This is a genomic window from Streptomyces sp. NPDC006551 (assembly GCF_040611675.1).
GTDB lineage: Bacteria > Actinomycetota > Actinomycetes > Streptomycetales > Streptomycetaceae > Streptomyces.
On record NZ_JBEXOT010000051.1, the window covers coordinates 1 to 43,916 of the forward strand.

Consider the following 43,916-nt stretch of genomic DNA (forward strand, 5'->3'; position numbering starts at 1 on the left):
GAGCCGTTGTCGTCGAGGACGCGGACGGCGACGATCTTGGCCTTCTTGGCGACGCCGTTGCGGACGATCGTCCGCACCGGCCCTCCGGTGTTTCGCCGTTCAGCCCTCCGCCGGTACCGGGGCGTGGCGCGGTACCGGCCCCGCGTCGGGGGCGCGGCGTGGCGCGGGGCCGGGGTCCGGGGCATGGACGGGGGCCGGGATCGGCTCCGGCGCGGAGTCCGGGACGGCCTCGACCACCGCCGACGTGGCGGTCTGGCGCTCCGGGAGAAGCTCCAGGACGGCCTGGCGGTGCGCCTCGCTCGTCGCGTCGTCGTACGGGTCGGGCGTCGCCGGCACCTGGAGCCGCAGCACCGGGCCCGTACCGAGGCGGGCGTAGCCGCGGCCCGGCGGGACGACCGGGATCGGCGTGGTGTGCGGCTCGACGCCGAGGACGGACTCGATCTGCGCGGGGGAGGCGGGGCCGAGCACGACGCGGGCGCGCGTGTGCGTGATCACCGCCTCGTTCAGGTTGTCCACGCTGTCGAACTGTTCGGTCACCACGACCGTGACCTGGGCGGCCCGCCCGTGCCGGAGCGGCACCTGGAGCAGGTCCTGGGGGTCGGTGCGGCCGTCGGCCGCCGCCAGGTGCCCGAGGATGCTCGGCCGGTCGAGAAGGATCCAGAGCGGCCGCCGGGTGTCGTCGGGGGCCGGATGGCCCGCCTGGCGGGCCCGGTTCGCCGCGATCAGCCGTCGCTCGGTCTCATGCGCGGCCCACTCCAGGCTCGCGAGGGCCCCGGCGAGGCCGCACTCGACGGCCAGGACCCCGGCGCGGCCGGTCAGACAGGCGTACTCGCCGGTGCCGCCGCCCTCGATGATCAGTACGTCGCCGTGCGGCAGGGCCTGCAGGGCGATGGAGCGCAGCAGGGAGGTCGTGCCGCTGCCGGGCTGACCGACGGCCAGTAGATGCGGCTCGGTGGAGCGGGGCCCGGTGCGCCAGACCACGGGGGGCGCGTCGGCCGGGCCGTCGGCCGTGAGCACCGGCACGGTCCGCTGCACGGCGTCCGCGTCGGTGAAGCCGAGGACCGTCTCGCCGGGCACGGTGACGAAACGCTGTGCGGCGATCGTGGTGGGCAGTGCGGGCAGGACGCTCATGACGAGCTGGTTGCCCTCCTCGTCCCAGTCGAAGAGGTACTCGCGCCCGCGCCCCGACTTGGCGCGCAGCAGCTGCTCGATCCGGGCGCGGGAGGCGGCCTCCCCGTCGGTGAAGTAGGCGGGGTACTTGATCCGCAGGCGGGTGAGGCGCCCGCCGTCGTCGAAGGCGTGATCGCCGAACGCGCCGCTCCAGTCGCCGCCGTGGGCGAAGAGCGGGGCCGGGTCCTCGGGGACGGAGAAGTACGGCACCAGCGCCTCGTAGAGGCCCTTGAGCCGCTCGATCTCGCCCTCGTCGGGTCCGGTCTTCACGACCGGACGCTCCCGCCCCTTCCACGCGGCCGCCGCCATCACCGAGACGAGCGCGAGGAGCGGCCCGTACGGCATGAGGGCGACGACGAGAACGCAGGCCGCGACCAGGAACAGCGTGGGACCGCGCCGCTCCTTGGGAGTGGCGGCCCACCTGGCGCGCGCGGTCGCGGCCAGCTTCCGCAGACCACGCGTGATGGTGATCAGCGGATGGAGCACATCGGTGGCGTTGTCGGCGGCCGTGCGCGCGATCTCTCGACTGCGAGCGATCTGGGCGCTGCCGCTGCTCAGAATGCGGGGGAGTGGTCGCCGGGCCACGTCGTACTCCTGGAGTTGTGGAAGGGGCTGAGGGGCGTCAGAAGTTGATCCCGCCCAGCAGGCTGGCGAGACTCTGGCCGCCCGCGGTGATGCTGGGGGCGATGGCGGTGCCCGCGAGGTAGAACCCGAAGAGCGAGCAGACGAGGGCGTGGGATGCCTTGAGGCCGTCCTTCTTGAAGAACAGGAAGCAGATGATGCCGAGCAGGACCACGCCTGAGATGGACAGGATCATGAGGAGTTCTCCTGGTTGAGGGGACAGTCACCATGAGTCCTTCCAAGTTCACAGGAAGTATCTATACGATTAAAGGTGCATACGGGTGAAAAGCGGGCGATTTCACTTGACTGGCGGAGGCGGGAGTTCCGCCGACTGGCGAAACGCGCCGAGAGTGCCGGTCGGGGCGGGCTTCGCACCAGGGTCGAGCTGCGGTGATCCTTGCCTCGGACGGCCCGCTCCATGTCGCGGCACGGGCAGTACCCTGTCGATTCACTCGTACGGCCGCGCTTGCCGTGTGCAGGTCAAGAGTGGTACGGGCGCGGCTCACGAGCGGATCCGAAGAACGAGAAGAACGAACGAAAAGGTGGACACGTCGATGAGCGAGACTCCGGACCCCGAGGTCATCGAGCTGGCCGGCAAGGTCTTCGACCTGGCACGCACCGGGGATACCGAGACGCTGGCCGCCTACGTCGACGCGGGCGTCCCCGCGAACCTCACCAACGACAAGGGTGACTCCCTGGTCATGATCGCCGCCTACCACGGTCACGCCGACGCGGTGACCGCCCTGCTCGCCCGCGGCGCCGACGCGGACCGCGCCAACGACCGAGGACAGACCCCGCTCGCCGGCGCGGTCTTCAAGGGCGAGGACGCCGTCGTCCGCGCGCTGCTCGCCGGCGGGGCAAATCCGGAAGCAGGGACTCCGTCCGCGGTGGATACCGCGCGGATGTTTGGGAAGGCAGAACTCCTGGAACTGTTCGGCGCCTTGTGAAGCGGCGGGCAACGGGCGCTGAACCCCAGGTGAGAGCGGTGTCGTAAATGTGGTCGCGGTGGCGAAATGGCTGGGTCATCATGACGTCGGGCCCGCAAGGGGCCACCGACGAGAGGCAGAGGAAGATGGTCAACACCAAGCGAAGGACGACGGGCGGCCCTCCATGTTGCTGCGCGGCCTAGGCGATCACCAGTACCCGGTCTCCCCGGGTTCGTCGACAGCTTGATGTGAGGCATCCTCCATGTTCGATCCAGTCATAGCGCCGAGCGGCACGCTGCTCGGCCTGCTGCAGAGGGGCCGCGGCGACGGCACCCTGCACGCGCTCGCCGCACCGCGCGCCGAGGCCCTCGCGGCCCTGAACCACTGTGTTCTCCACGACCCCCGCCACGACTGGCAGGTCGAGAACCGTTCCCTCTACTACGCACGCCTGTACCTCGACCTGCACGGCGGGCTCGAGGAGATCGAGAGCCACCTCTTCGGCGCCGAGGACCACTTCGACACCGAGGAGAACAGGACCGGCCTCGCGCTCGCCGTCCTCGGACACCTCGCCTCGTACGGTCGCCAGGACGCCCTCGTCCTGCTCCGGCGGTACGCCGCGACCGGCGCCAACTGGGCGTGGGCGCTCGACGAGCTCGCCCTGCGCGACGACGACGCCGGCCTGCGTTCGCTCGCCGTGCCGGTGCTCGCCCGCTTCCCGGCCACCCCGGAGGGCGACGCGGAACTGGCGAGCACCGTACGGGACGCCTTCGAGCCCCGGCCGTGGCGGCTGTGGGCGGAGGACCTGCGCGACGCCGTCGGCAGCCGGATCAGGGCCGCCCAGGAACAGGGCTCCTTCGACCGCTGGCAGCGCCAGATGCGTCCGAGCGGGCCGCGACCCGGCTGGAGCGTCCAGGCGGTCTTCGACTGGGCCCAGGAGGGCCTGGAGCGTGGCACCGTCCTGCACGGACCGGCCGCCCGCTGCCTGACCGCCGTCGCCGGACCCGAGGACCGGCCGGCCATCGTCGAGGCCGCCCGCAGCGGCCCCGACGGGGCGCGCTGCGCCGCGCTGCACTACCTCGCCGAGGCCATGGACCCCGCCGTCCTCGACCTCATCGAGGCCGCCGCGGGCGGTGGCTCCCGTACCGTCTCCGAAGCCGCCGTCTCGGCCTTCGAGCGGATGTGCGGCCCCGCCGCCGTGGACCGCGCCCGCGGCTGGGTCCACCGGCCCGACGCGCTCGGCGCCGCGGCCGCCGGTGTCCTCGCCGGCCGAGGCGGTGCCCAGGACGCCCCCCTCGTCCTCGGCGCCCTGCGCGAGACCGTCCGGGCCGAGGGCCCCGACGCCACCGCCCTCTACACCCTCGTCGACGGCGCCGGACGCCTCGGCATCGCCTGCGCGGCCCCCGTCCTGCGCCACGTCTACCGAGAGACCGCCTCCTCCCAGCTGCGCGGCCGCACGGCCCGCGCCCTCGCGGCCACCGACCCGACCTATCCGACCGGCTTCGCCGTGGAATGCCTCTGGGACTGCGAGGAGACCACGCGCGAGATCGCGGCGCTGCACGCCGAGACCGGCGACGTACGGGTGGCTGAGCGGTTGCGGCGCCTGGCCGCCGACCCGGCCGAGGAGGCCGAGGTCCAGACGGCCGTACGCAACCGCATAGGGCCGGACCTGCAGGTCTGACGCCACCGCCCCCGGGGCGGCGCGGCCTGCGGCGGGAGACCCGCCGATGTGGCCCCGCCCCGGGGGACGGACACGCCGGCAGCTGGGGGGCGGACAACGGCCGCTCCGGGGGCCGGTCAGCGGCCGCTCCGGGACACGGATGTGAGACCGGGATGGGGCACCGGCCGCTCCGGGACACGGACGCTGGACATGCCGGGTCACGGATGTGAGACCGGGATGGGGCACCGGCCGCTCCGGGTCACGGATGTGAGACCGGGATGGGGCACCGGCCGCTCCGGGACGCGGACGCTGGACATGCCGGTCACGGACGCTGGACACATCGAGGCGCGGACATCGGCCGCCCCGGAGCACGGATGCTGGACACCTCGGGCCACGGACGCCGGCCGCCCCGGGGCGGGACGCCGGGGCAAACGCTCATGGGACGTTCCCCGCCCGTCCAGATCCACGTTGGCGGGGCCACGCCGGGCGGGACGACAACACGGGTATGCGTGTCGTCATCGTCAGCGAATCCTTCCCTCCCGATGTCAATGGAGTGGCGCACTGCGCCCAGCAGACCGCTCGCCATCTCGTCCGGCGCGGTCATGACCCGCTCGTCATAGCCCCCGCCGTGCCCGGTGCGTCCGGGGCGACCGACGCGCCCGGAGCCGGTGCGTCCGGTGCGGCGGCCCTCGGAGTGGCCTCCGCGCCGGTCGGCGACATGCCGTGCCCGGTGGTCCGCGTTCCGTCCCTGCCACTGCCCGGCTATCCCCAGGTGCGCGTCGCCCTGCCCAGCCGCCGGGTGGCCGGTGCGATCGCCGCGCACCGGGCCGAGATCGTGCATCTGGCGAGCCCGTTCGTGCTCGGAGTGCGCGGCATGAGCGCCGCGACCCGGCTCGGCCTGCCCGCCGTCGCCGTCTACCAGACCGACCTCGCCGGTTACGCCCGCACGTACATGGGCGCGGGCGAAGGCGCGGCCTGGCGTCGTCTGCGGGCCGTCCACGGCGCCGCCGCCCGTACCCTCGCGCCGTCCACCGCCGCCGTCCGCGACCTGGAGAACCATGGCGTCGGACGCGTACGGCTGTGGCGGCGGGGCGTCGACACCGACCGCTTCCGGCCCGCGCTGCGCGACGAGGCGCTGCGCCGCGAACTCGCCCCCGGCGGCGAACTGATCGTCGGCTACATCGGGCGGCTCGCCCCCGAGAAGCGGGTCGAACTGCTCTCCGGGGTGTGCGCACTGCCGGGCGTACGGGTGGTGGTCGTGGGCGACGGACCCAGCGAGCCGGGCCTGCGGGCCGCGCTGCCCGGCGCGGTGTTCCTCGGCCGCCGTACCGGCTCCGATCTGGCCAGGATCTTCGCCTCGCTCGACGTGTTCGCGCACACCGGGCCGTACGAGACCTTCTGCCAGACCGTCCAGGAGGCGATGGCCGGCGGCGTCCCCGTCGTCGCCCCGGCCGCCGGCGGGCCCCTGGACCTCGTGGACCACCGACGGACCGGCCTTCTCGTCCCACCGGGCGACGCCACCGCGATACGCGACGCGATCGCCTCCCTCGCCGCCGCACCGGCCCTCCGCGCCGCCTACGGCCTGGCGGGCCGCGCCACGGTCGAGGGCCGCACCTGGGAGGCCGTCGGTGACGAACTGATCGGCCATTACCTGGAGGTCCTGCACGAGCGGACGGCGGTGGCGGCATGAACGGGTACCACGGCACGGCCGTCGGACGGCGAGTGGACCATGCGGCGACGCCCGCGCCGGAGGTGACCGGAAGCGGCCCGGCTGCCGGTCGGCACGCGGATCGCGGGGAGACACCTGCGCCGGGCGCTGCCAGGGGTGGCACGGGCGTGGCCGGAACGTCCGTCGTTCCGGCACCTGCACACGTTACGGCCATGGGCGCGGTCGACACGGTCACGGCCGCCGGCCTCGGCATCGGAGGTGCGGCCGACAGCGGGCTCGCCCGCACCCGGGCGACGAGCCCCGCCGTGACGGACGCCGCCCCGGCGGGCGGCCGCGTGGGGCGGCCGCTGCGTATCGTCCGGCTCGCCAACTTCGTCACGCCCACCTCGGGCGGACTGCGAACCGCCCTCGAACAGCTCGGCCGGGGCTACCTCGCCGCCGGGCACGAGCCCGTCCTCATCGTCCCCGGCGACGTCGCGAGCGACCACGTCACCGAGCAGGGCCGGATCATCACCCTCCCCGGTCCCGTTCTTCCCGGCACGGGCGGCTACCGCGTGCTCGCCGACCGGCGCCGGCTGCGCCGGATCCTGGACACGCTCGCCCCCGACCGGCTGGAGGTCTCGGACCGAACGACCCTGCGCTGGACGGGAGAGTGGGCCCGGCGATCCAGGGTGCCGTCGGTGATGGTCTCCCACGAGACCGCGGACGGCGTGCTGCGCACCTGGGGCGTGCCGGAGGCGGCCGCCACGCGCGCGGCGGACCGTCTCAATCGCCGCAGCGCGTGGGCGTACTCGCGGATCGTGTGCACCACGGAATGGGCGGAGAGGGAGTTCGTACGGATCGGGGCCCGCAACGTCGTCCGGGCGCCGCTCGGCGTGGACCTGCGGCGCTGCCGCCCGGGCCGGCGCAGCACCGTGCTGCGGGCCAAACACGTGGACGGCGAGCGGGTCCTGCTCCTGCTGTGCTCGCGGCTCTCGGTGGAGAAGCGGCCCGGGACCGCCCTCGACGCCCTCGCCGAGCTACGCGGCCGTGGGATCCGGGCGGCGCTGGTCGTGGCGGGTGACGGGCCTCTGCGGGGCGCGCTGGAGCGACGGGCACGGGAGGAACGGCTGCCGGTGCGGTTCCTCGGGCATGTCGCTGACCGCGAGGCCCTCGCCGACCTCCAGGCCGCCGCCGACGTGTGCCTGGCGCCGGGGCCGGCGGAAACCTTCGGCCTCTCGGCGCTGGAGGCCCTGGCCTGCGGCACTCCTGTCGTCGCCAGCGCCTCCTCCGCCCTGCCCGAGGTCCTCGGCGACGCGGGCGCCTGCGCCCCGGACGACCCGGCCGCCTTCGCCAGGGCCGTCCTGGATCTGCTCAACCGACCCGAGCCCGAGCGCCGGGCCGCGGCACGCGCGCGTGCCGAACTCTTCGGCTGGAACCGCTCGGTCGCCGCCTTCCTCCAGGCCCACGACGCGGCCCCGGCCACGCTCCGCTTCCCGACGAGAGGGGTGCGCCCGTGACGACCTCGGCTCCGTCGACCCCGGCTGTCCCAGGCGACAGTCGCCGGCCCGCCCCGCCGCCCTCACCGCCGGCCGACGCTCCCACCGATCCTGTCGCCTCCGTCGCCTCCGTGCCGGTGTCCGGGCGGTCGGCCGCCGGCCAGTCCGCCGTCGAGCCCGCTGTCTCCGTGCCGGTGTCCGGGCGGTCGGCAGCCGACCAGTCCGCCGTCGAGCCCGCTCTCTCCGTCCCGGCTCCCAGGCGGCCGACCGCCGACCAGTCCGCCGTCGACGGGGTCCCCCTCGCCCCGTCGGCCGCCACCCCTGTCGCCTCTGCGCCGGCATGCCGACGGCCGACCGTCGACCGGCAGCAGGCCGACCGCCCCGCCACCCGAGCACACGTCGTCGCGCGGCCCGTCGCCGCGGCCGTCGCCGTACCCATCGGTGCTCACCCGGTACCGGCGCCGAGGCTTCCCGCTCCTCGGCGTGCGGGTGCCGCGACCGCCGCCCCCGCCCACGCGCGCGTGGTCCCGCCCCCGCCCCCGTTCCCTTCCCGCGGGCCGCTCCGCTTCGCCGCCCTCGGGGACTCCCTCTCCGAGGGGGTCGGCGACCGGGTCGACGGAGCCTGGCGCGGCTGGGCCGCGCTGCTCGCGGCCGGGCTCGGGGGGCCCGCCCAGCACGTCGACTTCCGGAACTTCGCCGTCAGCGGGGCGCAGAGCCGGGACGTGGCCGAGGAGCAGGCCGCTGCGGCGACGGCCTTCCGGCCCGATCTCGCGTCCGTCGTCGTCGGCGTCAACGACACCCTGCGCCGCACCTTCGACATCGAGCGATTCGCCCGGCGCCTCGACCGTGTCTGCGGGGACCTCGCCGGACTCGGAGCCGTACTCCTCACGGCCTGTCTGCCCGACCCCGGCCGGATGCTCGGCCTCCCCGCGCCGCTCGCCCGCCCCCTGGCGCGCCGCCAGAAGGCCGTCAACACCCTCGTCCACGCCGTGTCCGCCCGTTACGGCGCGGTCCATCTGCACCTCGCCGACCTCGCGTGGACCGACGACCGCAGCCTGTGGAGCGCCGACCGGCTGCACCCGGGCGAGCGCGGTCACCGCGCGATCGCCGCGGGTTTCCACGCGCTCCTCGCCGCCCAGGGTCTCGCCCAGGGCGCGCCGCCCTCGCCCGAGCCCGATCAGCGGCCGCCCAGCCGCGCGGACGCCCTGCTCTGGCTGGCCACGGCCGGCACCGGCTGGGTCGCCCGCCGCTGCCACGACCTGCTGCCCCAACTCCTCCAGCTGGCCGGAATCGAGCTGCGGCACTGGGCGGCGGGCACCGACGCCCTCCTCGACCGCCGTGCCGAACAGGCCCTGGCCGCCGCCATCGCGGCGGTGTCCCTGGAGGGCGCGACGGCCACAATGGGGAAATGAGCGGGCGCTGGGAGTTCTGGATCGACCGTGGCGGCACCTTCACCGACGTCGTGGGCCGGCGGCCCGACGGCCGGCTCGTCACCCGCAAGCTCCTCTCCCACGACCCCTCCCGTCCCCGGGACGCGGCCGTCGCCGGAATCCGGCTCCTCCTCGGACTCGGCCCCGACGACCCCGTCCCCGCCGACGAGATCGACGTCGTCAAGATGGGTACCACCGTCGCCACCAACGCCCTTCTGGAACGCCGCGGCGAGCCGACCGTCCTCGTCGTCACGGAGGGCTTCCGCGACGCCCTGCGCATCGCCTACCAGAACCGGCCCCGGCTCTTCGACCGCCACATCGTGCTTCCCGAGGCCGTCCACGAACGGGTCGTCGAGGTACCCGAGCGCGTGGACGCCCACGGGCACGTGGTGAGACCGCTCGACGAGGACGCCGTCACCGAGGCGCTGAAGGCCGCCCACCGCGACGGATACCGCTCCGTCGCCGTCGTCCTCATGCACGGCTACCGCCACCCCGCCCACGAGGCCCGGATCGCCGGCATCGCCCGAGTGCTCGGCTTCACTCAGATCAGCTGCTCCCACGAGGTCAGTCCACTCGTCAAACTCGTGCCTCGGGGGGACACCACCGTCGTCGACGCCTACCTCTCCCCGATCCTGCGCCGCTACGTCGACGAGGTGGCACGCGAACTCGCCGGTGTCCGGCTGATGTTCATGCAGTCCAACGGTGGCCTGCGCGAAGCCGCCCACTTCCGCGGCAAGGACGCCGTCCTGTCCGGTCCGGCCGGCGGGGTCGTCGGCATGGCCCGCACGTCCGGGCAGGCGGGCTTCGACCGGGTCATCGGCTTCGACATGGGCGGCACCTCCACCGATGTGTCGCACTACGCGGGCGAGTTCGAGCGTGAACTCGGTACACAGGTCGCGGGCGTGCGGATGCGTGCTCCGATGATGAGCATCCACACCGTCGCCGCCGGCGGCGGTTCCGTCCTCCACTACGACGGACGGCGCTACCGCGTCGGCCCCGACTCAGCGGGCGCCGCCCCCGGGCCCGCCTGCTACCGCCGCGGCGGCCCCCTGACCGTCACCGACGCCAACGTCATGCTCGGCCGTGTCCAGCCCGCCCACTTCCCCGCCGTCTTCGGCGAGACCGGCGACCAGCCGCTCGACACCGCCGTCGTACGGGAGCGGTTCACGGCCCTCGCCCAGCGGGTCGGCGGCGGCCGCACCCCCGAGCAGGTCGCCGCCGGCTTCCTGGAGATCGCGGTCCTCAACATGGCCAACGCGGTCAAGAAGATCTCCGTCCAGCGCGGGCACGACGTCACCCGTTACGCCCTCACCAGCTTCGGCGGCGCCGGCGGCCAGCACGCCTGCGCCGTCGCCGACGCCCTGGGAATCGACACCGTCCTCGTACCGCCGCTGGCCGGTGTCCTCTCCGCGTACGGCATCGGCCTCGCCGACGCCACCGCCATGCGCGAACGCTCCGTCGAGGCGGAGCTCGACGGACCGGAGACGCACGCGCGCGTGCGTGCCCTCTGCGCCGAACTCGCCGACACGACCCGGGCGGAGCTGCGCGCGGACGGTCTCGCGGACTCCGCCGTCACCACCCACGCGCGCGTACTGCTGCGTTACGCCGGCACGGACGCGAGCCTCCCGGTCGACCTCGCCTCCCCGGCGGAGATGACCGCCGCGTTCACCGCCACCCACCGCGCGCGGTACGCCTTCACCATGGACAGGCCCCTGGTCGTCGAGGCGGTCTCGGTGGAGGCCGTGGGCCTCACCGGGCCCCATGGCCCGGTGGTCGTCGACGCGGGGGATCGCACGAAAGAACCTGCGGCCCGGGCGACGGTTCGGATGTACAGCGGCGGCAGCGCCGCGGACACGCCGCTGTACCGAAGGGAGGACCTGCGCCCCGGCGACACCGTCACCGGCCCCGCGATCCTGGCCGAGGCCGACGCCACCACCGTCGTCGACGCGGGCTGGCAGGCGACCGCCGCGGACGGCGGACACCTCGTCCTCGCGCGCGTGCTGCCCCGGCCCGGGCGGGTCGCCGTCGGCACGGAGGTCGACCCCGTCCTCCTGGAGGTCTTCAACAGCCTCTTCATGGCGATCGCCGAGCAGATGGGCGTACGCCTGGAGAACACCGCCCACTCCGTCAACATCAAGGAGCGCCTCGACTTCTCCTGCGCGCTCTTCGACGCCGAGGGCAACCTCATCGCCAACGCGCCCCACATCCCCGTCCACCTGGGCTCGATGGGCGAGTCCATCAAGGAGGTGCTGCGCAGGCGCGGCGACTCGCTGCGACCCGGTGACGTCTACGCGATCAACGACCCCTACCACGGCGGCACCCACCTCCCGGACATCACGGTGGTGACACCGGTCTTCGACGACACGGGAGCCGAACTCCGCTTCCTGGTCGCCTCGCGCGGACACCACGCCGAGATCGGCGGCATCACCCCCGGCTCGATGCCCGCGTTCAGCCGGACCGTCCACGAGGAGGGCGTCCTCTTCGACAACTGGCTTCTCGTACGGGACGGACGGCTGCGGGAGGCGGAGACACGGGCGCTGCTGACCGGCGCGCGGTACCCCTCGCGCGACCCGGACACCAACCTCGCCGACCTGCGCGCCCAGATCGCCGCCAACGAGAAGGGCATCGAGGAACTGCGCAAGACGGTCGACCAGTTCGGCCTCGACGTCGTCCACGCGTACATGCGGCACGTACGCGCCAACGCCGAGGAGTCCGTCCGGCGGATCGTCGCGGGGCTGCGCGACGGCTCGTACCGCTACGAGACGGACAGCGGCGCGATCATCCAGGTCGCCGTGCGCGTCGACCGCGAACGGCGCTCCGCCGTCCTCGACTTCACCGGCACCTCGCCGCAGCGGCCCGGCAACGCCAACGCGCCCACCTCCGTGGTCATGGCCGCCGTCCTGTACGTCTTCCGGACCCTCGTCGACGACGACATCCCGCTCAACAGCGGCTGCCTGGAGCCCCTGGAGATCAGCGTCCCGCCCGGCTCGATGCTCGCGCCCACCCACCCCGCCGCGACCGTCGCGGGCAACGTCGAGACCTCCCAGGCGATCACCGGCGCTCTGTACGCGGCCCTCGGCGTCCAGGCCGAGGGCTCGGGGACGATGAACAACGTGACCTTCGGCAACGCGCGCGTGCAGTACTACGAGACGGTGGCGAGCGGCTCCGGAGCGGGCGAGGGGTTCGACGGCGCCGACGCCGTCCAGACCCATATGACCAACTCCCGGCTCACCGACCCCGAGATCCTGGAATGGCGCTACCCGGTACGCGTGGACTCCTTCGCGGTACGCGGCGGCAGCGGCGGGGCCGGACGATGGCGGGGCGGCGACGGCGTCGAACGCCGGATCCGCTTCCTGGAGCCGATGACCGTGGCCCTGCTGACCGGCCACCGCCGCGTGCCGCCCTACGGCATGTCCGGCGGGGCGCCCGGCGCGCTCGGCGAGAACACGGTCGAACGCGCCGACGGCACCGTCGAGCACCTCGGCGGCGTCGACGCGGTCGACGTGGGCCCGGGCGACGTCCTCGTCGTGCGCACCCCGGGCGGCGGAGGATACGGGCCCCCGGCCCGGCACACCCCCGAGCCGCGATCCGGAGGCGGCTGCGCACCCGTGGAACGCTGAGACGCGACCGGAGCGCCGGGACTCAGCCGACCGGCACGAACCGCACGACCGTTCCCGGCACCGCCTGCGCCGCGGCGGCCAGATCGGCCTCCCGGACCACCGCCACGACCGGGTAACCGCCCGTCGTCGGATGATCGGCCAGGAACACCACCGGGCGCCCGTCCGGAGGCACCTGGACCGCACCCAGAACCATGCCCTCACTCGGCAGCTCGCCGGTCACGGACCGCTCCAGGGGCGGGCCCTCGGTGCGCAGGCCGATGCGATTGCTCGACGGGGAGACCCGGTACGCGCGCGTGGCGAACGTCTTCAGGGCCGCGGGGGAGAACCAGTCGTGCCGCGGTCCGAGCCGGACCCGCAGCACGAGTTCGTCCGGCGGGCCCGGCCACGGCGGAACGTCGACGGGACCCCGCGCGGCCCGCTCCGCGCCCAGCGGCAGCACCGCCCCGTCCGCCAGCGGAGCCGGGCCGAGCCCGGACAGCAGGTCGGTGGAGCGGCTGCCGAGGACGGGCTCCACGGCGACGCCGCCGCCCAGGCCGACGTAGCCGCGCAGGCCGCGCACCGCGGCGCCGACCTCGAGGAGCGCCCCGGCCCCCACCCGTACCGCAGTACCCCAGGCCACCGGCCGGCCGTCCACCCTGACCGGGCACGGCGCGCCGCCCACCGCGACCGTCACCGCGCACCGGGGCCGCACCGCGCACCCGTTGACGGTGGTCTCGAGCACCGCCGCGTCCTCCGGGTTGCCGACCAGCCGGTTCACGAGCCGCGCCGCCCCCGGATCCAGCGCCCCCGAGCGCGGCACCCCGAGGTGCGCGTAGCCCGCGCGCCCGAGATCCTGCACGGTGGTCAGCGCCCCTGCCCGTACGACGGCGAAGGCACGATCGGTCATCGGCCGTCCACCACGAAACGGACCCGCGTGCCCGGCGTGAGCAGCGCGGCGGGCTCCCGCGCGGTGTCCCACAGGACCACGTCCGTGGTGCCGATCAGTTGCCAGCCACCGGGGGAGGAGCGCGGGTACACGCCCGTGTACGGCCCCGCGAGCGCGACCGAGCCCGCCGGGACGGCGGTGCGCGGAGTCGCCCGGCGCGGCACCTCGTACGCCCCGCCCAGGCCCGTGAGATAGCCGAACCCAGGCGCGAAACCGCAGAACGCCACCCGGAAACCGGTGCCCGAGTGGATCCGCACGGCCGCCTCCACGGAGACGCCCCACAGCGCGGCCACCTCCGCCAGATCGGGACCGTCGTAGCGGACCCGCACGTCGACCGCCCGCTCCACGCGCGCGTGGAGCGGCGGGATCGTCCACTCCCGCAGCTCCCGGGCCAGCACGTCCGGGGCGTCGATCCCGTCGAGCAGCACCGTCCGCGCCGCCGGCACGATCTCCCGTACGGGGGGCAGCGCACCGCCCGCCCGGCGTCGCAGCAGCTCGGCGTGGAACGCCTCCGTCGCCTCCCCGGTCGCGAGTTCGACGAGGAGCGCCCGCTCGCCCACCCGGAACACCCGGCGCGCTCTCATACGAACGCCTCCACCCGTACGCCGGCCGCCTCCAGCTGGGCACGGACCCGCCGGGCGAGACCCACCGCGCCCGGGGTGTCCCCGTGCAGACAGAGCGACCGGGCCCGGACGGCGACGGACCGCCCGCAGTGCGAGGTCACCACCCCGAACCGGGCCATGGACAACGACCGTTCCACGACCTCCGCCGGATCCGTGACGACGGCTCCCTCCCGCCCCCGTGGCAGCAGGGAGCCGTCCGCCGTGTAGGCCCGGTCCCCGAAGGCCTCCGTGACGACCGGAAGCCCGGCCTTCCCGGCCGCCTCGTGCAGCCGAGACCCCGGCAGCCCGAGCACCGGAAGCCGCTCGTCGCCGCCCCCGAGCAGGACCCCTTCGACGACCGCCCGCGCCTGCTCCTCGTCACGGACCACCCGGTTGTAGAGCGCGCCGTGCGGCTTGACGTACGACACCCGTGAGCCGGCCGCCCGCGCGAAGACCTCCAGGGCGCCGATCTGATAGGCGATCTCGGCCGCCAGCTCGTCCGCCGGGACGTCCATCGAGCGCCGCCCGAAGCCGGCCAGATCGCGGTAGGACACCTGGGCCCCGATCCGTACCCCGCGCGCCGCCGCCCGCTCGCAGACGCGCCGCATGGTGACCGCGTCCCCGGCGTGGAAACCGCATGCCACATTGGCGCTGGTGACCACCGAGAGCAGCGCGTCGTCGTCGGTCAGCGTCCAGCGGCCGAAGCCCTCTCCGAGGTCGGCGTTGAGGTCGATCGAGGCCCAGGTCATGGTGTCGGTTCCTTCCGTCCCTGGTCGTGCGGGTGGTACGGGTCAGACGGCGACGCGGTACCGCGCGTCCGGTACGTCGGTCACGAACATCCGGCCCGGCGCGTGGGTGATCGCGAACGGCGGTCGCGAGGCCGTCACGGCCGCCTGCGGGGTCACCCCGCAGGCCCAGAAGACCGGTACGTCCCCCGGCTCCGCCGCCACGGCGTCCCCGAAGTCCGGGCGGTCCAGGTCCCGGATGCCCAGCGCCGCCGGATCGCCCGCGTGCACGGGGGCGCCGTGGACGGCGGGCAGCAGACCGCTGATCCGTCGGGCCGTGTCGACGAGGCCCGCCGGGACGGGGCGCATGGAGACGACCATCGGCCCGTGCAGCCGCCCGGCGGGCCGGCACGCGCGGTCGGTGACGTACATGGCGACGTTCCGGCCCTGTTCCACATGGCGCAGGGGCACACCGGCCTCCGCGAGCGACGCCTCGAAGGTGAAGCTGCAGCCGATGAGGAACGACACGAGGTCGCTTCGCCAGTACGCCGTCACCTCGGTCGGTTCGTCGACAAGTCGCCCGTGCTCCCAGACGCGGTAGCACGGGATGTCCGTCCGCAGATCGGCACCGGGGGCCAGCTCCGTGGTCCAGGAACCGGCGTCGGTGACGTCGAGGACGGGGCACGGACGGGGATTGCGGGTGCAGAACAGCAGCACGTCGTACGCCCAGTCAGCGGGGACCGAGATCAGATTGGCCTGGGTGTGGCCCGGAGCCCAGCCGGCCGTGGGGCCGGTGGCTCCCGCCCGGGCACGCGCGCGTGCGGCGCGCGGATGGGCGACCGCGGTGGCGCTCATGCCAGTTCCTTTCCGCGGGTCTCCGGCAGTCCGAGCAGCGCCAGGACGGCGAGTCCGTAGCCGATGGCCCCGAAGACCAGCGCGCCGCCGACGCCCCAGCTTTCGGCGAGGAATCCCACCAGGGTGGGGAAGACGGCGCCCACCGCGCGCCCCGTGTTGTACGTGAAGCCCTGGCCCGTGCCCCGCACCGCCGTCGGGTACAGCTCCGCCAGGAAGGAGCCGAAGCCGCTGAAGATGGCCGACATGCAGAAGCCGAGCGGGAAGCCGAGGACGAGGATGAGCGTGTTCGCCCCGGAGGGGATGCTGGTGTAGGCGACGATGCAGAGGGCGGAGAGAACGGCGAACAGGGCGATGTTCTTCTTCCGGCCGAGCCGGTCGGTGAGGTAACCCCCGGTCAGATAGCCGATGAAGGCGCCGGAGATCAGGAAGGTCAGGTAGCCGCCCGTGCCGACCACGGTGAGGCCGCGTTCGGTCTTCAGGAAGGTCGGGACCCAGGTCGCCAGGGTGTAGTAGCCACCCTGCACACCGGTCGACAGCAGCACCGCGAAGAGCGTGGTGCGCAGCAGCGACGGCTTGAAGATGGCGGTGAACGAGCCGCGTTCGGTGCTCGCGCGCCGCACCTCGGCGGCGTGCGGGGCGTCCTCGACGTTCCGCCGGACGTAGACGACCAGGAACGCCGGCAGGGCGCCGGTCCAGAACATGACCCGCCAGGCGGTGTCCGCGTCGACGAACTGGAAGACCAGCGTGTAGACGATCACGGCGAGCGCCCAGCCGGCCGCCCAGGCGCTCTGGACGCCGCCGAGCGTACGGCCCCGGTGCTTGGCGGAGGCGTACTCGGCGACCAGGATCGCACCGACCGCCCATTCGCCGCCGAAGCCGAGGCCCTGGAGGGCGCGGAAGACGAGCAACGTCTCGTAGTTGGGCGCGAATCCGCACAACACGGTGAAGAGCGCGTAGGTGATGACCGTGATCATCAGCGCCTTCACCCGCCCGATGCGGTCGGCGAGGATGCCGGCGAGCGCGCCGCCGATCGCCGAGACGACGAGGGTGACCGTGGTCAGCAGGCCGGTCTGGCCCTTGTCGAGGCTGAAGTAGGCGGCGATGGCCACCATCGACAGCGGCAGAGTGAAGAAGTCGTAGGAATCCAGGGCGTATCCGCCGAAAGCGCCGCCGAAGGCGCGCCGACCGCGTGGCCCGAGGGCCCGCAGCCAGGCGAACGCGCCCGTGTCGTCGGGCCGTTCGCCCTGGGTCTGCTGCTGGGTCTGTGTCGTGCTCATCTGCACCTCGCAGAGGGGGAGGAGCGTGCCTGAGGACGTACTGAGGGACCGTGCGGTGTCGAATAACGTAGAGGATCGTTCAACGATCCGACAAGAGGCGTGTTGTCTCGTTCTTGCTTCTACGATGGACTCCGCTGACTCGGGCGCGGCCGACGGAGGGAAGGAGCACGGTGAGCGGAATCGACGAACTCGCGGACGACCGAGCCTTGTTGAGCAGGACGAGTACGGCGGAACGGGTCGCGGACATCCTGCGGACCCGGATCGCCGAGGGCTTCTTCCCGCCCGGCACCCGGCTGTCGGAGGACAGCATCGGCGGTGCGCTCGGTGTGTCCCGCAACACACTGCGCGAGGCGTTCCGGCTGCTCACCCACGAACGGCTGCTCGTCCACGAGCTCAACCGGGGCGTCTTCGTCCGAGTGCTCGCCGTCGAGGACGTCGCCGACATCTACCGCACCCGGCGCCTTGTCGAATGCGCGGTCGTGCGGAGCCTCGGCGAGCCGCCGTTCGACCTCGACGGCCTGGTGGGCGCCGTCGAGGAGGGCGAGAAGGCGGCCCGTGCGGCGGACTGGACGGGCGTCTCCACGGCCAACATCCACTTCCATCGCGAACTGGTCGCGATGGCGGGCAGCGCACGCACCGACGAACTGATGCGCGGCGTGCTCGCCGAACTCCGCCTGGCCTTCCACGTCGTGGACGACGCGCGCGGACTGCATCAACCCTATCTCGTACGAAACCGGGAGATTCTGGACGCCCTGCTCGCCGGAGAACGCGCCACGGCGGAGCGGCTCCTCGCCCGCTACCTCGACGACTCCCGCACCCGGATCGTCGAGGTCTACGCGAAGGCGGTCGACGACCCGGCGGTCACCGACGCCTGAGCGGCCCGTCGCGGCGCACCGGAGAGCAGCCGGGGACCGGGGCGGAGGCGGTCGCATCTGCGCCGTTTCGACCGTTGTCAGTGCGAGGACCTAATCTGTGCACCGTGACTTCGCCTGTCTCGACGGACCTCGCTCCGCCCCAGCTCAGTGCGGCGCCGCGGCCCGCGCCGGGCCCGGCCGCCGACGAAGGGCTCGCGCGGCGCCTCCGCGCGCTCGCGTGCACCGCCCCGCTGCACGACCTGGACGCGCGCAAGGCGAACCTGGCCGGCGAGTACTCGGTCTACGCCATGGCCGAGGTGGCCCTCGCCGCCATCGACCTCGTCACGCTCAACATGGACTTCGACACCGGCGCCGATCACGAACAGATCGTCGCCCGGCTCCTGCCCCGCGTCGCCGCCCAGGCCCCCACCCGCCCCGCCGCCGAGCACGAGCGCGTCGCCCGGTGGGTCCTGGAGAACCTGATCAACGTCGGCAGCGTCGACCGCGGCTTCCGCGCCGTGTACGGCACGTTCGGCGCCGACGGCGTCTACACCCGGCGTGACTACGACTTCAAACTCCTCGAAGAGGTCCCCGGCCCCGGCGGCAGCGTCTACCTCCGTACGACCGACGAAGCGGTCAACGTCCTCGTCGGCGCCCTCGACACCGACGTCACCAGCGCCCAGATCGCCGCCGAGGTGAAGCTGGAGGTCCTGATCAGCCGGGGCCGGCTCGCCGACGCACAGCTCGCCGCCGAGCAGGCGCGCTACCGCACCGTGCAGTACGCCGAGACCCTCCGCAAGACCCTGGAGGCGACCCGGCGCAACGTCCGCGCCGTCGACTGGCTCAGCGCCGTCCCCGACATGATCGCCGAGGCGCTCGACCACGTCGCCGACCGCTACCGCCACGAGAACGCGATCCTCACCAACATCCGCAAGGCCCGTGACGAGGCCGAGGACCAAGAACACAAGCGCCGCGCCGCCGAACTCGTCGACATCGTCAAGGACTGCATCCGCCGGCACACCCAGCTCCAGTCCCGCCTCCTGGAGGCCGGGCCGCTGTTCCGCGCCGAGCAGGACCGGCAGGCCTTCGCCGCGCCCACGTCGTACACCGGCATAGACCTGTACGGCCAGCTCGTCGCGCCGCTCCTGCCGCTCCCCGTCGAACAGGCGACCAAGGTCACCGACGCCTTCTTCGCCAAGGGCACCGGACTGCGCACGCCCGTGTCCGTGCGCGTCGGCGACCTCGTCGACATGCTGCTCACCCCGCCCGTCGAGCGGGAACACCTCGGCGCCGAGATGCCCGAGCCGGACCTGATCGCCACCCCCGACGACAGCCGGTTCAGCGAGGAGCAGCTGGCGAGCGCGATGGAACTGCTCGACCTGGAACACGACGCCCCGCGCCGCCTCTCCGGTCTCCTCGCCGACGCCCGCCGCCGCGACCCGGACCTCCCGTACCTGGTCGCCCTCCTCGCCGTGCACGCCGCCAGCCCTCCGGTCGGCACGGCCTACCGCCAGGGCGAGGAGCGCCTGCTGTTCGCCGTCGACGACGGCACCCCCCTCGACGACCCGGAGTTCGGCGGCGCGGACCTGATAGTGGGTACGGCTCTGCTGGACGCGGCGGGCATGGCGGCGGACCGCACGGAGGCATCATGAACGGCCCCGCGCCGATGCACGACGGGCCGCTGTCGTCGCCTGCCGCGCAGCGCACGGCGACAGCCACGGGTCCCGCCGCGACCCCCGCGTCGCCCAAGCCCGGGCCCCTGACCTCGGACGAGTCCCCGGCCACCGCCCTGGACCGGACCGCGACGACGGATGCCGGGCCGGCCGCGAGCCGTGGACCGGCTCCGGAGCTGGAGGGGAACCAGACTCCAGGCCGGGACGGGAACGAGGCTCCGGGCCGGGAGGGGAACCAGGCTCCAGGCCGGGAGGGGAACGACGCTCCGGATCCGGCCTCGCAGTCGGCGTCGGACGAGTCGCCCGCAGGTCCGGCCCCGCGGTCCGGTGCCGACGAGTCGCCCGCAGGTCCGGCCCCGCGGTCCGGTGCCGACGAGCCGCCCGCTCACGATCCCGCAACGGCTACGGCTACGGCTACGGCCCCGCGCCGGGCGCGCGTGGGCGCCGTGCCCGTCGCCGAGCCCGTTCGGCGGAGCCCCGCTCCCTCTGTGCGGGCCATCCGGCTGACGGACGAGGCGCCCGCTCCGGCACCGGTCCGCCGGCCCGCCGTGAGCGTCACGCCCGTACGCCTGCCGCTGCCCCGACCCGACGCAACACCGACCACCCGTACCGAGGAGCCCCAGCCGTGAGCGAACACCACGCAGAGCACGCCGACGCGTGGAGCGAGCCGGAGCCCCCGCAGACCGCCGCTTCCGCGGCCGTCACCCCGGCGGACGCCGCCGACGCCGCCCGGCTGGTCTCCTTCGGGCTCCAGCCCAAGCTGCTGCCCGCCCGCGACGCCGAGTACGCCGAACTGCTCCGGCGCTACCGCGAGGACCCCGCCTTCGCGCGCCTCGCCGACGCCGTCGCCACCGGCCTCGGACTCATCGTCCTGGAGGTCTCCCCGCGCGCCGGCATGGTCGTCACCGCGGGCGAGGACTCCGTCTTCGCCGTCCGCATGGGCGACTACGCCCGTCGCGCTTCGACCGACTCCGCCGACCGCTTCCTCCATGGCCTCGCCCACCTCGCCGTCGCCGCCATGGCGTTCCCGCGCCCCGAGGACCTCGCCGACGACGGCTACATCGGCCGCCTCACCGTCAACGGCGTCGACGCCTTCGTACGACAGGCCTGCCGCCGCCTCGAAGAGCGCGCCGAGGAGCAGGGCGTGAACACCGACCCCGCCTCCGACGCCCCCGGCCTGGAGGCCGCCTGGCGGATCTACGCCCGTCGCAGCGCCACCGGCGCCACCAAGGACGCCCGCCGTCTCGCCGGCTCCACCACCGGCATCGTCGGCAAGGCCGTCGCCTTCCTCACCGACTCCGGCTTCCTCCAGCGCACCGGCGACGACGCGGGGGGCGCCTACCGCACCACCGCCCGCTACCAGCTCCAGGTCCGCGACATGGCCGGCAGCGCCGCCATGGCCGAGCTTCTCGACCTCGGCATCGTCCCCGTCAGCGACGGCTCCGCCAGCCTGGTGCCGCCGCCCGAGGGTGACGACCTGGAGCTCGCCGCCGACGCCGGCCTGCCCTTCCACGCCTGACCGCGTCGTCACGACCCACATCACGACCGCCCAGCCACGACCGCCTCACCACCGAACCAGTCGACGAGAGTCCGCCGCCATGTACGAGTTGTCCCGGGTCCGCCTCTACTCCATCGGTCCCGCCGGTGCGCGTTACGCCGACACCGTCCTGGACCTGCGCGGAGTCGGCGCCCCCGTGCCACAGCCCGCCCCCACCCAGGCGGAGTTCTTCGAGGAGGAGCCGGTCGGCCCGCCGCGCCGCCCCGCCCCCGCGGGCGTCCTCTTCCTGGAGAACGGCGGCGGCAAGTCCGTCCTCCTCAAGCTGATCTTCTCGGTCATGCTCCCCGGCCACCGCAACACCCTCGGCGGCGCCAGCTCCGGCGTCCTGCGCAAGTTCCTGCTCGCCGACGACTGCGGTCACGTCGCCCTGGAATGGCAGCACACCCTCACCGGCGAACTCGTCGTCGTCGGCAAGGCCAGTGAATGGCGCGGTCGCCAGGTCTCCAACGACCCCCGGAAGTTCGCCGAGGCGTGGTATTCGTTCCGCCCCGGGCCCGGCATGAGCCTGGACTCGCTGCCGGTCGCCGAGTCGACCTCCGTACGTCCGTCCGTCGAGGGCGCCTCCGGCGCACGCGGCCGCCGCCGCACCATGAAGGGCTTCCGGGACGCCCTCACCGAGGCGGGCAGGGTCTACCCCCACCTGGAGGTGTACTGGGAGGAGATCCACGACCGCTGGAACGAGCACCTCGGCGAACTGGGTCTCGACCCCGAACTCTTCCGCTACCAGCGGGAGATGAACGCCGACGAGGGCGAGGCCGCCGGCCTCTTCGCGGTCAAGAAGGACTCCGACTTCACCGACCTGCTCCTGCGGGCGGTCACCGACACCCGCGACACCGACGGCCTCGCCGACCTGGTCAGCGGCTTCGGCAACAAACTCGGCCGGCGCGCCGAACTCACCGCCGAACGCGACTTCACCGCGGGCTCCGTCGATCTCCTCGGCCGCATCGTCGAGGCCGCCGAGACCCGTACACGCGCGCGTGAGGTCCATGCCGCCGCCGAGCGCCGCACCCGCACGCTCGCACGCAAGCTGTCCGTCCGGGCCTCCGAGGAACGCGGCCGTGCCGCCGAACTCGCCCAGCAGGTCACCTCGGCCGCCCACGCCGTCTCCGAGGCGGAGGCCGCGCGCGGCCGCGGCTCCCTCATCGCCGCCGAACTCGCCTACCGCCACGCCTCCCTGGCCCTGGCCGTCGCGGAGAAGGGCGCCGCGTCCCAGCGGCGTGAGCTCACCGAGGCCCGCACGCTCCACTCCGCCTGGCAGGCCACTGAGGCCGTCCTGCGGCACCGCGCCGCCGGCGACCGCTCCACGCGCGTGGCGGCGGCGATCCGCGAGGCCGAGCGGGACGCGGCCCCGGCCCTGGCCGCCCGCGCCAAGGCCGCCGCCGATCTCGTACGGGCCCTCGCCGCCGCCGCCGCGGAGGGTGAGCGCCACGCGGCGGAGGAGGAGGAACGCTCCGCGGCTCTCCAGGAGGCCGGCGAGACCGCCCACCGGGACGCCACCGCCGCCGCGACCGATGCCCAGCGCGCCCGCAGCGAGGCCGGACACCTGCGCCAGCGCCTCGCCGAGGTCGAGCAGGAGACCGCTGAGGCGGTACGGGCCGGATGGCTGGACGACTCGGCCCCCGACGCCGACCCGGCCCGCGCCGCCCTGGCCGCCAGCGACGCCGAGAAGACCACGGTCGCCGCCTGGGACGCGGCCCGCGAGGCCGCCCGCACGGCGGCCGACCGCGCCCGCGAGGCCGCCGCCGCCGAGGCCCGCGCCGAACTCGCGGCCGCCCGCGCCACGGACGCGGCCGAAGCCGCCGAGAACGCCTACGACGCGGAACGCCGCGCCGCCGAATCCCTCGCCTCCGACGAACGCCTCGCCGAACTCCTGAGCCTCCCGAGCACGGGTTCCTCCGTGCCGGGCCAGCGCGCGGGCGACGGCGCGAGCGGCAGGACGACCACCGGCGGCCCCCCGGGCCCGCAGGTCCCCGCGCAGTACCCGACCGCCCCCGGCTCCACCGGGCCCGCCACACCCGAGGCCCATGACGCCGACGGCGCCGACACCGACGGCGCCGACACCGACGGCGCCGGCTCCGCCCACGACAGCGCGGTTCGGCCGGGCCACCCCGGCGCCCCGGGCCCGGAGACGCCCGGCGCCCACGCCCCCGGGGCCGCCTTCGGGCTCGTCGCCGACCCGGTCGCCGCCCCCCACGGTCCCCTCACCGTCACCGAGTTCGACCGGTACGCCGATGACCTGCGGCGCATGCTCGAACAGTCCATCGCCTCCGCCGAGCGCAACCTCTTCGACCTGCGGACCGCCGCGGCCGACGACGCCCGCATCCTCGGGGCCCTCGGCGACGGCGGGCTGCTGCCGCCCGGCCCCGACGTGCTCGCCACCGTCGAGTACCTCGGCGAACACGGCATCCCGGCCCTACCCGGCTGGCGCTACCTCGCCCAGTCCGTCGACCCCGCCGACCACGCCGCCGTCCTCGCCGCGCGCCCCGAACTGGTCGACGGCGTCGTGATCACCGACCCCGTCTCGTACGCCCGCGCCCGCGAGGTGCTGGGCTCGGCCGCACTGCTGCCTCGCTCCGCCGTCGCGGTCGGCACGGCCGCCGCCCTGCTCGCGCCCGTCCCCAGTCCCGAATCCGGCGACGACGCGGGAGTCTTCCTCGTACCGCCGAACCCCGCCATGCACGACGAGCACGCCGCCGACGAGGAACGGCACGCCCTGCGGGCCCGCGCCGCCGCGCGCGACGAGGAGATCCGTACGCTCGCCGCCCGCCTCACCGGCGACCGTTCGCTCGCCGCGCGGATCGGCTCCTGGCGCGCCGACTGCCCGCCCGGCATGCTCGCCGAGCTCGCCGCCGGCGCCGCCACCGCGCGTGAGACCGCGGAGGCGGCCGCCGCCACGCTCGCCGAGGCCCGGACGGTCCGCGCGGAGGCCGACGAGGCGGCCGCCGACGCCGCGCGCGTGCGGGACGAGCGCCAGGAGGCCGCCCAGCGCGCCCGCCGCGTCGCCGACGCGCTCGCCGGCCTCGCCTTCCGACTGCGCGAGCGCTCCGCCTGGCAGGCCAAGCTCCGTGAACTGGCCGACGACGCCGCCGAATCCGAGGCCCGCGCGCAGACCTGTCTGGAGCGCGCCCGCGCCGCCGACGAGGACCGCCGCGCCGCCCAGCGCGCCGCCGACGACGCCCACCGCACCGCCCGCGCCCTGCGGGCCGAGCGCGCCGAGATCGCCGGCGCCCCCGACCAGCTCCCGGAGCCGGACGCCGACGCCCCGCGCGCCGCGCTGCCGACGCTCCGCGAGGCGTACCGAGCCGCGTCCCAGCTGTACGAGAAGGTCGGTGTCGGCGCCGACCTGCGCGCCGAACAGGCCCGCGCCGAGAGTGACGAGTCCGCCGCCCTCGCCGAGCTCGACCGCCTCACCAACAAGGTCCGTACCCGCGCCGAGCAGCTCCTCGAGTCCACCGACGGCGCCGACGGCCCCTCCCGCCAGGCGGCGGCGGCCCGCGCCGAGTCCCTGGTCCAGATGCTGGAGACCCGGGCCTCCGAGGCGAGCGAGAAGCTCGGCCGGCTCCGCGGCGAGGCGGAGCGGCTGGCCCCCGAGGACGGCGAGGCGCACACCGAGCTTCCCGAGGACCTGATCCCCGCCGACGCCGAGCACGCCCAGGCTCTGCTCCGTACCGCGACCGCCGAACTCGCCTCCCGTACCGACGCGCTGGAAGCCGCGCGCACCGCGCACGCCGGCCTGTTGCGGGCCCACCGCGCCGCCGAGGACGCCGCGGGCGGCTTCGACGAGACGGCGGCGCTCCTGCGCGACCTGCTGCGCGACCACGCGGAGGAGGAGCGGCAGGAGACCGAGCCGTACCCGGGCACCCTCGAGGAGGCCCGGCAGGCCGCCGCCGAGGCCCGGCGCTCACTGCGCGGCTGCGTCGCCGAGCTCTCGGCGGCCGACGCCTCGGTGCGCGAGGCGAGCGACATCCTCGTCCGGCACGCCAACTCCACCCGGTACGAACAGGTCCGCACCCCCGCCCGGCAGCAGATCCGCGAACTGCCCGCGGCCGCGCTGCCCGAGCACGCCGCGAAGTGGGCCGAGGCGTTCGCGCCCCGGCTGCGCGTCCTCACCGACGAGCTGGAGCAGTTGGAGCGCAACCGCGACTCGATCGTCGACCGGCTGCGCGGTCTGGTGGAGTCCGCGCTGGCGACGCTCCGCTCCGCGCAGCGGCTCTCCCGACTGCCCGAGGGGCTCGGCGAGTGGTCGGGGCAGGAGTTCCTGCGCATCCGCTTCGAGGAGCCGGACCAGGCCACGCTCACCGAGCGGCTCGGCGAGGTCATCGACGAGGCGACCCGCGCGGCCGTCAAGAAGAACTCCGACCTGCGCAGGGACGGCATGTCCCTGCTGCTGCGCGGGGTGCAGGCGGCGCTCGAACCGCGCGGCATCGCGGTCGAGATCCTCAAGCCCGACGCCGTGCTCCGCGCCGAGCGCGTTCCGGTCGGGCAGATGGGCGACGTCTTCTCCGGCGGCCAGCTGCTGACCGCCGCCATCGCCCTCTACTGCACGATGGCCGCGCTGCGCTCCAACGACCGGGGCCGCGACAAGCACCGCCACGCGGGCACCCTGTTCCTCGACAACCCGATCGGCCGGGCCAACGCCACGTACCTCCTGGAACTCCAGCGGGCGGTCTCGGACGCGCTGGGCGTCCAGCTCCTCTACACCACCGGTCTCTTCGACACCACCGCGCTCGCGGAGTTCCCGCTCGTCATCCGGCTCCGCAACGACGCGGACCTGCGGGCGGGGCTGAAGTACATCAGGGTCGAGGAGCACCTGCGGCCGGGCCTGCCGCAGCAGAGCACGGAGGGGGAGACCATCCACGGCGAGATCACGGCGACCAGGATGTTCCGCCGCACGCCCGAGGAAGACCCGCGGCCGACGCCCGCGGACCAGCCGACGGACCAGCCGGCCTCGGTCGTGACCGGCAGATCAGGGCCGGACCGGCCCTAGTGGGTCCCCCGACCCCCACCGCACGAGACGTACCGACCGCAGGACGAACGGCCCGGCCCCCCAAGGGGACCGGGCCGTTCCGCACGCGTCGACTCAGACCGCGTCATCTCAGGCCGCTTCCGGCAGCCTCGCCGTCTCCGTCCGCCGTATGTCCGTGGCACCGTGCCCCGGCTCGCCCTCCGGCGCCTGCGCCGTCTTCCGTGCCTGGCGCCGCTCACGCCGCAGCTGACGAGCCGTACTGCTCGGCTCCGACACCACGCCGTTCCGCTGCCGCCACACCTGTCGCGTCACCCACACGTCGAGCACGCTCCAGGTCGCGACGACCGTGCTGGCCACCGAGGTGAGCAGCATCGGAAAGGCGAGCCACGAACCGCTGACCGCGGCGAAGAAGGCCACCATCGCCTGTATCAGCGTCACCGACGTGAGCAGTACGGCTCGTACGGCGGCGGTACGCACCGGATCGGGCATCCGGCGCCGGCCCTTCTCGTCCTCCACCCACAACTGACGCGACGACCGCGCCTCATGTTCCATGGTTCTGTCACTCCCCACCGCTGAACGTCTCCCAGGGTGGCTGCTGCCCGTCTTGAGCCGCTTTACGCGGACACAACCCCCCGTTACAGAATGACGATCGACAGAGGGAAAAGGTTTCACCTCCGCCGTCACCGGAACGAATAATTCCAGCCATCCGTGCAGCACGGCGAGGTGACCTCCGGCCAGGTGTCCTCCACCACACCGGCGAATGCCAACTCCCCGAATACCAGGACATCTCATGATCAACGCTCACTCGGGAGGCTGAAAATCGCACGGACATGCCTTCGAGTTGGCTGTGATGCAGTAGTAGGCTCGCGCAGCCGTTTGTCGAATGTGAAGGTTGACGCCGCGTGTTGACGCTCGCGCGTCGACGAGGAGGACCTCCGCGCCGGGCGGGGGCCGAGCTGGGGGAGGCCATGCGCTTTCGCGGGAAGTCCATCCGCCGGAAGATCGTGGCGTTGCTGCTCGTGCCGCTCCTCTCCCTCACGGGCCTCTGGGGTTTCGCCACGACACTCACCGGCCGCGCGGCCGACCAGCTCCTCGACGTCGGCTACATCGTCGAGAAGGTCGGCTACCCCCTGGAGGACACCGTCCGTGTCATCCAGAAGGAACGCCGCCAGTCACTGATCTATCTCGCCGATCCGCGCGCCTCCGACGCCCTCACCACCCTTCGCGAGCAGCGAGAGGCCACCGACCGGCAGATCGCCCGCATCCGGACGAACGCCGCCGACTCCGGCGTACGCGAAGAGATGCGCCCCGTGACCTCCCAGCGGCTCACCTCCCTGCTCGCAGCGCTCGACGGTCTCGACTCGCTGCGCCGCTCTGTGGAGAACCGCAGCATCGGCCGGATGCAGGCACTCGACTTCTACAACCGGCTCGTCGACCCCTGCTACGGCTTCCTGTTGACCCTCCACGCCCTCGAGAACGTGGAGATGGACAAGCAGGGACGCGCCCTCGTCGGCGTCGTCCGCGCCCGCGAACTCCTCTCCCGCGAGGACGCCCTGGTCATGTCGGCGCTCATCGCCGAGCGCGTCACGGCCCCGGAGATCCGCGCCATCTCCGACCTCATCGCGAACCGCAAGCAGTTCTACGACGTCAGCCTCGAAGTCCTGCCCACCGCCGAGCGCGAGCGGTTCGAGCGCTACTGGGGCAGTCCCGACACCGAGCCGCTGCGCCGTGCCGAGGAGGATCTGGTCCTCGCGGGCGCGACCGAGAACCCGCGCACCATCACCGCCGAGCGCTGGGCGGAACGAGCGAACCCGGTCCTCGACGACCTGGCCCGCGAGAACACCGAGGCGGGCGACCGCTATCAGGACCGCGTCCAGCCGGCCGCGTACAGCGTGCTGCTCAAGGCCGGCGTCGCCGGCGTCCTCGGCTTCCTCGCGCTGCTCGTCTCCGTCGTCGTCTCCGTCCGGGTCGGCCGCGACCTCGTCCGTGACCTGCGCCGGCTCCGCAAGGAGGCCCAGGAGGTCTCCGGCGTCCGCCTGCCCAGCGTGATGCGCCGGCTCGCCGCCGGTGAACACGTCGACGTCGAGACCGAGGTGCCGCACCTGCGGTACGAGGAGGACGAGGTGGGCCAGGTCGGCCAGGCCCTCAACACCCTCCAGCGCGCCGCCGTCGAAGCGGCCGTCAAGCAGGCCGACATGCGCCGCGGTGTCTCCGAGGTCTTCGTCAACCTCGCCCGCCGCAACCAGGTGCTGCTCCACCGCCAGCTCACCCTCCTCGACACCATGGAACGGCGCACCGAGGACACCGAGGAACTCGCCGACCTGTTCCGTCTCGACCACATGACCACCCGTATGCGCCGCCACGCCGAGGGCCTGGTGATCCTCTCCGGCGCCGCCCCGTCCCGCCAGTGGCGCAAGCCCGTCCAGCTCATGGACGTCGTCCGGGCGGCCGTCGCCGAGGTCGAGGACTACGAGCGGATCGAGGTCCGGCGCCTGCCCCGCCTCGGCGTGGGCGGCCCGGCCGTCGCCGACCTCACGCACCTCATCGCCGAACTCCTCGAGAACGCCACCGTCTTCTCGCCGCCGCACACTGCCGTGCAGGTCCTCGGCGAGCGGGTCGCCAACGGCTTCACCCTCGAGATCCACGACCGCGGCCTCGGCATGGCCCCCGACGCCCTGCTCGACGCGAACCTCCGCCTCGCCGAGACCCCCGAGTTCGAGCTCTCGGACACCGACCGCCTCGGCCTCTTCGTGGTCAGCCGGCTCGCCCAGCGCCAGAACGTCCGGGTCTCACTACAGCCCTCGCCGTACGGAGGGACCACCGCGGTCGTCTTCATCCCGGCCACGCTGCTCACCGACGCGCCCGAGACGCAGGGCGCGGGCTTCCGCCTGGACCGCAAGAGCCTCGACCGGAAGGGCGGCCCCGAGCACGGGAAGGGCCCGGGCGACCCCGCCGAGCTGCCGGCCCGGCGCGCGGCGCTCACCACGGTGCCGCACGGCGGTTCCCTCGACGGCGCGCACGACGGCCCTCTCAACGGCCCCGTCGAGCTCGAAGCGCCGCTCGGCGCCGCCGGATTCGACGACCTGCTCGACCGGTCCGCCGACCTGCTGGACACCGAGAGCGAGCGTGGCGGCCTCTTCCGCGCCCGCGACCCCCGGCGCCGCGGCGGTCTCGCACCCGCGCCCGACGGCGATCAGCACCAGCAGGCCTCGGACCCGGCGGCCCACCAGGGACCCGGTTCCGGCCCCGGCCGGACTTCCGGCCAGGCACCCGGTCGCGGACCCGGCCGGACCCGTGACGACCGGACGCGTGAGGACCGGACGCGTGACGAGGCGCGGGGCGGCGGTCCCGTACCGCTGCCCCGGCGCCGGCCCCCGACGCTCGTCGTCGATCACGGCCGCCGTATCGACGAGCCGGGCCGCGCCCACCCCGCGTCCGCCCAGGAGACCGGAGGCGCCATGGCCCCGCAGACTCCGCCCGTGTCGGAACGCGGCACTCCGCCGCTGCTGGTCCCCGTGCCGCCCGAAGGCTCCGTCGCACCCGAAGGCTCCGTAACGTCCGACGGCTCCGTCGCACCCGACGGCCGCGCGCCGTTCGGCGGGCTGCCCCGCAGGGTTCGCCAGGCGAGCCTCGCGCCCCAGCTGCGCGAGACGGGCGAACGCACGGACGAGCGGGCGGCGCGGGCTTCCACCCGCCGGACCGACGCGGACTTCGAGCGCGACGCCGAGGAAGTGCGCAGCCGCATGGCATCGATGCAGCGCGGATGGCAGCGCGGGCGACGGCAGAACGACGAGACGACAGCACCAGGAACGACACCCGAGGGGGACGGTCGATGACCGCACCGAACGCCGCAGCACCCAGCACCTCCGGAAACGGTGAGCTCAACTGGCTCCTCGACGAGCTGGTCCAGCGGGTCGGATCCATCCGCAAGGCCCTGGTGCTCTCCAGCGACGGGCTCCCCACCGGCGCCTCCGCCGACCTGACCCGCGAGGACGGCGAGCACCTCGCCGCCGTCGCCTCCGGCTTCCACAGCCTCGCCAAGGGCGTCGGCCGCCACTTCGAGGCGGGCAGGGTCCGCCAGACCGTCGTGGAACTGGAGGACGCCTTCCTCTTCGTCACGGCGGCCGGCGACGGCAGCTGCCTGGCCGTCCTCGCGGACGCCGAATCCGACGTCGGCCAGGTCGCGTACGAGATGACGCTGATGGTCAAGCGGGTCGGAGCCCACCTCGCGACGGCGCCTCGGTCGGGTCCGGCCGCCGGAGGATGAGTGGGGGGACGGTATGAGTGACGCAGACCAGCAGGACCAGGACTGGGCCCCGGACCAGGGCCCGGACCAGGGGCCGGAACGGCCCCACCACTGGTTCGACGACGAAGCCGGGCCGGTGGTCCGTCCGTACGCGATGACCCGTGGCCGGACCAGCGCCGCCACCCGTCACCGCCTCGACCTGATCGCCCTGGTGGTGCCGGAGCCGGCGGCCGACGACCCCGGCCGCGACCAGACGCTCTCCCCGGAGCACGTGGAGATCGTCGAACTCTGCTCCGACACCCCTCAGTCGATCGCCGAACTCGCCGCCGGACTCGATCTCCCGGTGGGTGTCGTACGCGTCCTCGTCGGCGATCTCGTCGAGGACGAACTCGTCCATGTGACCCGCCCCGTTCCGCCGGCCGAGCTGCCGGACGTGAGCATTCTCCGCGAGGTGATCAATGGCCTTCGGGCGCTCTAGCCGCAAGAAGCCGCTCGTCGAACCGGTGACCCTGAAGATCCTGGTCGCGGGCGGCTTCGGGGTCGGCAAGACGACCCTCGTCGGCGCCGTCAGCGAGATCCGGCCGCTGCGCACGGAGGAATTCCTCAGCGAGGCGGGGCGGCCCGTCGACGACGTGAACGGCGTGGAGGCCAAGTCGACCACCACGGTCGCCATGGACTTCGGACGCATCACCCTGCGGGAGGACCTGGTCCTCTACCTCTTCGGCACACCCGGCCAGGACCGCTTCTGGTTCCTCTGGGACGAGCTGGCGCAGGGCGCGCTCGGGGCGATCGTCCTCGCGGACACCCGGCGCCTGGAGGACAGCTTCGCGGCGATCGACTACTTCGAGCGGCGTGGAATCCCCTTCACGGTGGCGGTCAACTGCTTCGAGGGCGCCCAGCGATTCCCGGCGGAGAGCGTGCGCGGGGCGCTGGACCTCGACCCCGAGGTGGAGCTGCTGATGTGCGACGCGCGCGACCGCGAATCCGTGAAGAACGTTCTGGTGGCGGTCGTCGAGAACGCCTTGGTCCTGGCGGCGGACCGCACGCCCGCACCCGCCGCGACCTGAGGCGGTCGGAGCTGTCACCCGAGCCGCTCCGCACCCGCCGCCACCTGAGGCGGCCGGGGGCCGTCATTCGCGCCGCCGGGGGCCGTCGGCTGAGAACCGTACGGCCCCTTTCCGCGTCCTTCCAGGCGGCACGGGCGGCCGGGACCCACGGGGGTGGCCCCGACCGCCCCTGCCGGACCGGTCTCAGTGCCCGGCCACCGACCGCCGCGCCACCAGGAAGTCGAAGAACGTGCTGGGGAACGGCTCCGGCTTGAACGTGAAGTGCCACCACTCCTCCGGCAGGTTCACGAAGCCCTGCTCCGCCAGCGTCGACCGCAACAGCTGCCGGTTGGCCCGCTGGGCCCCCTGGATCCGCCCGTCGTCGGTGTGCGACAGCGTGTCGAAGCAGTCGAAGCCCGTGCCCATGTCCACCGAGTTGTCGGGGAAGCGCTCGGCCCGCGGCGCGTAGCACTCCACCAGGGGCTCGCCCGGCACGTACGGCCGCGTGGGCTCGGCGGGCAGCTTCACGATCGTCAGATCGACCGTCGAGCCGCGGCTGTGCCCGGACTTCTCCGCGATGTAACCGTCAGCGAACAGCCGCGACTTCTCGACCAGCGGATAGAACTCCTTCTTCATCCGCTCGTCGTCGAGATCCTTCGCCCAGCGCACGAAGTGGTCGACGGCCCGCTGCGGGCGGTAGCAGTCGTAGACCTTCAGCGAGTAGCCCCGCGCCAGGAGCTTCACCTGCGCGCGGTGCAGCGCCTCGGCGGCGGGACGGGTCAGGATGCACAGCGGCTGGCGGTAGCCGTCGATCGGCTCACCCACGAAGTTGTGTTCCGTGGTGTAGCGCATCTCCTGAATGATCGTCCGGTCCACCGAGCTCAGCGCCACGAACTCCTTCGGAGCCTTCGGCTCCGGCGTGGCCCGCGCGGACGGTACGGCGACGGACGGTACGGCGGCGGTGACGGCGAACAGACCGGCCACGGCCAGCGCGCCGAGGGTACGGAAAGCGGAAGCAAGTCCTGTCATGTGCACCGTCTATCAGGTTCCACGGGGCGCGGGAAAGAGTGATCGCATACGGTCCTGCCGTGAAGGACTCCCACTGCTCCGCCTGCGGCGCCCCCTACGGCGAGGCCGCCCGCTGGCCCCGTACCTGCTCCGCCTGCGGCTCCGTCGCCTACCGCAATCCGCTGCCCGTCGCCGTCGCGCTCCTCCCCGCGACGGACGCCGCCGGTACCGGACTCGTGGTCATCACCCGCACGATCGAACCCCGCCGGGGGCACGTCGCCCTGCCCGGCGGCTTCATCGACCACGCGGAGGACTGGCGTGACGCCGTCGTCCGCGAGCTGCGCGAGGAGACCCGGATCGAGGCGCCGGCGGACGAGGTGCGCCTCGCCGACGCGCTCAGCTCCCCGGCCGGACATCTTCTCCTCTTCGGCCTCCTCCCGCCCCGCTCCGCCGCCGAACTGCCGCCCTCCGCCCCCACGGACGAGACGAGCGGCTGGCACCTGCTGCACGCCCCGGCGGAACTGGCATTCCCCCTCCACACAGAGGCCGTACGGCGCTGGTTCGGGGGACTGTACGGCTGAAGGCCTCCCGCCGCTCCCGGAGCCGGGGCCCGCCTCCCGCCGCTCCCGGCGCCCGTGCCGCCCCGGCGCCGAGGCCGACCGCGCTGCCCGCGGAGCTGAAGGCCGATGACCCGATGACACCCACCCACCCCGCGCACCGCCCCTCACCCCTCGGCACCCCGCACCCGGACCGGAAGCTCCACCTCCCGCACCCCGTCGTCCGTCACCCGCTCCACCACCACCCGGCCCTCCACCCACCGCGACGCGTACCGCTCGATCTCGGCCGCCTCCCAGCCGTCCCCGGTGTCCCGCACGACAAGCCCCCCACCGCTCCGCCCCACCGCAGGCGCCCAGACCTCCAGCTCCAGCTCGTCACCCCAGCCCCGTACCGGAATCACCGCACCCGCGCGCGCGAGCACCGGAACGCGGGACAGCGGCGCGTCCACAAGCACCTGCCCCGGCCCCTCGTACGCCCGCCCCGTCGCCGTGTCGTACCAGCGACCCCGCGGTAGCCGCACCGCACGCCGGTCGGCGCCCCGGGACAGGACCGGCGCCACGAGCAGCGCGTCACCGAGCAGGAACGCGTCCTCGCAGTCGCGCAGCGCCCGGTCCTCCGGCGCTCCCCACCACACCGGCCGCACGTACGGCGCCCCGGTCAGCTGGGCGAGCCGCGCCAGGGTGACGAAGTACGGCCGCAACCGCTCGCGTTCGGCCAGCGCCACGCGCGCGTGCGCCAGGACCTCCGGACCGAACTCCCACGGCTCGCGCCGCCCCGCGTCGATCGCCGCGTGCGTACGGAACAGCGGCAGCCACGCCCCCAGCTGGAACCAGCGCAGGAACAGCTCCGGGGACGGATCTCCGTCGAAACCGCCCACGTCGGGGCCCGAGTACGGCACCCCGCACAGCCCCAGCCCCAGAACCAGCGACAGCGACGCCCGCAGGCCGGGCCACCCGGTCGACACGTCGCCCGACCAGGTCCCGCCGTAGCGCTGCATCCCCGCCCACCCCGAGCGGGAGAAGAGGAACGGCCGCTCCCCGGGACGCAGCCGGCGCAGCCCCTCGTACCCGGCGCGGGCCATGGTCAGGCCGTACACGTTGTGCGCCTCGCGATGGTCCCCACCGCGGCCCTCCAGCGCGTGCCGGGCCGAACGCGGCAGCGTCTGGTCGCCGAAGGGGGCGAAGGAGACCGGCTCGTTCATGTCGTGCCAGACGCCGGAGAAGCCCTGCGCGAGCCGCTCCTCGTACAGACCGCCCCACCACTCCCGTACCGCCGGATCGGTGAAGTCGGGATAGGCGCACTCGCCCGGCCAGACCAGCCCGCGCACCTCGTCGCCCCGCGCCTCCCGTACGAACGCCCCGGCGGCGGTCCCGCTGTCGTACACCGCGTTCCCCGGCTCCGCCTTGACGGCCGGGTCCACGATCGACACCAGCCGAACCCCCTCCTCCCGCAGGTCGGCCGCGAGCCCCGGCAGATCGGGAAACCGCTCACGGTCCACCGTGAACACCTGGTGCCGGTCGTAGTGGTCGATGTCCAGATGCAGCACGGACAGCGGCAGATCCCGTTTGCGGTAGCCGTCCACCACCCGCCGCACCTCCCGCTCGCTTCCGAACCCCCACCGCGCGTGCTGCGGCCCCAGCGCCCACGAGGGCGGCAGTGCCGGAGCCCCCGTCAACGCCGCCCAGCCGTGGAGCACGCGCGCGGGAGTCCCCACCACCACCCAGCAGCGCAACGGCCCTCCGTCCATGCGGAGCTCGCTGGTCCCCGGCCGGTCATGCCCGGAACCCGCCCCCTCCTCACCTTCGGTGAGTGTGACCCGGCCGTCCCAGGAGTTGTCGTGGAACGCCAGATGCGTACCGGCGTCCGAGACGACGAACTGCACCGGCATGGTGATGTACAGCGGATCGTCGCCGGGGGAGAAGCTGCCGTGCGGATCGGTGTTCCACAGCCGGTACGAACCGTTCCGCAGGCGCGGCCCGCCCGAGCGACCGCCGAGACCGAAGAACCGCGCGTCCGCGGGCACCTCACTGCGCTGCACCCAGCGCGCCGGACCGCCGGCGACCGGCTCCCACCACCGCGGCGGCAGGTCCCGGCGCAGCACCACCCCGCCCGGCGTCCGGACCTCCACCGCCCCGTGTCGTGACACCGCGACCGTCACCCGCTCCGAAACCACCCGCCAGCCGCCGTCCGTGTCCGGCTCCAGCGCCGCCCGCCCGTCCGGCTCGGGCGGCTCGCCCGCCAGCGCGTACGAGGGAAGCGGCTCCGCCCCGTCCCACCCCCAGAACACCGTGCCCCCGGCCGACACACTGATCCGCAACTGCGAGCGGGCGAAGTGGACGGTTCCGCCGCCCGGCCCGGGAACCGCCTCGCCGACCGGCCCCGGCACCCGGGCCCGCTCCCTCCCCCTCGGCGGCAGCCCCAGCGCGTCCGCCCGCCGCTGCCGCCACGCCGCACGCACCGCCCGCAACCCCTGCACCGATCCGAACACCTTCACCGAACGCACCAGCTCACGACCGTCCATGCCGCTCACCCTGCCATCGGGCAACCCGCGAGCGAGGTCCGTTCAACTGCCGTTCACCCGTGGTGGGAGCACATATTCAGCTACCGGACCATGGGCGGCGAAACCTGGTGCGAAAGCCGCTCCCATGGCATCGTCCCTGTCAGCCGCGTCACGCGCACACCCCGCACGTGCGCGCGACCCACGCAGACCCCGCGTACGCCCAGGGAGCCGCCCCATGACATCAGCGCACACCGAGCCGCTCTGGCAGCCGGACGAGGAACGCGTCGCCGCCGCCGCGGTCACCCGTTTCCAGTCCTGGGCCGCCGAGCACCACGGAGCCCCGGCCGAGGGTGGGTACCCGGCCCTGCACCGCTGGTCGGTCGAGGAGCTGGAGTCGTTCTGGCAGGCCGTCGCCGAGTGGTTCGACATCCGATTCGCCACGCCGTACGAGCGCGTCCTCGGCGACCGGTCGATGCCGGGCGCCCAGTGGTTCCCCGGAGCCACCCTCAACTACGCCGAGCACGCCCTGCGCGCCGCCGCCGAACGCCCCCATGACCCGGCCCTGCTCCATGTGGACGAGACACATGAACCGCGGCCGATCAGCTGGGGCGAACTGCGCCGCCAGGTCGGCTCGCTCGCAGCGGAGCTGCGCGCCCTGGGCGTCCGGCCCGGTGACCGGGTCAGCGGCTATCTGCCCAACATCCCCGAGGCCGTCACCGCTCTGCTGGCCACCGCCGCCGTCGGCGCGGTCTGGACCTCCTGCGCGCCGGACTTCGGAGCGCGCAGCGTCCTGGACCGCTTCCAGCAGGTGGAGCCGGTGGTCCTGTTCACGGTGGACGGCTACCGCTACGGCGGCAAGGAGCACGACCGCCGCGACACCGTCGCCGAACTGCGCGCCGAACTCCCCACCCTCCGCGCGGTCGTCCACATCCCGCTGCTGGGCACCGAGGCGCCCGAGGGCGCCCTGGAATGGTCGGCCCTCACCTCGGGCGACATCGACCCGGTCTTCGAGCACGTCCCGTTCGACCACCCCCTGTGGGTCCTGTACTCCTCCGGCACGACGGGCCTGCCCAAGGCGATCGTGCAGTCCCAGGGCGGCATCCTGATCGAGCACTTCAAGCAGCTGGGCCTCCACTGCGACCTCGGGCCCGAGGATGTGTTCTTCTGGTACACCTCCACCGGCTGGATGATGTGGAACTTCCTCGTCTCCGGCCTGCTCACCGGCACCACCGTCGTCATCTACGACGGCAGCCCGGGGTACCCCGACACCGCCGCCCAGTGGCGGGTCGCCGAACGCACCCGCGCCACCCTGTACGGCACCTCCGCCGCGTACGTCATGGCCTGCGCGAAGGCCGACGTCCACCCGGGCCGGGACTTCGACCTCTCGGCGGTCACCTGTGTCGCCACCACCGGCTCACCGCTCCCGCCCGACGGCTTCCGCTGGCTGCACGACGAGGTCCGCGAGAACCTGTGGATCGCCTCCGTCAGCGGTGGCACGGACGTCTGCTCCTGCTTCGCGGGCGCCGTCCCGACCCTGCCCGTGCACATCGGCGAACTCCAGGCTGCCGGCCTGGGCACGGACCTGCAGTCCTGGGACCCGTCGGGCAAGCCGCTGATCGGCGAGGTCGGGGAGCTGGTCGTCACCAACCCCATGCCGTCCATGCCGATCCACTTCTGGAACGATCCCGACGGCAGCCGCTACCGCGACAGCTACTTCGAGATGTTCCCCGGCGTCTGGCGCCACGGCGACTGGATCACGATCACCGACCGCGGCTCCGTCGTCATCCACGGCCGCTCCGACTCCACCCTGAACCGCCAGGGCGTCCGCATGGGCTCGGCCGACATCTACGAGGCCGTCGAACGCCTCCCGGAGATCCGGGAATCCCTCGTCATCGGCCTCGAGGAGCCCGACGGCGGCTACTGGATGCCCCTCTTCGTCCACCTCGCGGAGGGCGCGACCCTGGACGACGCGCTGATCTCCCGTATCAAGCGGACGATCCGCACCGAACTCTCCCCGCGCCACGTTCCCGACGACATCATCGAGGTCCCCGGCATCCCGCACACCCTCACGGGCAAGCGCATCGAGGTCCCGATCAAACGCCTCCTCCAAGGCACCCCCCTCTCCAAGGCCGTCAACCCGGGCTCGGTCGACAACCTGGCTCTCCTCGCCTTCTACGAGAACCTGGCCACGACCCGCCGCACATAGCCGTCCGCACCCCGCGGCGCGAAGCCGCCGCGCCGCGGGGGAACGGGGGCGGAGCCGCCGTGCTCGTCAGAGTTTCGGGAGGGGGCGGGGCGGGGGAGGCCCCCTCACCCCCCGTACGTCGCCTGCGATTCCCCCAGCACCCCCGCGAAATCCCCCGCCAGTACCCGCGCCCTCTCCACTCCCAACGCCGCCGTCGTGATCCGCACGCCCGCCCCCGTCGTGATCCGGAACCGCGCCCCCGCCGCGACCCACCACCCGCGCGTCCGCAGCCCGTTGACCACCGCCGACTCGTCCCGCACCGGCACCCACACATTGAGCCCGCTCGCCCCGACCGCCGCGATGCCGTGCCCCGCCAGCGCCTCGATCAGCGCCGCCCGCCGCGCCGCGTACGCCGCCTCGCCGCCCGCCACCAGGCGCCGTACCTCCTCGTCCGCGAGAAGCCCCGCCGCCGTCTCCTGCAGGACGTGACTGACCCAGCCGGACGTCATCAGCATCCGCCCGTCGTGCCGCGCCAGCGTCACGGAGTCGCACGCGACTCCCGCCCACCGCAGGTCGATCCCCAGATGCTTGGACGCCGTCCGCACGTGCGCCCACCGCTCGAGACCGGCCGCCGCCAGCGTGTACGCGGACGCCCCGGAGATGTCCGCGTTGTGGTCGTCCTCCACGACGAGGACCTCCGGGAACTCCCCGAGCACCGCCACCAGCTCGTCCCGTCGCCCCCGCGTGAAGTACGCGCCCGTCGGGTTCTGTCCACGCGGAGTGCACACCACCGCCCGTACGCCTGACCGCAGCGCCGTCCGCAGCGCCTCCGGCATCAACCCCTCCGCGTCGACCGCGACCGGCACCATCCGCAGCCCCAACGCCGGTACCAGGTCCAGCAGATGATGGAAGCCGGGATCCTCGACCGCCACCGCGTCGCCCGGTCGCAGCTCCGTCGACAGCAGCCGCGCGATGCAGTCCAACGCGCCGTGGGCGAACGTCACATGCTCCGCCGGGACGCCGTCCCGAGCGAACCAGGCCCGCGTCAGCTCCTCCAGCCTGCCGAGCCGCGGCGACGCACGATGGGACCCGTACACCGGGCCCACCCGCGCCGGAGGTCGCAGTTCGGGCAGGAACGCGGGATCAGGATGGCCGCCCGCGAGGTCCACAAGCCCCTCCGGCACCCGCGGCGGCCGCCGCGAGGCGACCGACGGCGCCTCCGCCACCACGGTCCCGCCGCGCCCCCGCGTGACCACGACCCCTCGCTGCCGCAGCTCCTTGTACGCCGTCGCGACCGTTCCCGGACTGACTCCCAGCTCCTCCGCGAGCCGCCGCACCGGAGGCAGCGCGCGCCCCGGTCCGAGCCCGCCCTCGGACACGCCCCGCTCGACGGACGCGGCAATTCCCTTGGCCGTCGTCCCGACAATCGAATATTGTGCTGCCACGTACTGAACTATGTATCAATACAAAAGCAGAGTCAAGGGGGACCGCGTGAGCCGCGCATCGCTGAAGAACCGCATCCCGGGAGGTGTCGACGGCCGCCGCATGCTGCTCATCGGCTTCATCGACAAATGCGGCACCGGCCTCTGGGCCACCTCCATCGCCCTCTACTTCACCTACGTCTCCGGCCTCGGCCTCGGCCAGGTAGGCCTCCTGGTCGGCGTCTCCGGCGGAGTCGGCATCGCCGGCGCGCCCCTCGCCGGACGCCTCGCCGACCGCTTCCCCGTCACCCGCGTCCTCATCGGCTGCCAACTCCTGCGCGCCGCCGCCCTCCTCGCCCTCCTCACCACCGACAACTACGCCCTGCTCGTCCTCTACTCGGCCATCGGCGCCCTCCCCGACCGCGCCACGAACGTCCTCACCAAGCTCTACGCCACCCGCATCGCCGGCCCCGAACGCGTCCGCTACCAGGCCATCAACCGCACCGCCGGAAACCTCGGCTGGGCCGTCGGCGGCCTCGGCGCCGCCGCCGCCCTCTCCGTCGCCACCAGCACCGCCTTCCAGCTGCTGCTCGTCGGCAACGTCGTCTCGTACGTCGTGATGGCCGCCCTCACCCTGCGCTGCGCCGAACCCCCGGCCCCCTCCCGCGTCGCGGCCGGCTCCGCCACCGGCGCCCCGAGCGCCAAGCCCGCCGGCCCCTGGCGAGACCGCACCTTCCTGCTCTTCACCGCCACCGAGGCGGTCATCTTCCTCGACGACACGATCCTCCAGGTCGCCCTGCCGCTCTGGATCGTCCACGCCACCGACGCCCCGGTCGGACTCGCGCCGCTGCTCCTCGTCCTCAACAGCGTCCTCGTCGTCCTCTTCCAGGTCCCCCTCGCCCGCTTCGGCGCCACCACCGAGGCGGCCCGCCGCCTCCTCGTCCCGCTCGCCTGCCTCCTCGTCGCCGGCACCCTGGCCCTGGCCGCCTCGGCCTTCGCCGGCCGCACCCTCGCCATCACGGCTCTGGTCGTCGCCGCAGTCGCGCTCACCTTCGCCGAGATCATCCACGCCACCGCCTCCTGGGAACTCTCCGTCGCCCTCGCCCCCGACGACGCCCAGGGCGCCTACCTCGGAGTCCACGGACTCGCCCCGGCCACCCAGCGCTTCGGCGGCCCACTCCTCCTGACCGGCGTGATCGCCGCCGGCCCGCTGGCCTGGCCGATCCTCGGCGCCGCTCTCGCCGCCACCTGCGGCGTACAGAGCCGCCTCGTCCGCCGAAGCCTCGACAAACGGTCACTGTCAGTGCCCACCGCTACGGTGAGTGAGCATTGATCGACAGCGCCCAGGGGGAGACATGGCACAAACCAGCACCACCACATCCATGCGCCGCGCACTGCGCCGCGAAGTACCCAGCACCGTCGGCCTCCTCGCCGACGAGGACGACTTCGCCGCCATGCGCCGTTACGCCACGTTCCGCTTCGACGACCACCCGGCCTACCTCCGGCAGGTCGAGGGCCTGCTCAAAACCCTGGCCGCCCAGGGCGGCCACACCACCGTCGCCCTCTTCGACCCCGACGAGTACGCCGCCTACTGCGACGACACCGGGCTCGACCCCGACCACCCCACCAGCCGCAGCCGCTACACCGCCGAACTGGCCGCCACCGGTGCCCGCATCCCCTACACCGGCCAACCCATGACCACACTCGTCCCCACCCTCATCGACACCGCCGTTCGCCGCGCCACCTGGGAGTACGCCACGATGCTCCTCACCGACACCGGCCACTGCGCCGAATGCGGCCAGGACCTCGGCCAAGCCGCCTTCGACCGGGCCTCACGCCTGCTGATGCGACTCCTCGAAGCGGCCGGCCCCGGCACCCACCACCTCGTCTGCAGCGTTCCCGCCGCGGACGAACAACTCCTCGCCCTGCTCCACACCACCCGCGACGGGCAAGGACCCGCCCACCTCGACACCGCCGAGGGCGCGGAGTTCGTCACCGTCCTCGCCACCGGCATCGCCCTCGACAGCCCCGGCGGAGTGGTCCTGCGCACCACGACCCCCGGCGCCCGCGACCGACTCCACGGCTGGCGCCTCGCCCACGGCACCCTGCTCCCGCTCACCGAGGCAGAGGTCTTCAACGCCTACTGCACCGACGCCCGTACGGGAGAGCCCATCGCTCCCGAACCCGGCGTCGACTACCACGCCGGCTTCGACCTCGCCCCCGAGGACGACGACCGGCCGTCCCACCACTGACGCCGAAGGGGCTCCCCGCCACTCACGTGACGGGGAGCCCCTTCGATCAACCAGAACCTGCCGGGATCACTCCCCGGACAGCACCGCCTGAGCGGCCAACCGGGCCTCGTCGGCCGTGTCCGCCGCGCGCGCGGCCGCGGCCGCCCGCTCGCACTGGGCCAGCGTGTACTTCGCGAGCGTCGCCCGCACGTAAGGAATGGACGCGGCACCCATCGACAGGGAGGTGACCCCCAGACCCGTCAGCACACAGGCCAGCAGCGGATCCGAAGCGGCCTCACCACAGACACCACAGCTCTTGCCCTCGGCCTTGGCCGCCTCGGCGGACATCGCCACCAGGTCGAGCAGCGCCGGCTGCCACGGGTCCTGCAGCCGTGACACCGCACCGACCTGACGGTCGGCGGCGAACGTGTACTGCGCCAGGTCGTTGGTGCCCAGCGACAGGAACTCCACCTCCTGCAGGATCGAGCGCGCCCGCAGCGCGGCGGAGGGAATCTCCACCATCGCGCCGAACTTCGCCCGCAGCCCCGCCTCACGACACGCGTCGGCGAAGGCCTTCGCGTCCGTACGGTCCGCCACCATCGGCGCCATGACCTCGAGGTACACCGGCAGACCCTCGGCGGCCTTCGCCAGCGCCGTCAGCTGCGTACGCAGCACCTCCGGATGGTCGAGCAACGTCCGCAGACCCCGCACACCCAGAGCCGGGTTCGGCTCGTCCGCCGGCGTCAGGAAGTCGAGCGGCTTGTCCGCACCGGCGTCCAGCACCCGCACGACCACACGGCCTTCGGGGAACGCCTCGAGCACCTTGCGGTAGGCCTCGATCTGCTTCTCCTCCGACGGCGCCTTCTCACTGTCGTCCAGGAAGAGGAACTCCGTACGGAACAGACCGACGCCCTCGGCCCCGGCCTCCACCGCGGCCGGCACGTCCGCCGGACCGCCGACGTTGGCGAGCAGCGGCACCTTGTGCCCGTCCGAGGTCGCGCCGGGACCACTGGAAGCGGCGAGAGCGGCCCTGCGCTCGGCGGCGGCCGCGGTCAGCCGCGCCTTCCGGTCCTCGCTCGGATTCACGAAGATCTCGCCGGTGGAACCGTCCACCGCGACGACCGTGCCCTCACCGATCTCGCCGGCACCCGGGAGCGCCACCACGGCCGGCACACCCAGCGCCCGCGCGAGGATGGCGCTGTGGCTGGTCGGCCCGCCCTCCTCGGTCACGAAGCCGAGCACCAGCGCCGGGTCGAGCAGCGCCGTGTCGGCGGGAGCGAGGTCCCGCGCGATCAGCACGTACGGCTCGTCACTGTCCGGCACGCCGGGCATCGGCACACCCAGCAGCCGGGCGACGATCCGGTTCCGCACGTCGTCGAGGTCGGCCACGCGCCCGGCCATGTACTCGCCGGCACCCGCGAGCAGCTCGCGGTAGTGCGAGAACGCGTCGTAGATACCGCGCTCGGCCGTGCTGCCGACCGCGATCCGGCGGTCGACGTCGGCGATGAGCTCCGGGTCCTGGGCGATCATCGCCTGGGCCTCGAGCACGTGCTGTGCCTCGCCTCCGGCCAGATTGCCCCGCGCGATCAGGTCGGCGGCCACGGCTTCCACGGCCTGGCGGGCGCGCCCCTGCTCGCGCTCCGCCTCCTCGGCGGGAATCTGCTTGGCCGGCGGCTCGAGAACGGCCGTTCCCATGTGCCGGACCTCGCCGATCGCCACTCCGTGGCTGACGCCGACGCCTCGCAGCGTTGTCTCCATCTCACCCGTCTCCGATAGAGCGGCGGCACCCGGCCGCCGCGATGAATGTCGAACTCGTGGCCGCCGTGAGGACGGCCCCGACGTCACCTCCAGCTGAAGAGCTGGTCGCCGGCCTTCACTTCGCCGTCCTCGACGACGTCGGAGAGGGAGTCGACCGTGGCCTCCAGGGCCACGACGGGGCAGATCGGGGACTTTCCGGCAGCCTCGACCTCCGCCGGGTTCCAGCGCACGATGGCCTGTCCGCGCGTCACGGTGTCCCCCTTGTTCACGAGCAGCTCGAAGCCCTGCCCGTTGAGCTGGACGGTGTCGATCCCCAGGTGGGTCAGCACACCGTGGCCTTCGCCGTCGACGACGACGAACGCGTGCGGGTGAAGGGAGACAATGACGCCGTCGACCGGCGAAACGGCCTCCGACGCCTCACGTGCGGGGTCGATCGCGGTACCGGGACCGACCATGGCGCCGGAGAAGACGGGGTCGGGTACTGCAGCGAGACCGATGGCGCGTCCAGCAAGTGGCGACGTCACGGTTGTCATGGGAAGCCTCCCAGGGGCGGAGATGGTGTGGCGCCGTCACTACCTGTCCTGGACGGCGTACTGTTCAGAAGCGTATGTCATGAGAAGTCCTAGTTCCGCACGAGACAGACCAGTTGGCGGACCTAGCGACTACCCGGAAACGATTTGCCTCCACTGACGGTGGGATGTACTGTCGTACCTCTGCTTGACCCCAACGCGACATTGAGTCGTGGGTCGGCAGCACCTATCGAGCCCGATCCTAACCCCAGTGGTCTACACCTCTGCATGCCTTGCGGAGGGAGTGGTCAGGGGGAGCGGAAAAGCCTGGTAGTGTTTGACCCCGCCGCAAGGGAAAGCGCGAAAAGCGAATTCCTGGAACGGCAAGCCCGCTCCAGCGGGTGGCGGAAACGGAAAACGGATCTGCTAAGCTGGAAACACGAAAGAC

General features: G+C 73.5%; 31 protein-coding genes. 18 read left to right on the top strand and 13 right to left on the bottom strand.

From position 1 onward, the window contains the following. Positions 1-99: 99 nt before the first annotated feature. Both ABZY12_RS30020 and ABZY12_RS30025 read right to left on the bottom strand, forming a co-directional pair. Positions 100-1,755, bottom strand: a complete 1,656-nt coding sequence (locus ABZY12_RS30020; RefSeq protein WP_356895808.1) for a hypothetical protein — start codon at positions 1,753-1,755, stop codon at positions 100-102. 37 nt (positions 1,756-1,792) lie between these two features. Beyond that, positions 1,793-1,987 (bottom strand): hypothetical protein, encoded by a 195-nt coding sequence (locus ABZY12_RS30025; protein ID WP_158985291.1) that lies wholly within the window; start codon positions 1,985-1,987, stop codon positions 1,793-1,795. 358 nt (positions 1,988-2,345) lie between these two features. Here ABZY12_RS30025 and ABZY12_RS30030 point away from each other — a divergent pair, with 358 nt between their 5' ends. The 6 genes from ABZY12_RS30030 to ABZY12_RS30055 all read left to right on the top strand — a co-directional run bounded on the left by ABZY12_RS30030 (position 2,346) and on the right by ABZY12_RS30055 (position 12,571). Then, a complete protein-coding gene (locus ABZY12_RS30030; protein ID WP_356895810.1) occupies positions 2,346-2,738 on the top strand; it encodes an ankyrin repeat domain-containing protein in 393 nt (130 codons plus the stop codon). A gap of 241 nt (positions 2,739-2,979) precedes the next feature. Continuing rightward, the gene (locus tag ABZY12_RS30035) at positions 2,980-4,395 is read left to right on the top strand and encodes a HEAT repeat domain-containing protein (RefSeq protein ID WP_356895812.1); all 1,416 of its coding nucleotides are present in this window, start codon (positions 2,980-2,982) and stop codon (positions 4,393-4,395) included. Positions 4,396-4,879: 484 nt separating this feature from the next. Beyond that, entirely contained in the window at positions 4,880-6,064 is a 1,185-nt protein-coding gene (locus ABZY12_RS30040) for a glycosyltransferase family 1 protein (protein ID WP_356895814.1), read from the top strand. A 191-nt stretch (positions 6,065-6,255) separates the two neighbouring features. Further along, positions 6,256-7,542, top strand: coding sequence for a glycosyltransferase (locus ABZY12_RS30045; RefSeq protein WP_356895816.1), 1,287 nt, complete (start codon positions 6,256-6,258; stop codon positions 7,540-7,542). A gap of 110 nt (positions 7,543-7,652) precedes the next feature. Continuing rightward, positions 7,653-8,933 (top strand): SGNH/GDSL hydrolase family protein, encoded by a 1,281-nt coding sequence (locus tag ABZY12_RS30050; RefSeq protein WP_356895818.1) that lies wholly within the window; start codon positions 7,653-7,655, stop codon positions 8,931-8,933. Beyond that, complete coding sequence (locus ABZY12_RS30055) at positions 8,930-12,571, top strand: hydantoinase B/oxoprolinase family protein (protein ID WP_356895820.1); 3,642 nt, start codon at positions 8,930-8,932, stop codon at positions 12,569-12,571. Before ABZY12_RS30050 ends, ABZY12_RS30055 begins: the two co-directional genes overlap by 4 nt. Before the next feature lie 22 nt (positions 12,572-12,593). On the opposite strand, the gene ABZY12_RS30060 is transcribed toward ABZY12_RS30055, so the two are convergent. From ABZY12_RS30060 to ABZY12_RS30080, 5 genes are read right to left on the bottom strand one after another with little or no spacing between them, the layout of a single operon-like run. After that, a complete protein-coding gene (locus tag ABZY12_RS30060; RefSeq protein ID WP_356895822.1) occupies positions 12,594-13,457 on the bottom strand; it encodes a biotin-dependent carboxyltransferase family protein in 864 nt (287 codons plus the stop codon). Continuing rightward, positions 13,454-14,080 carry an allophanate hydrolase subunit 1 gene (locus ABZY12_RS30065; protein ID WP_356895824.1) on the bottom strand — a complete coding sequence of 209 codons (627 nt, stop codon included), beginning with the start codon at positions 14,078-14,080 and terminating at the stop codon, positions 13,454-13,456. Before ABZY12_RS30065 ends, ABZY12_RS30060 begins: the two co-directional genes overlap by 4 nt. Further along, on the bottom strand, positions 14,077-14,847 hold the full coding sequence (locus ABZY12_RS30070; RefSeq protein WP_356895826.1) for a 5-oxoprolinase subunit PxpA: 771 nt from the start codon (positions 14,845-14,847) through the stop codon (positions 14,077-14,079). Before ABZY12_RS30070 ends, ABZY12_RS30065 begins: the two co-directional genes overlap by 4 nt. Positions 14,848-14,889: 42 nt before the next feature. Continuing rightward, on the bottom strand, positions 14,890-15,678 hold the full coding sequence (locus ABZY12_RS30075) for a putative hydro-lyase (protein ID WP_356895828.1): 789 nt from the start codon (positions 15,676-15,678) through the stop codon (positions 14,890-14,892). Then, a complete protein-coding gene (locus tag ABZY12_RS30080) occupies positions 15,675-16,955 on the bottom strand; it encodes an MFS transporter (RefSeq protein WP_356895830.1) in 1,281 nt (426 codons plus the stop codon). The genes ABZY12_RS30075 and ABZY12_RS30080 overlap by 4 nt, the downstream gene beginning before the upstream one ends. Before the next feature lie 170 nt (positions 16,956-17,125). On the opposite strand from ABZY12_RS30080, the gene ABZY12_RS30085 reads away from it, so the two are divergent. From ABZY12_RS30085 to ABZY12_RS30100, 4 genes are all read left to right on the top strand, one after another. Then, positions 17,126-17,830 (top strand): GntR family transcriptional regulator, encoded by a 705-nt coding sequence (locus ABZY12_RS30085; protein WP_356895832.1) that lies wholly within the window; start codon positions 17,126-17,128, stop codon positions 17,828-17,830. Positions 17,831-17,934: 104 nt separating this feature from the next. Continuing rightward, positions 17,935-19,461 (top strand): hypothetical protein, encoded by a 1,527-nt coding sequence (locus ABZY12_RS30090; protein ID WP_356895834.1) that lies wholly within the window; start codon positions 17,935-17,937, stop codon positions 19,459-19,461. 646 nt (positions 19,462-20,107) lie between these two features. After that, entirely contained in the window at positions 20,108-21,001 is an 894-nt protein-coding gene (locus ABZY12_RS30095) for a hypothetical protein (RefSeq protein ID WP_356895836.1), read from the top strand. A 79-nt stretch (positions 21,002-21,080) separates the two neighbouring features. Beyond that, positions 21,081-26,027 (top strand): hypothetical protein, encoded by a 4,947-nt coding sequence (locus tag ABZY12_RS30100; protein ID WP_356895837.1) that lies wholly within the window; start codon positions 21,081-21,083, stop codon positions 26,025-26,027. Positions 26,028-26,135: 108 nt separating this feature from the next. Here the strand turns inward: ABZY12_RS30100 and ABZY12_RS30105 are convergent, their stop codons facing one another. Further along, a complete protein-coding gene (locus tag ABZY12_RS30105) occupies positions 26,136-26,558 on the bottom strand; it encodes a hypothetical protein (RefSeq protein WP_356895839.1) in 423 nt (140 codons plus the stop codon). A 416-nt stretch (positions 26,559-26,974) separates the two neighbouring features. Between ABZY12_RS30105 and ABZY12_RS30110 the strand changes: the two genes are divergently transcribed. Genes ABZY12_RS30110 through ABZY12_RS30125 form a run of 4 tightly spaced genes read left to right on the top strand, consistent with a single transcriptional unit; the run spans position 26,975 to position 31,319 of the window. Next, a complete protein-coding gene (locus tag ABZY12_RS30110; RefSeq protein WP_356895841.1) occupies positions 26,975-29,842 on the top strand; it encodes a nitrate- and nitrite sensing domain-containing protein in 2,868 nt (955 codons plus the stop codon). After that, positions 29,839-30,273, top strand: a complete 435-nt coding sequence (locus ABZY12_RS30115) for a roadblock/LC7 domain-containing protein (RefSeq protein ID WP_356895843.1) — start codon at positions 29,839-29,841, stop codon at positions 30,271-30,273. Before ABZY12_RS30110 ends, ABZY12_RS30115 begins: the two co-directional genes overlap by 4 nt. Positions 30,274-30,286: 13 nt before the next feature. Continuing rightward, complete coding sequence (locus ABZY12_RS30120; protein WP_356895845.1) at positions 30,287-30,730, top strand: DUF742 domain-containing protein; 444 nt, start codon at positions 30,287-30,289, stop codon at positions 30,728-30,730. After that, positions 30,711-31,319, top strand: coding sequence for an ATP/GTP-binding protein (locus ABZY12_RS30125; protein ID WP_356895847.1), 609 nt, complete (start codon positions 30,711-30,713; stop codon positions 31,317-31,319). Before ABZY12_RS30120 ends, ABZY12_RS30125 begins: the two co-directional genes overlap by 20 nt. A gap of 183 nt (positions 31,320-31,502) precedes the next feature. Here the strand turns inward: ABZY12_RS30125 and ABZY12_RS30130 are convergent, their stop codons facing one another. Then, a complete protein-coding gene (locus ABZY12_RS30130; RefSeq protein WP_356895849.1) occupies positions 31,503-32,327 on the bottom strand; it encodes a M15 family metallopeptidase in 825 nt (274 codons plus the stop codon). Between the two features lie 59 nt (positions 32,328-32,386). Between ABZY12_RS30130 and ABZY12_RS30135 the strand changes: the two genes are divergently transcribed. Beyond that, entirely contained in the window at positions 32,387-32,887 is a 501-nt protein-coding gene (locus ABZY12_RS30135; RefSeq protein ID WP_356895851.1) for an NUDIX domain-containing protein, read from the top strand. Positions 32,888-33,030: 143 nt separating this feature from the next. Here the strand turns inward: ABZY12_RS30135 and ABZY12_RS30140 are convergent, their stop codons facing one another. Further along, on the bottom strand, positions 33,031-35,385 hold the full coding sequence (locus ABZY12_RS30140) for a glycoside hydrolase family 31 protein (RefSeq protein ID WP_356895852.1): 2,355 nt from the start codon (positions 35,383-35,385) through the stop codon (positions 33,031-33,033). A gap of 214 nt (positions 35,386-35,599) precedes the next feature. Between ABZY12_RS30140 and ABZY12_RS30145 the strand changes: the two genes are divergently transcribed. Next, the gene (locus tag ABZY12_RS30145; RefSeq protein ID WP_356895854.1) at positions 35,600-37,570 is read left to right on the top strand and encodes an acetoacetate--CoA ligase; all 1,971 of its coding nucleotides are present in this window, start codon (positions 35,600-35,602) and stop codon (positions 37,568-37,570) included. A gap of 104 nt (positions 37,571-37,674) precedes the next feature. On the opposite strand, the gene ABZY12_RS30150 is transcribed toward ABZY12_RS30145, so the two are convergent. After that, positions 37,675-38,994: an aminotransferase class I/II-fold pyridoxal phosphate-dependent enzyme gene (locus tag ABZY12_RS30150; RefSeq protein ID WP_356895856.1), complete on the bottom strand. Its 1,320-nt coding sequence runs from the start codon at positions 38,992-38,994 to the stop codon at positions 37,675-37,677. 46 nt (positions 38,995-39,040) lie between these two features. On the opposite strand from ABZY12_RS30150, the gene ABZY12_RS30155 reads away from it, so the two are divergent. Beyond that, the gene (locus ABZY12_RS30155) at positions 39,041-40,303 is read left to right on the top strand and encodes an MFS transporter (RefSeq protein WP_356895858.1); all 1,263 of its coding nucleotides are present in this window, start codon (positions 39,041-39,043) and stop codon (positions 40,301-40,303) included. 22 nt (positions 40,304-40,325) lie between these two features. Further along, positions 40,326-41,222 (top strand): hypothetical protein, encoded by an 897-nt coding sequence (locus tag ABZY12_RS30160; protein WP_356895860.1) that lies wholly within the window; start codon positions 40,326-40,328, stop codon positions 41,220-41,222. A 66-nt stretch (positions 41,223-41,288) separates the two neighbouring features. Here the strand turns inward: ABZY12_RS30160 and ptsP are convergent, their stop codons facing one another. Together ptsP and ABZY12_RS30170 are read right to left on the bottom strand one after the other, a co-directional pair. Continuing rightward, the gene (ptsP, locus tag ABZY12_RS30165) at positions 41,289-42,959 is read right to left on the bottom strand and encodes a phosphoenolpyruvate--protein phosphotransferase (protein WP_356895862.1); all 1,671 of its coding nucleotides are present in this window, start codon (positions 42,957-42,959) and stop codon (positions 41,289-41,291) included. An 83-nt stretch (positions 42,960-43,042) separates the two neighbouring features. Then, positions 43,043-43,492 (bottom strand): PTS glucose transporter subunit IIA, encoded by a 450-nt coding sequence (locus tag ABZY12_RS30170; RefSeq protein ID WP_356895864.1) that lies wholly within the window; start codon positions 43,490-43,492, stop codon positions 43,043-43,045. Positions 43,493-43,916: the final 424 nt, after the last annotated feature.

Bases quoted from the DNA above. Each gene is read 5' to 3' on its own strand.
- ABZY12_RS30110 (WP_356895841.1), top strand. From the start codon at position 26,975: ATGCGCTTTCGCGGGAAGTCCATCCGCCGGAAGATCGTGGCGTTGCTG.
- ABZY12_RS30105 (WP_356895839.1), bottom strand. From the start codon at position 26,558: ATGGAACATGAGGCGCGGTCGTCGCGTCAGTTGTGGGTGGAGGACGAG.
- ABZY12_RS30070 (WP_356895826.1), bottom strand. From the start codon at position 14,847: ATGACCTGGGCCTCGATCGACCTCAACGCCGACCTCGGAGAGGGCTTC.
- ABZY12_RS30120 (WP_356895845.1), top strand. From the start codon at position 30,287: ATGAGTGACGCAGACCAGCAGGACCAGGACTGGGCCCCGGACCAGGGC.
- ptsP (WP_356895862.1), bottom strand. From the start codon at position 42,959: ATGGAGACAACGCTGCGAGGCGTCGGCGTCAGCCACGGAGTGGCGATC.
- ABZY12_RS30055 (WP_356895820.1), top strand. From the start codon at position 8,930: ATGAGCGGGCGCTGGGAGTTCTGGATCGACCGTGGCGGCACCTTCACC.
- ABZY12_RS30075 (WP_356895828.1), bottom strand. From the start codon at position 15,678: ATGAGCGCCACCGCGGTCGCCCATCCGCGCGCCGCACGCGCGCGTGCC.
- ABZY12_RS30025 (WP_158985291.1), bottom strand. From the start codon at position 1,987: ATGATCCTGTCCATCTCAGGCGTGGTCCTGCTCGGCATCATCTGCTTC.
- ABZY12_RS30170 (WP_356895864.1), bottom strand. From the start codon at position 43,492: ATGACAACCGTGACGTCGCCACTTGCTGGACGCGCCATCGGTCTCGCT.
- ABZY12_RS30035 (WP_356895812.1), top strand. From the start codon at position 2,980: ATGTTCGATCCAGTCATAGCGCCGAGCGGCACGCTGCTCGGCCTGCTG.
- ABZY12_RS30100 (WP_356895837.1), top strand. From the start codon at position 21,081: ATGTACGAGTTGTCCCGGGTCCGCCTCTACTCCATCGGTCCCGCCGGT.
- ABZY12_RS30080 (WP_356895830.1), bottom strand. From the start codon at position 16,955: ATGAGCACGACACAGACCCAGCAGCAGACCCAGGGCGAACGGCCCGAC.
- ABZY12_RS30145 (WP_356895854.1), top strand. From the start codon at position 35,600: ATGACATCAGCGCACACCGAGCCGCTCTGGCAGCCGGACGAGGAACGC.
- ABZY12_RS30140 (WP_356895852.1), bottom strand. From the start codon at position 35,385: ATGGACGGTCGTGAGCTGGTGCGTTCGGTGAAGGTGTTCGGATCGGTG.
- ABZY12_RS30130 (WP_356895849.1), bottom strand. From the start codon at position 32,327: ATGACAGGACTTGCTTCCGCTTTCCGTACCCTCGGCGCGCTGGCCGTG.
- ABZY12_RS30115 (WP_356895843.1), top strand. From the start codon at position 29,839: ATGACCGCACCGAACGCCGCAGCACCCAGCACCTCCGGAAACGGTGAG.
- ABZY12_RS30160 (WP_356895860.1), top strand. From the start codon at position 40,326: ATGGCACAAACCAGCACCACCACATCCATGCGCCGCGCACTGCGCCGC.
- ABZY12_RS30030 (WP_356895810.1), top strand. From the start codon at position 2,346: ATGAGCGAGACTCCGGACCCCGAGGTCATCGAGCTGGCCGGCAAGGTC.
- ABZY12_RS30125 (WP_356895847.1), top strand. From the start codon at position 30,711: ATGGCCTTCGGGCGCTCTAGCCGCAAGAAGCCGCTCGTCGAACCGGTG.
- ABZY12_RS30060 (WP_356895822.1), bottom strand. From the start codon at position 13,457: ATGACCGATCGTGCCTTCGCCGTCGTACGGGCAGGGGCGCTGACCACC.
- ABZY12_RS30040 (WP_356895814.1), top strand. From the start codon at position 4,880: ATGCGTGTCGTCATCGTCAGCGAATCCTTCCCTCCCGATGTCAATGGA.
- ABZY12_RS30045 (WP_356895816.1), top strand. From the start codon at position 6,256: ATGGGCGCGGTCGACACGGTCACGGCCGCCGGCCTCGGCATCGGAGGT.
- ABZY12_RS30065 (WP_356895824.1), bottom strand. From the start codon at position 14,080: ATGAGAGCGCGCCGGGTGTTCCGGGTGGGCGAGCGGGCGCTCCTCGTC.